This window comes from Streptomyces sp. NPDC001732 (assembly GCF_053596315.1).
Genome location: NZ_JBSFFY010000005.1, coordinates 56,239 through 113,909 on the forward strand (window position 1 = coordinate 56,239; position 57,671 = coordinate 113,909).

At 72.0% G+C, this 57,671-nt stretch carries 45 protein-coding genes, 5 tRNA genes and 1 other RNA gene (2 of these 51 only partly in view); 24 read left to right on the forward strand and 27 right to left on the reverse strand.

Features of this window, described 5'->3' with window-relative positions:
• The 7 genes from ACWCXX_RS07980 to ACWCXX_RS08010 all read left to right on the forward strand — a co-directional run.
• Window positions 1-323: the 3' portion of a CIS tube protein gene (locus ACWCXX_RS07980; RefSeq protein ID WP_451125466.1), read on the forward strand. The gene continues 484 nt to the left of window position 1, outside the view; 323 of the gene's 807 nt are visible here — the last part of the coding sequence; the start codon falls outside the window, past its left edge; its stop codon occupies window positions 321-323.
• Window positions 323-2,338 carry a VgrG-related protein gene (locus ACWCXX_RS07985; RefSeq protein WP_451125468.1) on the forward strand — a complete coding sequence of 672 codons (2,016 nt, stop codon included), beginning with the start codon at window positions 323-325 and terminating at the stop codon, window positions 2,336-2,338. The genes ACWCXX_RS07980 and ACWCXX_RS07985 overlap by 1 nt, the downstream gene beginning before the upstream one ends.
• Before the next feature lie 194 nt (window positions 2,339-2,532).
• The gene (locus ACWCXX_RS07990) at window positions 2,533-2,826 is read left to right on the forward strand and encodes a PAAR domain-containing protein (protein ID WP_451125469.1); all 294 of its coding nucleotides are present in this window, start codon (window positions 2,533-2,535) and stop codon (window positions 2,824-2,826) included.
• 6 nt (window positions 2,827-2,832) lie between these two features.
• Window positions 2,833-3,246 carry a GPW/gp25 family protein gene (locus tag ACWCXX_RS07995; protein WP_148841585.1) on the forward strand — a complete coding sequence of 138 codons (414 nt, stop codon included), beginning with the start codon at window positions 2,833-2,835 and terminating at the stop codon, window positions 3,244-3,246.
• A complete protein-coding gene (locus tag ACWCXX_RS08000; RefSeq protein WP_451125471.1) occupies window positions 3,243-5,201 on the forward strand; it encodes a putative baseplate assembly protein in 1,959 nt (652 codons plus the stop codon). Before ACWCXX_RS07995 ends, ACWCXX_RS08000 begins: the two co-directional genes overlap by 4 nt.
• 5 nt (window positions 5,202-5,206) lie before the next feature.
• On the forward strand, window positions 5,207-5,740 hold the full coding sequence (locus ACWCXX_RS08005; protein WP_451125473.1) for a phage tail protein: 534 nt from the start codon (window positions 5,207-5,209) through the stop codon (window positions 5,738-5,740).
• Between the two features lie 419 nt (window positions 5,741-6,159).
• Window positions 6,160-6,933, forward strand: a complete 774-nt coding sequence (locus ACWCXX_RS08010; protein ID WP_451125475.1) for a discoidin domain-containing protein — start codon at window positions 6,160-6,162, stop codon at window positions 6,931-6,933.
• Between the two features lie 111 nt (window positions 6,934-7,044).
• On the opposite strand, the gene ACWCXX_RS08015 is transcribed toward ACWCXX_RS08010, so the two are convergent.
• The 6 genes from ACWCXX_RS08015 to ACWCXX_RS08040 form a co-directional block, all read right to left on the reverse strand.
• Window positions 7,045-8,388, reverse strand: coding sequence for a diaminopimelate decarboxylase (locus tag ACWCXX_RS08015; RefSeq protein WP_451125477.1), 1,344 nt, complete (start codon window positions 8,386-8,388; stop codon window positions 7,045-7,047).
• Between the two features lie 203 nt (window positions 8,389-8,591).
• The gene (locus tag ACWCXX_RS08020; RefSeq protein ID WP_451125479.1) at window positions 8,592-10,322 is read right to left on the reverse strand and encodes a PucR family transcriptional regulator; all 1,731 of its coding nucleotides are present in this window, start codon (window positions 10,320-10,322) and stop codon (window positions 8,592-8,594) included.
• A gap of 199 nt (window positions 10,323-10,521) precedes the next feature.
• The gene (locus ACWCXX_RS08025) at window positions 10,522-11,766 is read right to left on the reverse strand and encodes a cytochrome P450 (protein ID WP_451125481.1); all 1,245 of its coding nucleotides are present in this window, start codon (window positions 11,764-11,766) and stop codon (window positions 10,522-10,524) included.
• A gap of 70 nt (window positions 11,767-11,836) precedes the next feature.
• Entirely contained in the window at window positions 11,837-13,231 is a 1,395-nt protein-coding gene (locus ACWCXX_RS08030; RefSeq protein WP_451125483.1) for an NAD(P)/FAD-dependent oxidoreductase, read from the reverse strand.
• Window positions 13,221-13,499 carry a ferredoxin gene (locus ACWCXX_RS08035; RefSeq protein ID WP_451125485.1) on the reverse strand — a complete coding sequence of 93 codons (279 nt, stop codon included), beginning with the start codon at window positions 13,497-13,499 and terminating at the stop codon, window positions 13,221-13,223. The genes ACWCXX_RS08030 and ACWCXX_RS08035 overlap by 11 nt, the downstream gene beginning before the upstream one ends.
• A gap of 163 nt (window positions 13,500-13,662) precedes the next feature.
• Window positions 13,663-14,235 (reverse strand): TetR/AcrR family transcriptional regulator, encoded by a 573-nt coding sequence (locus ACWCXX_RS08040; protein ID WP_451125487.1) that lies wholly within the window; start codon window positions 14,233-14,235, stop codon window positions 13,663-13,665.
• A gap of 122 nt (window positions 14,236-14,357) precedes the next feature.
• On the opposite strand from ACWCXX_RS08040, the gene ACWCXX_RS08045 reads away from it, so the two are divergent.
• Complete coding sequence (locus tag ACWCXX_RS08045; RefSeq protein WP_451125489.1) at window positions 14,358-15,968, forward strand: carboxylesterase/lipase family protein; 1,611 nt, start codon at window positions 14,358-14,360, stop codon at window positions 15,966-15,968.
• Between the two features lie 124 nt (window positions 15,969-16,092).
• On the opposite strand, the gene ACWCXX_RS08050 is transcribed toward ACWCXX_RS08045, so the two are convergent.
• A complete protein-coding gene (locus ACWCXX_RS08050) occupies window positions 16,093-17,358 on the reverse strand; it encodes a mannosyltransferase family protein (protein ID WP_451125643.1) in 1,266 nt (421 codons plus the stop codon).
• 146 nt (window positions 17,359-17,504) lie between these two features.
• Here ACWCXX_RS08050 and ACWCXX_RS08055 point away from each other — a divergent pair, with 146 nt between their 5' ends.
• On the forward strand, window positions 17,505-17,804 hold the full coding sequence (locus ACWCXX_RS08055) for a hypothetical protein (RefSeq protein WP_451125491.1): 300 nt from the start codon (window positions 17,505-17,507) through the stop codon (window positions 17,802-17,804).
• 105 nt (window positions 17,805-17,909) lie between these two features.
• Here ACWCXX_RS08055 and ACWCXX_RS08060 read toward each other — a convergent pair whose 3' ends face one another.
• The 7 genes from ACWCXX_RS08060 to ACWCXX_RS08090 all read right to left on the reverse strand — a co-directional run bounded on the left by ACWCXX_RS08060 (window position 17,910) and on the right by ACWCXX_RS08090 (window position 24,745).
• Window positions 17,910-18,407 carry a SigE family RNA polymerase sigma factor gene (locus tag ACWCXX_RS08060; protein ID WP_451125493.1) on the reverse strand — a complete coding sequence of 166 codons (498 nt, stop codon included), beginning with the start codon at window positions 18,405-18,407 and terminating at the stop codon, window positions 17,910-17,912.
• 253 nt (window positions 18,408-18,660) lie between these two features.
• Window positions 18,661-19,545 (reverse strand): hypothetical protein, encoded by an 885-nt coding sequence (locus tag ACWCXX_RS08065; protein WP_451125494.1) that lies wholly within the window; start codon window positions 19,543-19,545, stop codon window positions 18,661-18,663.
• The gene (locus ACWCXX_RS08070; RefSeq protein WP_451125495.1) at window positions 19,542-21,638 is read right to left on the reverse strand and encodes a hypothetical protein; all 2,097 of its coding nucleotides are present in this window, start codon (window positions 21,636-21,638) and stop codon (window positions 19,542-19,544) included. The genes ACWCXX_RS08065 and ACWCXX_RS08070 overlap by 4 nt, the downstream gene beginning before the upstream one ends.
• Window positions 21,635-22,588, reverse strand: coding sequence for a hypothetical protein (locus ACWCXX_RS08075; protein WP_451125496.1), 954 nt, complete (start codon window positions 22,586-22,588; stop codon window positions 21,635-21,637). The genes ACWCXX_RS08070 and ACWCXX_RS08075 overlap by 4 nt, the downstream gene beginning before the upstream one ends.
• Before the next feature lie 217 nt (window positions 22,589-22,805).
• Window positions 22,806-23,465, reverse strand: a complete 660-nt coding sequence (locus ACWCXX_RS08080; RefSeq protein WP_451125497.1) for a Crp/Fnr family transcriptional regulator — start codon at window positions 23,463-23,465, stop codon at window positions 22,806-22,808.
• 173 nt (window positions 23,466-23,638) lie between these two features.
• Window positions 23,639-24,532, reverse strand: a complete 894-nt coding sequence (locus tag ACWCXX_RS08085) for a phosphorothioated DNA-binding restriction endonuclease (protein ID WP_451125498.1) — start codon at window positions 24,530-24,532, stop codon at window positions 23,639-23,641.
• A 125-nt stretch (window positions 24,533-24,657) separates the two neighbouring features.
• Window positions 24,658-24,745, reverse strand: a tRNA-Ser gene (locus ACWCXX_RS08090).
• Window positions 24,746-24,887: 142 nt separating this feature from the next.
• Between ACWCXX_RS08090 and ffs the strand changes: the two genes are divergently transcribed.
• The 6 genes from ffs (at window position 24,888) to ACWCXX_RS08120 (ending at window position 34,166) form a co-directional block, all read left to right on the forward strand.
• An RNA gene (gene ffs, locus ACWCXX_RS08095) (signal recognition particle sRNA small type) lies at window positions 24,888-24,984 on the forward strand.
• Between the two features lie 64 nt (window positions 24,985-25,048).
• The gene (locus tag ACWCXX_RS08100) at window positions 25,049-27,289 is read left to right on the forward strand and encodes a DNA polymerase III subunit gamma and tau (RefSeq protein WP_451125499.1); all 2,241 of its coding nucleotides are present in this window, start codon (window positions 25,049-25,051) and stop codon (window positions 27,287-27,289) included.
• 236 nt (window positions 27,290-27,525) lie between these two features.
• Window positions 27,526-28,776: a phosphoribosylamine--glycine ligase gene (gene purD, locus ACWCXX_RS08105; RefSeq protein WP_451125500.1), complete on the forward strand. Its 1,251-nt coding sequence runs from the start codon at window positions 27,526-27,528 to the stop codon at window positions 28,774-28,776.
• Window positions 28,777-29,424: 648 nt separating this feature from the next.
• Window positions 29,425-31,389 (forward strand): hypothetical protein, encoded by a 1,965-nt coding sequence (locus ACWCXX_RS08110; RefSeq protein WP_451125501.1) that lies wholly within the window; start codon window positions 29,425-29,427, stop codon window positions 31,387-31,389.
• Between the two features lie 206 nt (window positions 31,390-31,595).
• Complete coding sequence (locus tag ACWCXX_RS08115) at window positions 31,596-33,059, forward strand: N,N-dimethylformamidase beta subunit family domain-containing protein (RefSeq protein ID WP_451125502.1); 1,464 nt, start codon at window positions 31,596-31,598, stop codon at window positions 33,057-33,059.
• Between the two features lie 192 nt (window positions 33,060-33,251).
• On the forward strand, window positions 33,252-34,166 hold the full coding sequence (locus ACWCXX_RS08120; protein ID WP_451125503.1) for a phosphoribosylaminoimidazolesuccinocarboxamide synthase: 915 nt from the start codon (window positions 33,252-33,254) through the stop codon (window positions 34,164-34,166).
• A gap of 61 nt (window positions 34,167-34,227) precedes the next feature.
• Here ACWCXX_RS08120 and ACWCXX_RS08125 read toward each other — a convergent pair.
• The 8 genes from ACWCXX_RS08125 to ACWCXX_RS08160 all read right to left on the reverse strand — a co-directional run bounded on the left by ACWCXX_RS08125 (window position 34,228) and on the right by ACWCXX_RS08160 (window position 39,401).
• Window positions 34,228-34,300 (reverse strand) — tRNA-Gly (locus tag ACWCXX_RS08125).
• Between the two features lie 22 nt (window positions 34,301-34,322).
• Window positions 34,323-34,934 carry a response regulator transcription factor gene (locus ACWCXX_RS08130; protein ID WP_451125504.1) on the reverse strand — a complete coding sequence of 204 codons (612 nt, stop codon included), beginning with the start codon at window positions 34,932-34,934 and terminating at the stop codon, window positions 34,323-34,325.
• Window positions 34,931-36,445 (reverse strand): sensor histidine kinase, encoded by a 1,515-nt coding sequence (locus ACWCXX_RS08135; protein WP_451125644.1) that lies wholly within the window; start codon window positions 36,443-36,445, stop codon window positions 34,931-34,933. The genes ACWCXX_RS08130 and ACWCXX_RS08135 overlap by 4 nt, the downstream gene beginning before the upstream one ends.
• Before the next feature lie 18 nt (window positions 36,446-36,463).
• Window positions 36,464-37,330, reverse strand: coding sequence for an ABC transporter permease (locus ACWCXX_RS08140; protein ID WP_451125505.1), 867 nt, complete (start codon window positions 37,328-37,330; stop codon window positions 36,464-36,466).
• Entirely contained in the window at window positions 37,327-38,355 is a 1,029-nt protein-coding gene (locus tag ACWCXX_RS08145; RefSeq protein ID WP_451125506.1) for an ABC transporter ATP-binding protein, read from the reverse strand. Before ACWCXX_RS08145 ends, ACWCXX_RS08140 begins: the two co-directional genes overlap by 4 nt.
• 241 nt (window positions 38,356-38,596) lie before the next feature.
• A tRNA-Gly gene (locus ACWCXX_RS08150) sits at window positions 38,597-38,669 on the reverse strand.
• A gap of 95 nt (window positions 38,670-38,764) precedes the next feature.
• Window positions 38,765-38,836: transfer RNA gene (locus ACWCXX_RS08155), tRNA-Gly, on the reverse strand.
• Between the two features lie 229 nt (window positions 38,837-39,065).
• Window positions 39,066-39,401 (reverse strand): histone-like nucleoid-structuring protein Lsr2, encoded by a 336-nt coding sequence (locus ACWCXX_RS08160; RefSeq protein ID WP_451125507.1) that lies wholly within the window; start codon window positions 39,399-39,401, stop codon window positions 39,066-39,068.
• Between the two features lie 392 nt (window positions 39,402-39,793).
• On the opposite strand from ACWCXX_RS08160, the gene purS reads away from it, so the two are divergent.
• Genes purS through purL form a run of 3 tightly spaced genes read left to right on the forward strand, consistent with a single transcriptional unit; the run spans window position 39,794 to window position 42,977 of the window.
• On the forward strand, window positions 39,794-40,054 hold the full coding sequence (gene purS, locus ACWCXX_RS08165; RefSeq protein ID WP_037695153.1) for a phosphoribosylformylglycinamidine synthase subunit PurS: 261 nt from the start codon (window positions 39,794-39,796) through the stop codon (window positions 40,052-40,054).
• Window positions 40,051-40,731, forward strand: a complete 681-nt coding sequence (gene purQ / locus ACWCXX_RS08170) for a phosphoribosylformylglycinamidine synthase subunit PurQ (RefSeq protein WP_451125508.1) — start codon at window positions 40,051-40,053, stop codon at window positions 40,729-40,731. The genes purS and purQ overlap by 4 nt, the downstream gene beginning before the upstream one ends.
• A complete protein-coding gene (purL, locus tag ACWCXX_RS08175) occupies window positions 40,728-42,977 on the forward strand; it encodes a phosphoribosylformylglycinamidine synthase subunit PurL (RefSeq protein ID WP_451125509.1) in 2,250 nt (749 codons plus the stop codon). Before purQ ends, purL begins: the two co-directional genes overlap by 4 nt.
• A 117-nt stretch (window positions 42,978-43,094) precedes the next feature.
• On the opposite strand, the gene ACWCXX_RS08180 is transcribed toward purL, so the two are convergent.
• Window positions 43,095-44,669, reverse strand: coding sequence for an MFS transporter (locus ACWCXX_RS08180; protein ID WP_451125510.1), 1,575 nt, complete (start codon window positions 44,667-44,669; stop codon window positions 43,095-43,097).
• Between the two features lie 121 nt (window positions 44,670-44,790).
• Between ACWCXX_RS08180 and ACWCXX_RS08185 the strand changes: the two genes are divergently transcribed.
• The 4 genes from ACWCXX_RS08185 (at window position 44,791) to purM (ending at window position 49,643) form a co-directional block, all read left to right on the forward strand.
• Window positions 44,791-45,429 carry a TetR/AcrR family transcriptional regulator gene (locus ACWCXX_RS08185; protein ID WP_451125511.1) on the forward strand — a complete coding sequence of 213 codons (639 nt, stop codon included), beginning with the start codon at window positions 44,791-44,793 and terminating at the stop codon, window positions 45,427-45,429.
• A gap of 199 nt (window positions 45,430-45,628) precedes the next feature.
• Window positions 45,629-46,429: a sterol carrier family protein gene (locus ACWCXX_RS08190; RefSeq protein ID WP_451125512.1), complete on the forward strand. Its 801-nt coding sequence runs from the start codon at window positions 45,629-45,631 to the stop codon at window positions 46,427-46,429.
• Window positions 46,430-46,982: 553 nt separating this feature from the next.
• Window positions 46,983-48,509 (forward strand): amidophosphoribosyltransferase, encoded by a 1,527-nt coding sequence (gene purF / locus ACWCXX_RS08195; protein WP_451125513.1) that lies wholly within the window; start codon window positions 46,983-46,985, stop codon window positions 48,507-48,509.
• Between the two features lie 60 nt (window positions 48,510-48,569).
• Window positions 48,570-49,643, forward strand: coding sequence for a phosphoribosylformylglycinamidine cyclo-ligase (gene purM, locus ACWCXX_RS08200; RefSeq protein ID WP_451125514.1), 1,074 nt, complete (start codon window positions 48,570-48,572; stop codon window positions 49,641-49,643).
• Between the two features lie 246 nt (window positions 49,644-49,889).
• On the opposite strand, the gene ACWCXX_RS08205 is transcribed toward purM, so the two are convergent.
• The gene (locus ACWCXX_RS08205) at window positions 49,890-50,144 is read right to left on the reverse strand and encodes a DUF3073 domain-containing protein (protein WP_451125515.1); all 255 of its coding nucleotides are present in this window, start codon (window positions 50,142-50,144) and stop codon (window positions 49,890-49,892) included.
• Between the two features lie 315 nt (window positions 50,145-50,459).
• Window positions 50,460-51,542, reverse strand: a complete 1,083-nt coding sequence (locus ACWCXX_RS08210) for a Leu/Phe/Val dehydrogenase (protein ID WP_451125516.1) — start codon at window positions 51,540-51,542, stop codon at window positions 50,460-50,462.
• A 171-nt stretch (window positions 51,543-51,713) separates the two neighbouring features.
• Between ACWCXX_RS08210 and ACWCXX_RS08215 the strand changes: the two genes are divergently transcribed.
• Window positions 51,714-52,556, forward strand: a complete 843-nt coding sequence (locus tag ACWCXX_RS08215; protein ID WP_451125517.1) for a hypothetical protein — start codon at window positions 51,714-51,716, stop codon at window positions 52,554-52,556.
• Window positions 52,557-53,092: 536 nt separating this feature from the next.
• Window positions 53,093-53,299, forward strand: a complete 207-nt coding sequence (gene bldC / locus ACWCXX_RS08220; RefSeq protein WP_003949541.1) for a developmental transcriptional regulator BldC — start codon at window positions 53,093-53,095, stop codon at window positions 53,297-53,299.
• A gap of 836 nt (window positions 53,300-54,135) precedes the next feature.
• Here the strand turns inward: bldC and ACWCXX_RS08225 are convergent.
• Both ACWCXX_RS08225 and hrpA read right to left on the reverse strand, forming a co-directional pair.
• A tRNA-Asp gene (locus ACWCXX_RS08225) sits at window positions 54,136-54,210 on the reverse strand.
• Window positions 54,211-54,337: 127 nt separating this feature from the next.
• Window positions 54,338-57,671: the 3' portion of an ATP-dependent RNA helicase HrpA gene (gene hrpA, locus ACWCXX_RS08230; protein WP_451125518.1), read on the reverse strand. The gene runs 587 nt beyond the window's last position; the window shows 3,334 of its 3,921 coding nt (coding positions 588-3,921); its start codon lies beyond the right edge, outside the window — the gene reads right to left on this strand; its stop codon occupies window positions 54,338-54,340.

Consider the following 57,671-nt stretch of genomic DNA (forward strand, 5'->3'; position numbering starts at 1 on the left):
CGAAATACACCCTGTTCACCACCTCGGGCGTGCCGATCCGGGCCGTCTGCCAGGTGACGATGGAGGAGATCAGCGGCGAGACGCCGGGCCAGAACCCGACCTCGGGTGCGCTCGCCGCCCGCCGGGTGCACCGGCTGGGGGCCGGGGACTCGCTGCCGTCGCTCGCCCAGCGCGAGTACGGCGACCCGGCGGCCTGGCGGGTGATCGCGGAGGCGAACGGCATCGACGACCCGCTGCGGCTGGCGCCCGGACGGCAGCTGCTGCTGCCCGCGCTCGACGAGCTGAACCGGCTCGAAGAGGGCCGGGACGGAGGGCGGTCCTGATGGGCCGGCCGGGCGTCGCGTCGGCGCTGATGGTGGAGTTCGGCGGCAGCCCGTTGCCGCCGAAGTTCGTGAACACGCTGGTCGAGGGGTACGTCGACGACAGCCGGACGCTGCCCGACCTGTTCCTCCTCCGCTTCCGCGACCCGGACCGGGTGCTGCTGGAACAGACCGGGCTGAAGATCGGCAGCGAGGCCAGGCTGCTGGCCCGCGCAGGCGGCGACACCGCGCCGAAACCGCTGCTGAAGGGGGTCGTCACCGCCCTGGAGGTGGAACTCGACGAGACCGGCACCTTCACCGTCGTGCGCGGGCTCGACGAGTCGCACCGGCTGTTCCGCGGGCGCCGGGTGGCCAGCTACCAGAACATGACGCTCGCCGACATCTGCGCCCAGGTCGCCCAGCGCGCCGGGCTGAAACCGGGCCCGGTCGACGTGGCCGGACCCGTGCTCGAACACATCGCCCAGCCAAACGTCACCGACTGGGAGTTCATCCACCACCTGGCCGAGGAGGCGGGCGCCCAGGCGTATGTGCTCGACGGACAGCTGCACATCACCCGGCCCGCGGAGGCGAGCGGCGCACCGGACGGTTCGGCACGCGCCGAGCGCAACCCGCTGGTGCTGGAGATGGGCAGCAACCTGCTGCGCTGCCGGGCCGGGGTGTCGTCCGCCGAGCAGGTCTCCGAGGTCGAGGTGCGCGGCTGGGACGTGAAGGCCAAGCAGCCGCTGGTCGGGCGGGCGCCCGCGGGGAAGTCGGCGACGCTGGAGCTCGGGGTGAGCGCGGCCGAGGTGTCCGCCCCGTTCGGCGAGGCGCGTTTCGTGGTCACGGACGCGGCGTACGGGGCGCAGGAACAGGTGGACCGGGCGGCGAAGGCCCTCGCCGAGCGGATCGCCGGTTCGTTCGCGGAGCTGGAGGCGGTGATCCGGGGCAACCCGGAGGTGCGGGCCGGCAGCGCGGTGGCGCTCAACGCGGTGGGGGCACCGTTCGAGGGGCGGTACACGGTCACGTCGTCGCGGCACGTCTTCGACCCGGTGCGCGGGTACGAGACCTGGCTGACGGTGTCGGGGCAGCAGGAACGTTCGCTGTTCGGGCTGACCGGCGGAGGGCCGGGTTCCGGCGGCTCCGGCACGGGTTCCGGCGGCGGTTCGCGGTGCGCGGGGCTGGTCAGCGGGACGGTCACGGACACCCACGACCCGGACGGCTCGGGCCGGGTCAAGGTGCGGTTCCCCTGGCTGTCGGACGAGTACGCGAGCGACTGGGCGCGCACCGCGCAGTCGGGCGGGACCAGCGGCGGCGAGGCGTTCATCCCCGAGGTCGGGGACGAGGTGCTGGTGGGGTTCGAGCACGGGCACCTGGACCGCCCGTACGTCCTCGCCGGTCTGTACAACGGGAAGGACCGGCCGTCCCAGGGCAGCGGCGGTGGGGGCGGCAGCGGTGGTGGCGGTGGTTCCGGCCCCGGCGGCGCGACCGGGGCGGTGGCCGCGGCCGTCTCCGGCGGACCGTCCCCCGGCGGACCGCCCCCCGGGGGCGCTGCCCCGGAGTCCCCCGCTCCCGGGACCCCGCTGGTGGACCCGACGAGCGGGGCCGTCAACCGGCGTTCGGTCGCCTCCAAGAGCGGCAACCAGCTGGAGATCCTGGACGACGCCAACGGCCCGCAGGGCGTACGCCTGCTCACCGGCGACGGAAAGCTGAAGATCGACCTCGACCGCAAGGGCACCGTGATCGTGATCAACAGTGACGGCAGCGTGAACATCGAGGCCAAGCAGCAGGTGTCCATCAAGGCGGCCCGCGGGGTCGCGCTGGACGGCGGGCAGGGAACGCTCGAACTGAGCGGTGACAGCGTCACGTTGACCTCCCGCAGTGGGGTGAGCGTCGACGGCGGCAACGGCGAGGTGAAGCTCTCCACCGGCGGAACGGTGGATGTACGGGGCGGCACGGTCGCGATCGACGGAACGCAGCGCACCGACATCAAGGGCGGCTCCTCCCTGGCCATCAACGCACCCCTGGTGAAGATCAACTGACGACGCCGACGACGCCGACGACGCCGACGACACCGACGGCACCGACGGCACCAGCGAAACCGACAACACCAGCGAAACCGACGACACCGACGGCGCGGACACACCGGACGTCATGGCGGACGCACCAGACGCACCAGACGCACCGGACGCACCGGACGCACCGGACGCACACGAGCGAGAGGAGACGGACTGCCATGTCAGCAGCCGCGGCGGCAGCCGCACGGGTCGGTGACCCCACCGGACACCCCGGCACGGTCGGGCCGCCCGGAGTCCCGTCCGTGCTGATCGGCGGGCTCCCCGCCGCCACGGTCGGCACCCCGCACCTGTGTTCCTCGCCGCCGCCCGCGGTGCACGCCCCGTCCGCGATCGCGCCGCCCGGCAGCACCACGGTGCTGATCGGCGGCCGGCCCGCCGCCCGCGTCGGGGACCTCGCCGCCTGCGGCTCGCCCGTCGTGTCCGGTTGCCCGACGGTGCTGATCGGAGGCTGAGCGTCCATGGGACAGGAGTTCATCGGTGCGGGCTGGGCCTTCCCGCCGCGCACGGACGCCACCGGTTCCATCGCCCTGGTGCGCGGCGAGCACGAGCTGGAGGAGTCGATCCGGCTGATCCTGGCGACGTCCCCGGGCGAACGGCCCATGCGGCCGGAGTTCGGCTGCGGCATCAACGACTACGTGTTCGCCCCGGCGGACGCGGGCACGGCCGGACAACTGGCGTACGAGGTGCGCCTCGCGCTGGACCGGTGGGAGCCCCGGATCGAGGTGACCGAGGTCGTCGTCCGGTTCGACGACGCCGACGAGGGGGTCCTGTACATCGACGTCGGCTACACCGTGCGGGGCGCCAACGACCCCCGGAACCTGGTCTTCCCGTTCTATGTGATCCCGCAGCACGAGGAGGTGGACGGCGCGTGACGCTGCCCAGCCCGTATCTGGACGACCGCCGCTTCCAGGGCCTGGTCGACGAGGCGAAACGCCTCGTCCAGCAGCGCTGCCCCGAGTGGACCGACCACAATGTGTCGGACCCGGGCGTGACCCTCATCGAAGCCTTCGCGACCATGGTCGACCAGCTCGTCTACCGGGTGAACCGGGTTCCCGAGAAGAGCTATCTGACCTTCCTCGACCTGATCGGGGTCCGGCTCCACCCGCCCACCGCCGCCCACACCGATGTGACGTTCCGGCTCTCCGCGCCGCGGCCCGAACCGGTACGGGTGCGGGCCGGCACGGAGGTCGCCACCGTGCGCACGGAGACCGAGGAGGCGGTGGTCTTCACCACGGTCGACGAACTGTCCATCGTCCCTTGCGAGTTCGCCCACCTCGCGACCTGGCCGACGTCCGGCGACGCCGTCGACCGCACCGAGGAACTGAGGCTCGGCCGGGCCGTGCCCTGCTTCGACACCACGCCCGCCCCCGGCGACGCCCTCTACGTGGGCCTGTCCGCCGCCGTCCCGGCGGGAGTCGTCGTGCTGCGGCTGGACTGCGCGGTCGAGGGCGTCGGCGTGGACCCGCTGCGCCCGCCGCTGCTCTGGGAGGCGTGGGACGGCAGCGCCTGGACGGCCTGCGAGGTCGAGAAGGACGACACCGGCGGCTTCAACCGGTCCGGCGAACTGATCCTGCACCTCCCCCAGGGGCACACCCCGGCCGTCGTCGTGCGCCGCACCGGCGGCTGGCTGCGCTGCCGCCTGGTGGAGGCCGAACCCGGACAGCCCACTTACATGGCGCCGCCGGTGGTGCGCCGGATCACCGCGTTCACGATCGGCGCGACCGTCGGAGCCGTGCACGCCGAGACCGTGACCGACGAGGTGCTCGGCCCGGCCGAGGGCGTACCCGGGCAGACCTTCGCGCTGAGCCGCCCGCCCGTCGTCCCCGGCGAGTTCGTCGTCGAGGTCGCCGATCCGTCGGAGGGCCCGCAGGGCACGGAGTGGACCAGGGTCGACGACTTCGCGCACTCCGGCCCCGACGACCGGCACATCACGCTCGACCCCAACTCCGGGCGGGTCGAGTTCGGCCCGGCGGTACGGGAACGGGACGGCTCCATCCGTCACTACGGGAAGGTGCCGCCGAAGGGCGCCACCGTACGGGTGCGCTCGTACCGCACCGGTGGGGGGCTCCGCGGCAACGTCGCCCGCTCCACCCTCCGGGTGCTGCGCAGCGCCGTCCCGTACGTGGCCCGGGTGGAGAACCGCCGCCCGGCGCTCGGCGGGGTGGACGGCGAGACGGTGGAGAGCGCCCGGGTGCGCGGTCCGATGACGCTGCGGACGCTGCACCGGGCGGTCGTGCCGCACGACTACGAGCTGCTGGCCCGCGAGGTCGCGCCCGACGCGTCCCGGGTGCAGTGCATCCCGGCCGGCGGGGACTCGGACGTCGAGGCGGGCGGGGTGCGGCTGCTCGTCGTACCGGCCGGGCGCAGCGACGAGCAGGGCCGCATCCAGTTCGACGAACTCATCCCGCCGCAGCACACCCTGGCCCTGATCGCGGGCCATCTGGACGAGCGCCGGCCCATCGGCGCCCGGCTGGTGGTCGAACCGCCGTACTACCAGGGGGTCACCGTCGTCGCGTCGGTCCAGGCCCGCCGGGGCGCCGTGCCGGAACGGGTGCGCGAGGAGGCCCTGGAGGCCCTCTACCGCTACTTCAACCCGCTGAGCGGCGGCCCCGGCGAGGACGGCTGGCCGTTCGGGCGGCCGATCCAGTCGGGCGAGGCGTTCGCCGTACTGCAACAGGTGCCGGGGGTGGACCTGGTGGAGGACGTACGGCTCTTCCCCGCCGACCCCGTGACCGGGCAGCGCGGCGAACCCACCACCAAGATCGTGCTGGACCGGCACGCGCTGGTCTTCAGCTACGAACACCAGCTCCGGGTGCGGGGGGCCTGACCGCCATGCGTACTTCCGTGACCGGCCTGCCGACCCCGCACCCGCTGATCGAGCAACTCCCGGCGGTCTACCTGGAACAGGACTTCCTGCGACGGTTCCTGGCGGCGCTCGACGACGTGCTCGCCCCGGTCCTGCTCTCCATCGACAATCTGCCCGCCCACCTCGACCCCCGCAGCGCGCCCGAGGACTTCCTCGCCTGGCTGGCCGAGTGGGTGGCCGTCGACACCCGCGCGGACCACCCGGTCGAGCAGCGGCGGGCCGCGGTGCGCGGCGCGGTGGAACGGCACAGCAGGCGCGGCACCCGGCGGGGGCTCGCGGAGGCGGTGTTCCTGGAGACCGGGATCGAGCCGGACATCGTGGAGAGCGGCGGTACGGCGTGGTCGTCGACGCCGCACACCCGCTTCCCGGGCGGCCCGCGGCCGTGGGTGACGGTCCGGGTCCGGGCCGCACAGCCGTACCAGGTGGACCGGGTGCGGCTGGAGGAGCTGATCCGTACGGAGATACCGGCGCACGTGGGCTTCGACCTGGAGGTCCTGTGATCTGCGAGACGTGCGGGCAGAACAACACGCCGGGGACGCAGTTCTGCACGTCGTGCCAGGCGTACCTGGAGTGGGAGGAGCCGCAGGGCGGGACGGCGGCGCCCCAGTCGGTCGTGCCGCCCTCGTCGGTCCGGGGGCCGGGGACAGGGCCGGGGTCTGCTCGGGGGCCTGTTCCGGGGCCGCAGGCGGCACCGGTACCTCCCGTGCCTTCCGCACCTCCCACGCCTTCTCCCGCTCCCACAACACCTGCACCTCCCACACCTTCTGCTCCCGGGCCCCGGCCGTCCCCGTCGCCCCAACCGTCTCCCTCGCCCCACCCTCCTGTCGTCGCGCCCGCCGCCGCTCCGCGTCGGCCCGGGGACGGGGCCGACGAGCCGGTACCGGGGCCCGAGGCGCTGCCCGACGTACCGCCCGCCCCTGTGAACACGCCGCCGGGACCGCCGCCCGCCGCACCCGTCCGCTGCCCCAACTGCCGTACGGAGAACGCCCCGGACCGCACCCTGTGCGTGCGCTGCGCGCTGCTCCTGGACCCGGGGCCGCCGCCCGACGTCCGGCCTCCCTGGTGGCGCCGGATCTTCCGGCGGCGACCGCGCCGGGCACCCGTTGCCGGTACCCGGCCGCGGCGCAGGCTGTGGCGCCGTCCCGGGCTGGCGCTGCCGATCGTGCTGATCGTGCTGGCCTGCGGGGTGTGGTTCGCCCTGCCGCACCTGTCCGGGTGGCTCGGCTTCGCCAAGGACGAGACCGGGACGCCGGAGGCGGTGCCGCCCACCCGGTTCCGGGCCTCCAGCAGGGCCCCGGGCCATTCGGCGGGCGCGGCGTTCGACGGCTTCAACAACCGTTACTGGGCGCCCGCGGAGGCGGGGCCCGACACGGGGGTGGGCCAGTACCTGGAGTGCGACTTCGAGCAGCCGGTACGGGTGCTGAAAGTGGTCCTCTTCTCCGGCGCCTCGGCCAGGAAGGACGAGTTCCTGGACCAGGCCCGCCCGGCCAGGATCACCGTCCGGCTCACCTCCGCCGACGGGACGTCGGTGGACCGGAAGCTGAGGCTCAAGGACCAGCCGGGCCAGCAGACCTTCGACCTGCGCGGTTCGGAGGTCGTCCGGGCCCGGCTCACCACCGAGGCCACGTACGGGGCGGGCCGGGACCGCCGACTCGCCCTCGCCGAGGTCGAGTTCTTCGGCCGCAGACCCTGAGCGGTGCGGCCGGCGGCTCACACGGTCCACGGTTCGCACGGTCGGCTGCTCGCACGGTCCACGGTTCGCACGATCGGCTGTGCACGCGGTCGGCGGCTCACCCGGTGCGCATCACGTGGTGCGCAGGGCCACCAGGGAGTCCGCCTGTGCCAGGCCGCTCTCCTCGACCACCTCGCGCACGCTCTGCGCCTCGCGCACCAGCGCGAAGCGGACCTGTCCGTCGGCGTCGGTGCGGTAGCCGTACACGGCGGGCCGGGGCAGCGAGTTGTACGAGAAGTGCGAGGAGAAGTAGTACGCCCCGGTGTCGTACAGCGCCACCACGTCACCGGGTTCGACGACGGGCAGTTCGCGCGCGGTCGCGGTGAGGTCGCCGGCGAAGCAGCACGGGCCAGCGATGTCGACGACTTGGGTCGGACCCTGCTTGGGGCGGCCCTCGGCGTCGAAGACCCCGACGCGCAGCGGCCAGGAGCCGGGCATGAACACGGTACGGGTGGCGACCTGGGCGCCCGCGTGCGTGACCGCGATCTGCCGGCCGCCCGCGGATTTCGTGTACTCGACCAGGGTCGCGACGGTTCCGCTCTTGGCGAGCAGCGACCGCCCGAACTCGGTGACGAGGGTGTAGCGGCCGTCGAGGAGACCGGGGGCCGCGGCGCGCAGTTCGGCGACGTAGTCCGCGTACGTGGGGCGGTCGTCCTCGTCGTCGAAGTTGACGGGCAGACCGCCGCCGATGTCGATCCCGGTGATCCGGTCGCGGCCGAGCCGTTCGTTGATCCGCTCGGCCAGGTCGTGGGCGGCACGGACGCCCTGGGCGATGAGCGGCAGCGGGCAGCCCTGGGAACCGACGTGCGCGTGCAGCCGATTGAGCCAGGGCCGGGCCGCGAAGGCTTCCGTCACCGCCTCGACGGCCCCCGGGTCGCGCAGTGCGACGCCGAACTTGGAGGTTGCCGTAGCGGTGCTCATCGCACCGATGGCACCCGCCCCCACCTGGGGGTTGACCCGCAGCCCGATCGGCCCCGCGGGCTCCTTCCCGGCGAGCAGGCGGTCCACCCGGGCCAGTTCCTGGAAGTTGTCGAGGTTGATCGTGATGCCGTGCGCGAGGGCGAACTCCAGCTCCTCGACCGTCTTCGCCGGGCTGTCGAAGACGATTCGGTCGTAGGGGAAACCGGCCGCCAGCGCCTGTTCCAGCTCGCCGGGCGAGGCCACCTCGCAGCCCATCCCGGCATCCGCGAGCAGCCGCAGCACCGGCACGAGGCCGCACGCCTTGGCCGCGAAGGTGTGCTGCACGGTGGCCGGTCCCGCGAACGCCTCGTTCAGCGCGTCCACCGCGCCCAGCACGCCGTCGACGTCGAGGAGGCCGACCAGGGGCGACCGGGGGCCGAGGAGGCCGTCCCGGACCGCACGTGCCAGCGCCGCGTCACGGGCGTCACCGCGCCGATGAGCCGAACCGGAAGTCACCTGAACCACACTCCGTAGGTCGGTGGTGCACCGCGCCCGCCGGACGGGGCGGGCCGTCCAGCACAGCTTCGGGGTGCGGGGCCCGGCCTGTCTTCGTCGGACACGACCACACCCGATCCGGCGCCCTGTCCACCCCCACAACGGAACGATCAGCGCCAACGGAACGATCACTGCCAGTGCAACGATCGGCGCCGGCGGAATGGTCAGTGACCGCCGCGCCGGGCGAGCCGCAGTCCGATGTCCGCCAGGAGTCGTACGGCGGGGTCGGCCAGGTCCACGCCGAACAGCTCCCGGGCCCGGCGCAGCCGGTACCGCAGGGTGTTGGGGTGCACACTGAGGCGCCGCGCGGCCACGACGGTGTCGCCGAACGCTTCGAGGTGGGCGGCGACCGACTCGCCGTACCGCGAACCGTGCGCCCGGTCGTGCTCCAGCATCGCGTGCACGGGCCCGGTCAGCGATTCCCACGAGGGCTCCACCCGGTCGAGCAGCCGCAACACCGCGGCGTCGGCCCCCACCTCCGGGTACGCCGCCGCCTCCGACACCACCTCGGCCGCCGGTCGCGCCGCCGCCCGCTCCCGCAGCACCCGCACCACCAGCTCCGCCGCGTCGCGCGACGCGGGCAGCCCCGAAAGCTCCGCGGCCACCGGCCCGACCCCGGCGAGGACCACGCTGCGGGGCACCGAACGGGCCGTCGCCAGCAGGGCGCGCGCCGGGTCGGCCTCCCCGTCCCCGGCCGGGACCAGGACGTACAGCCGCCGCCCGGACCGCGCGGTCACGCACCCCGGCCGGTACGCCGCGGCCCGCAACGCGAGCACATCCAGCACCCGCTCCCCGGCAGCCCCCGAGGCAACTCCCGCATCAGCGCCCGCCTCCGTACCCGTATCGGCGTCCACATCGGCCCCGGCGCCTGACGAGGCCCGGCCCTCGTACACCTCCGCGACCAGCACCGCGTACGGCCGCCCCGGCTCGACCCCGATGTCGTACGCGGCCCGGGTGCTCCCCCTCAGCAGCGCGTGCACCGCCTCCTCCCGGGCCCTGGCCGCGGCCCGCCCCCACGTGCGGTGGTGGGACAGGTGGGACACGGCGGCCCGCGCCGCGGTGCGCAGCGCCGCCTCCGCGTCCGCGGCGAGCGGCCGGCCGTCGGCGGCGGCCCAGATGGAGCCGAGCACCTCGGACCCGTGGCGGACCGCGACGGCCAGCCGTTCCGCGTACCGTTCGTCGGCGGGGCGCCGCACCACGCCGTCGGTGTTCCAGAGCTCCCGGAAGAAGCCGCTCTCCCGGAGTTCGGCGACCCGCCAGCGGGGGACCTCCTGGCCCAGGATGGTCAGTCGGCGCATCGGATCGGGTTCGTGGTCCATCCGCGAGTACGCCAGCACCCGCGACTGCGGGTCCTCGATCGTGATCGCGCCGCCGACCAGCTCGGCCACCGTGTTGGCCAGCCCGGACAGATCACCGAGCCGCAGCCCGTCCGGACCGTCCGCCCCGCCCGTACCGGCGGCCCCGCCGGACCAGGCCGGGGCACTGTGCGCCAGGGCCGTCCGCAGCTGCCCGAGCACGTCGGTCCAGTCCCGCCCCGGCCGCCGGGTCAGCAGCGCCGTACGCCCCAGACCGGCCGCCTCCACGAGCGCCGCCCGGGGCCCGCGACCGCCCCGCCGCATCACCACGGCGGCGGCCCCGGCCCGTTCGGCGCCGCGCAGCACGTCCATCGCTCCGGGCGCGGCGACCTCCACCCCGACCGCGAGCAGGATCGTCCCGGGCGCGGTCCGGGCGTCGTCGTCCTCCCGCTCCTCCTCCGGGTCGTGGAGCGCCACGTCGGACACGGGAACGCCGGTGCCGCGCGGTGCCACGACGACATCGAGCGTTCCGGGGGAGATCAGTGCGAGGAGCTGTTCCAGCGAGGGCCCGGCCGGTTGCCGGTCCGGTTCGGCGGCCATCGGCCCATCATCGCCGCCCGCCCCGGCACGCGACAGACGCCCCCCGGCACCGGAACAGACACCCGTCCCGGCACGCGACAGACGTCCGGATCGACCACGGGCCAGACGCCCGGACCGGCCACGGGACAGGGGTCCGCTCCGGCCACGGGACAGGGGTCCGCTCCGGCCACGGGACAGAGGTCGGCCCCGGTTCTCGTTCTCAGGCGCGGAGCCCGTCGAAGGCGACCTCCAGGTGCCGGGGCCCGCGCAGCACGGCGTTCCGGCGGTACGGGGGCGGGTCCGCCACCAGCCGGGGGCTGTCGAGCCTGCGGGCCAGCTCGGTCAGGGCGAGCTGTGCCTCCAGCCGGGCGAGGGGCGCGCCGAAGCAGTTGTGGATGCCGCTGCCGAAGCCGAGGTGCTGGTTGTCCGGGCGCTCGGGGACGAAGCGGTCGGGGTCGGTGAACCGTTTCGGGTCCCGGTTGCCGGAGGCCAGGACGAGCCAGACGGAGGCGCCCCTGGGGATGGTGGTGCCGCCGATGTCGATGTCCGCGAGGGTGGTGCGCTGCGGGAGCAACTGCACGGGCGGTTCGAAGCGCAGGAGTTCCTCCACGAGCGGGGCGGCCAGCCGGGGATCGGCGCGCAGCCGTTCGAGGACGTCGGGGTTGCGCAGCAGGGTGAGCATCCCGTTGGTGATGAGGTTGACCGTGGTCTCGTGACCGGCGATCAGCAGCAGGGCGGCGGTGCTGAGCACCTCCGTCCGGGACATCCGCCCGTCGGCGCCGTGCTGGGTGACCAGGGCGGAGAGCATGTCGTCGCCGGGCGCCCCGCTGCGTTCGTCGATGAGTTCGGCCAGGTACATGCCCAGGTCGGTGCGGGCCTGCCGGGTGGCGCGGCGGCTCTCGCCGGGGTCCTGACCGGGGTCGGGGTCGAGACCGGCGGCGATGGTGTCGGCCCAGGAGTGGAACCGGGCCTCGTCCTCGCGCGGAATGCCCAGCAGCCGGCAGATCACGGTCACGGGGAAGGGATACGAGAAGTCGTCGACGAGGTCCACCTGCTTCCGGTCCCCGAAGCCGTCGATCAGGTCGGAGACGATGCGGGACAGTTCGCCGCGCATGTGGTGTACGCGCCGGGGCGTTTCCGGCGGCCCGAACGGACGCATCGTCATGCGGCGCAGCCGGTCGTGCTCGGGAGGATCCAGCCGCAGGAAGGCGGGCGGCAGCGGCGAGGCCTCCTCCTCCTCCTCCTCCTGGAGCAGGGTGCCCGCGGCGCCGGGGGAGAGGTTGCGTTCGTCGGAGCTGATCCGCGGATCGTGCAGCAGGCCCTTGATCTCCCAGTACGTGCTGACGACGAACAGGTCGTCGCCGTCCTGGAGCACCGGGGTCCTGCGGAGTTCGGCGTACAGCGGATAGGGGTCGGCGCGGGCGGAGGGGTCGAGGATCCGCCGCAGGAGCGTGTCTTGCGTCATGGTGGTCGGTCCTTGCGGGCGTGGGGGCGGGGTCGGGCCCGTACGGAGGGGAGGGGGACGCGGGCCGGGGTCAGGCCCGTGCGGGGGTGAACGTGATCCGCTGCTCGGTCGGTGAGTAGCCGCTGAGGGTGACGGTCGGCCCGTGCGTGGGCAGGGAAGGATCCGGGAATTCGGCCGGGACCGGCCGCAGGCCCTCGGTGCGGCGGTCCACCATGGAGTGCTCCGGCGGGAACACCGCGGCCGACTCGATCTGCCGCTGGTAGAACTCCAGCCACTTCGTCCCGTCGAAGGAGACGGCGGCGATGACCCGCCCCTGGTACCCGTACGCGCAGACGAAGCGGCGCTCCGCCAGCGACCCCTGGGCGACGACTAGCTCCTCGCCCAGGGACGGGACGCCGACCGACTTGATGTTGACCCCGAACTGGGCGGACCAGAAGGCCGGGACCCACAGGTGCGGGCGGCGCTCCGAGCTGCTGCTGATCATGTTGTGCGCCGCCGTCTCGGCCTGCGCGACGGCGTTGCCCCAGTGTTCGAGGGACAGGAACTGGTACCCGAAGAGCGCGTGCGGGGACCGGGCGACGTCCCCGGCGACGAAGACGTCGTCGGTCACGATGCCGCGGACGTCGAAGGCCCGGCAGCCGGCGTCGCAGGCGATCCCGCGGGGCCCGGCACCGAGTCCGGAACCGGCCAGCCACTCGGTGTTCCGCGACGCGCCGAGCGAGACGACGGCGACGTCCGTGTCGAGGGTGGTGCCGTCCGACAGATGGGCGCGCCGCAGACGTCCCGCCGAGTCGCCCTCCAGCGCGGTGACCATGATTCCGCAGCGCAGGTCCACGCCGTGCTCGCGCTGGAGCTCCGCGGCCACCCGGCCGACCACACCGCCGAGGGCGCCCACGAGAGGGGCCGCCCCGCGTTCGGCGACGGTCACCGCGAGGCCGCGCTCGCGGCAGGCGGACGCGATCTCGGAGCCGGTGAAGCCCGCGCCGACGACCAGCACCCGGCGGGGCGAGGCCGCCAGCCGCCGCTGCAGCCGGGCCGCGTCGTCACGGGTGCGCAGCACGAAGACCCCGTCCAGCGCGGCCTCGGTCTCGTGCGGCCACGGCCGGGCGTGGACGCCGGTGGCGATCAGCAGCCGGTCGTACTCCACCTCGTCGCCGTCGGCCAGCCGGACCCTCCTGGCCGCCATGTCCAGCCCGGTGGCGGCCACACCGAGCCGCCAGTGCGCGTCGAGCTCCGCGCGCCGGGGCAGCACGGTGCGGTCGGCGCTCGCGTGGCCCAGCAGGACCTGCTTGGAGAGCGGCGGGCGGTCGTACGGTTCGTGGGGCTCGTCGCCGATCAGCGTGAGCGAACCGGTGAAGCCCTCCTTCCGCAGGGTCTCCGCGGCCCGGAGCCCGGCGAGGGAGGCCCCGACGATCACGATCCGTCCCTCGCGCCGCAGCCGTTCCAGGGCATCGTCACCGGACACCGGACAACCTCTCGTCCGCCGGGACCGCCGTGCCCGTGCCGTCGGCCCTGCCCGTACTGCCCGTCCCGTCCGGGGCGTCCGGGTCGTCCACCAGGATCGCCTGCACGGGGCACGCGGTGACGGCGCGCATCACCTGCTCCCGCTGCGTCCCGTCGGCGTGCGGGTTGTACAGCAGCGCCTCTTCGCCGTGCATGACGAAGACGTCGGGTGCCAGGAAGGCGCACTGCGCGTACCCCTGACACCGGTTGAGATCGACGACAAGCCTCATCAAGGGGCCGTCCCTTCCCGTAGTACCCCCGCCCCAGACTGCGAGGTGAGGTACCGGAAGCGCGACCACGGGCGGACCAGTGGGGTCATCACCCGATCACGCCCGGACGGACGGCGGCGGGCGGCCCCGACAGCAGCCGGGGCCTCGGCGGGCGACCGCCGCCTCAGCGCGCGAGGTCGGCCAGGTCGCGCAGCCCCTGGAGCACCTCGGCGGCGGAGGGCGCGGACTCCGGGTCGCTGAAGTACTGGATCATCACGCCCGACATCAGCGCGACCTGGACGCTGCCGATGGTCCGCACGGAAGCCTCCGGCACCTCGTCCTCGGGCACGCTCCGCAGGATCGCCGCCATGCCGCGGCGGCCCTCCGCGATGCCCTCGGCGAGCGGGGCGCGCAGCTCGGGCCTGCGCTGGGCCTGCATGAACAGCTCCACCGAGGCCAGCCACAGATCGGGGTGGGCGGTGAAGTCCGCGACGAGGCCCTCCCACATCTGCTCGAAGTGACGCTTCGCGGACCCGTCGGCGTCCGGGACGAGCGCCCGCCCCATGGAGTCGCCCCACTCGTCGAGGATCTCGAACAGGGCCTGGTTGAGCAGCACTTCCCTGGAGCCGTAGTGGTAGCCGATGGCGGCCATGCTCACGCCCGCCGCGGTGGCGATGTCGCGGACGGTGGTGCGGTCGTACCCCTTTTCCCGCAGGCACTCCTTGGCGCCGACGAGCAGGGCTTCACGGTTCCCCATGCGCGGCAGCGTACCACCGGCTCGAACGAACGCATCAGGCGTTTGCCTCACTCGACCGCCTTGCTCATTCGATTCAGGCGAGCGCATTGCGCGATCGCCCAAATCTGTTTAGCGTGCTGCCCATGAGACACACCAGGAGCGTTTCCAAGTGGTTCGTCACCGCGCTGGCGCTCGGGGGACTGGCATGCGGTTTGGCCGTGCCCGAAGCCGCGGCGGCCGTGTTCGACGTCCCGGGGGCCGGGGCGGCAACCCCGGCGACCCGTACGGCAGCCCCGGCCGGCGCCTCGAAGACGCGTGACATCGGCACCGTCGTCGGTACGACGGCGGGCAAGGTGCGCGGCACCGCGGGCAAGGGCCTGCGCAGTTTCCGGGGCATCCCCTACGCGGCACCGCCGGTCGGCGGGCTGCGCTGGGCCCCGCCCCGGCCGGCCGCGCCCTGGACCGGGGTGCGCGACGCGACCTCCCCCGGCGCACCGTGCGCACAGCCGGTGGGGCTCCCGGTCGGGACGCCCAGTGAGAACGAGGACTGCCTCCACCTGAACGTCACCGCGCCCGCCCGCACCGACGGCGGACTGCCGGTGATCGTCTGGATCCACGGCGGCAGCCTGATGTACGGCAGCGGAGACATGTACGGGCCCGAGCGGCCGGCCGCCCGGGGAGCGGTCGTCGTCTCGGTGAACTACCGGCTGGGGGTGATGGGCTTCCTGAGCGGCGCCACCGTCGAGGGGGCCGACGGCCTCGGCCTGGAGGACCAGCAGGCGGCGCTGCGCTGGGTCCGCGCCAACGCCGCCGCCTTCGGCGGTGACGCGCGCAACGTCACGATCATGGGGGAGTCCGGCGGCGGCTACAGCGTGTGCGACCACCTCGCCTCGCCCCGTTCGGCCGGACTCTTCGACCGGGCCGTCGTGCAGAGCGCACCGTGCGCCACCGGCGGCACACGGACCCGGGCCGAGGCGGAGGCCGACGCCCGACGGGTCGTCACGGCGCTCGGCTGCGAGAAGGACACGGCGGCCTGCCTGCGCCGGGCATCCGTGGCCGATCTGCTGAAGGCGTACGGCCCGTTCAACGAGCCCCGTCCGGTGGCCGGTACGGAACTGATGCCGCTGTCCCCCGGGGAGGCGCTGCGCACCGGCCGGTTCAACCGGGTGCCCGTGCTCGTCGGCGTCAACCACGACGAGGAACGCGGCAGCGTCCTCGGCCGGGAACTGGCACCGGGCGGCGCACCCATGAAGCCGGAGGAGTACGAACCCGCCGTCCGGCAGGCGTTCGGCGACCGGGCCGACGACGTGCTCGGGCGCTACCCGCTCTCCCGCTTCCCCTCGGCGGGCGAGGCCCTCGCCACGGCCCTGACCGACGCGTCGTGGTCGGTGCCGACGCTGGACACCGCCCGGCTGCTGTCGCGGTGGACGCCGACCCGGATGTACGAGTTCGGCGAGCGCGACACCCCTTGGTTCAGGGGCTACCCGGCACCGAGCTTCGAGCCGCGGGCCCAGCACATGTCCGAGCTGGCCTACCTCTTCGACCTGGAGCTGTTCCAGGACGTGAAGGAGGACCAGGCCGGGTTCCGCGACCGGATGATCCGCACCTGGGTGGGCTTCGCGGCCTCGGGCCGTACGGACTGGCCCGCCTTCCGGGGCCCGGACGGCCACGTGCAGACGCTGTCCTCCACCACCTGGGGCCGCGCGGACTTCGCACGGGACCACCACGACCGGTTCTGGAAGCAGCACGACTGACGCTTGGAGACGGGAGGCAGGCCGGGGAGGGGAGGCAGACCGGAAACGAGAAGCCGACCGGAAACGAGAAGCCGACCGGAAACGGACCAGGAACCGGGCCGGCTGCCGTACGAGGGCTCGCGGGTCAGCCGGCCCACCGTCCGGAGAGGAAGGTGACGGCGACGACCGCCATCAGGGGCGCCACGACCGCGAGATAGGCGACCGTCACACGCGGCCTGCGCAGGCTCCAGGCCGCGAGCCCGGCCCACAGGGGCCACCACAGCAGGGTCGCGCGGGGCATGGAGGTGTACCAGTACGACGTGCCCAGCGCCCACAGGCTGAGCGCGATGTACGCCGCCTCCGCCCAGCGCCGCCGCCGGAGCAGCAGGCCGCACAGCACCAGGCCGACGACCATGGTGAGGAGTTCGGCCTGGCTCATCAGGGCGTACCCGGTGCTCTGGGAGTGCCCGAAGGCGGCGTGCCAGGTGTTCTTCCACGCCTCCCAGGGGGCGTGGAAGTCGCGGTACCAGCCGCGTTCCTCGGCGTGCTTCCAGGCCATCCAGTCGCCGGTGTGCACCTGTAGGTACCAGCTGTGGAGCAGGGGCGGCAGGGCGGGCAGCGCCAGCCAGGGCAGGCGGCGCCAGTGGGCGGGGGTGCGGGCGGTCACCAGGAAGTGGACCGCGAGGGCCCCGGCGAGGAAGAGCCCGCTGACCCGGACCGTGGTGGCCAGACACGTGAGGACGGCCGCCGGCGGCCAGTCGAGGCGCTGGGCGGCCAGCCACGCGGGCAGGGCGAAGGCGAGGAAGAGCGCCTCGGTGTAACCGGCGGCGAGGAAGACCGCGCACGGGGACAGCAGGAAGAACAGCGCCGCGCGCGCCCCCGCCCCCTCCTGCTTGTGCTCCTGCTCCTGCGGCAGGTACAGCCGGGCGATCCGGGCCAGGGCCAGTACGGCGGCGCCCCCGGCGACGAACGAGATCAGCGCCCCGGCGGCCGGCCAGCTCGGGACGACGGTGTGGACGGCCCGCAGCAGGAACGGGAAGCCGGGGAAGAACGCCTCCCTGTTGTCCCAGTCGGCCGTCCAGGGCCCGGCCCCGTCCGGGAAGTAGCCGGACTGGGCTATGTGCAGGTAGTGCCACCAGTCCCACTGCTGCCACGAGGAGAAGAACGAACCGGCGTGCCGGGTCTTCCCGTCGTCGGGGAACAGCCACCGGGTGCAGTACGCGGTGGTCCAGATGCCCACCCGGGTCAGCAGGTACAGCCACAGCACCTCGCGGTCGCCGGGCCCGAACCGCAGCGACAGCAACCGCAGCCGTAGCCGCAGCCGCGGCGGCAACCGGACGGAGGGCGCGCGCCCGGCCCCTGCCCCCGTGCCCGAGGACATCGGGCGCTCGCGCTGCCGTTGCGGGCTCAAAAGGCTCACTGCACATCTCCTGGGTCGTTTTCGCGCACGCCGAACAGCCCGGACGGCCCGGACGGGCCGGACGGGCCGCTCGGCACGGCTCGGGATCAGAGCTGAGAACTCGGGGCTCGGGGCTCGGGGTTCAGGAAGGCGGCAGAGTGACGCTCCGGGTGGGAGAGGCCGGTGGTCCCGACGAAGTCCCGTCCGGCGGGGTCGGCGCGTTCGACGGGCTCTCGTCGGAGGAGGGCGTGTGCGACGGCGGCAGAGTGGTCTGCGGCGAGGGGGGCGAGGAGGTCGAGGGCGAGGGCACCGAGGGGGAGGGCGAGGGAACGGGCGACGGGGTGGTGGCCGGCACGGTGGTACCCGGACTGTCGGGCAGCAGCGAGGCCACGGCCGCGCCCGCACCGGAGAAGACCAGACAGGCCCCGACGGCCAGCGCCACCATCCGACGCCGGTGAACGCGTGCGCCGCGCTCGGTGATGTACGACGGCGGAGCGGAACGGGCACGGGCCTGCCCGGTGGCCGCGGCCTTCTTGAACAGGGACCTCAGCGGGTCGTGGGATTCAGGCACAGGGCCCCTCCTCGGTGCACGGATCCTGCAGACGGTGCGAGAGCGTGGCCCGGCCACGGGCCAGATGCGTCTTGACGGTGCTGGCCGACAGACCGGTCTCGGCGGCGATCTGCTCGACGGTCAGATCGCAGACGTAGTACAGGGCCAGCGTGCGGCGCTGCTTGGGCGGCAACCCCCGCAACGCCTCCACCAGAGCCACCGACTCCGTACCGGGAGCCTCCGCGTGCAGCGGCACACCACTGCGCCGCCAGGCATCCGCCGCCCGCCGCCGCCCGCGCCACCGACTCACCGCCAGCCGCCACGCGACCGTGCGGATCCACGCCTCCGGCTGCCCGTCACGATCGAGCTGCCGCCGCCGGCTCCAGCCCTTGACGAAAGCTTCCTGCACCACGTCCTGCGCCTCGTGCTGGTCGCCGAGCATCACAAACAACTGCCCCGTCAGCCGGGCAGCCGTCTGCGCGTAGAACTCTTCGAACTCCTCGACGGTCAACAAACAACTCCTGGATCTCCTCGTTCTCACCCGACATACGCCCGGCCCCCCGCATCCGGACGACACGGAACCCGAAGAACCCACAGTGACGGTGATCACACCCCCCACCGTCCCGGCACACCCCACCACCCTCCACAACCCGACCACCCGGCCGAACCGGAGGCACAACGCGATTCGGCCGCCCCGAAAGCCGGAGCGGCCGAATACGTGGAGCACTTGGAGTGCCCGGAGTGCTTGGAACACTCGATGGTCTTCAGTCCTCCGCCGTGTCGGTGCGGCCGATTCGACGCAGGATCTCGTCGCCCTGCGAGATGCCCACGTCGCTCAGGACGCGCGCCAGGTTCACGCCGACGAAGCCCCGGTCCTCCGGCGTCAGCGACTGGAGCGTAGCCGCGAGGGTCCGTTCCCAGCCGTCCCGTTCGGAGAGGAGGTCGCGGTGGGTCACCGTCCAGTCGAGCACTTCCCTCGCCTGCTCCGGATGGTGCAGGAGCCAGAGGGCCGCAAGTCCGACGGGGCCGCCCACGACGACCTCCCGGTAGAAGCGGTAGGCCTCGCGGTGGGCTTCCCCGAACCCTGATGGAAGCGTCGGTTCCGTGCCCGTGCCGGGAGTGGGCCGGAGCGCGGCCGGCGGGTCCAGGAACCAGTACGTGAGGCCGGTCCCGTCGATCACCCGCGATTGGCCGGGAGGTTCCACCTCGGTCGTACCGAAGTAGGGCGGCGGATTCCGCAACGGGTCGGGGGTGCCGGGCAACGCGGCGTTCTCGTGGATGTGGCCGACGACCAGGTCCCGGGCCTGCTCCTCGGTAAGCTGCTTCCGCGCCGCGACGACGGGGTTGCTGACCTTCCAGACGACCCCGTAACGGGCCGGCGGTTTCGGCGGCCGGCGCGGGACGTCGACCGAGATCCGCCGCTCCGCGAGCGAGACCCACACGATGTCGAAGTAGGCGTCCTCCCGGAGCCTGCGCCGCGTGGGCTGTGGATAGCCCCAGTAGTCGCCGTCCCCGGACGGCACCATCCCGTCATTCCCGTCGTCCGCGAGGAACACCAGGGCACGGTCCGCCGGGGCGCCGAGCCAGGAGAGACGGAACAACTGCCAGGACGGGGAGGATTCCAGGGGCGAGATGAGCGGGCCGGTCATGAGGCGGGCCTTTCTGTCGAGGAGGCCGCGCGGTCACGGTGGCGGCGCAGGACGAAACGCAGGACGCCGCGGTGTTCCCGGGCCGTCGCGGCGAGCGCGGCGAGGAGATGCGGGAAGGCGGTCCGCCGCCGCAGGTCCGGGTCGTTCTCGATCAGGGACAGGCCCGTTGTCACGGCCTCGTGGGTGTCGGGGTCGTCCAGGGCCGCGACCACGAGACCCCGGGCCCGCTCGGGGTGGGCCACGAGCAGATCGGCGAGACGCACACGCCGCACACTCGGGGCGCCGTGCGGCGGAAAGGCCGTCAGGCTCATCGAGTCGACGGCGCGAACGGCCAGGTCGTGGCGCGGGGTTCCCCGGTCCGCCGCCTGCCACCCCCGCAGGAGGTCGAGGACGGCGGCGTGGTTGGCATCCTCGGAGAGCAGGGCGCTGAGCGCGAAGGACACCGCGGTGCGCAATGGACCCTCCAGCTTCTCGTCCGGCCTGCCGAGCACGGCGTCCAGGAGCCTCAGGGCGGTGGCGGGACGGGCCAGGCCGTAGCTGCCCGCGCAGGTCTCGGCCACGGTGCAGCGGAGGGGGACGGAGGCGGCCCGAGCCCAGTCCCACAACTGCTCCCGCACCGCCCCGGTGAGGGCGGGGTGCTGGACCATCTCCCCGAGCGCGTAGGCCACCAGACGGCGGCGCCAGCGCTTGTCCGACGAGGCGAAGAGCAGCAGTTGGCGCAGTGTGTCCGGACCGGTCGCGTGGGCCAGTACCTTCCCGATCGCCTCGCCCGCCGCCAGTTCGATGCCGGTGTGGTGGGGAACCTCGTCCAGGCTCTTCCACAGCAGCTCCGCCATGCCCTCGTAGTCCAGCCACAGGGACCGGAGCAGGGAGTCCGACCGGTGCCGGCCGAAGAAGGCGACCGGCTGGACTGGATAACGCTGCGCCGCTCCGTAGCGGGGCGGCAACAGGCGCGCGCCGACGGCCGTCAGCCGGTCCTCGAAGGCAGGGCCGAGCACGTCGTGCCGGGCCGACGGCTCCCCGGACGGCCCGCGGGCACCGCTGTTCTCCGCCCCTCCTGCCATGACCGGTGCCGGGCCGTTGCTACGGCCGTCGAGGTGGGTGCGCAGGACGGCGCCGAACCGTTCGACGACCGTACGGTCCTGTTCGGGCATCAGCGAGATCGCCGCCATCAGCGAGATCCGGTCGGCCCGGTCGCGAGCTTCCACGAGCGCCGCGCGGGCCGCGGCGGGGCTGCCGGTCCGCAGCTCGTCGAGTACGGACGCGGCGGACTTCTCCGCCCCGTCCCCCGCCACGACGAGGTCACGCAGCCCCTCCGCCACCGCGACGCCGTCCCCGGGCAGCGGGTGGGCGGCCAGGTAGCCGGTGAAGTCCGGTGCGGCGAGGTACTGCAATGCCTCGGCCTCCTGTCCGGCGGTGAGTTCACCCGCCTCGACCATGGTGCTCAGCCACTTCGCAGCCACCTCGGCCGGTGGCGGCGGGTGGTGCGCGACCTGCCGGGGCAGTGTGTCGCCGGGCAGCGGTGTCTCCCTGCGCACGGTGACGACCAGGTGGGCGCCCGAACGCCGCAGCCGCGCGGCCAGCTCGGTGAGCGCGACCTCGCCGAGCGAGGCGGCGGCTCTCGGGGAGAGCCCCTGGAGCAGATAGCCGCGCTGCTCCTTGGGATGCCACCGCGACAGGTCGTCGGGCGAGTCCAGACCGACGATGCCGTCGGTTCCGTGCCGCTCCGCCAGCAGCGCGAACGCGGCCGTGCCCGCCCCCGAGCCGCCCTCGCCCCGCAATACCAGGAGGTGGCCGTCCAGCACCTTCCGGCACTGCGGGTGGGTCGGTGGCTCGACGAATCCGCGCAGGCGGGCCTCGACGTCCTCCGCGGGGTAGGGCCCTTCCCGCAGACGGGGCCTGATGATGCGTTCGCTGACGTCCTCGTCGGACGGGATGCCGATGAACACGTTGGTGTCGCCCGCCATCGTGCCCATGACCGCCACGCCCTGGCCCAGGTGCTGCTGGTTGCCGCGGTAGGAGCTCCCGGCGCCGGGGCCGCCTTCGGGATTCTCGTCGTCCGGGCCGGGAGCGGTGCCCGGCTCGGCACTCACCGCGAGCCCCCGGTGTCACCGATCCGCTTGTCACCGGCCACGTTGTCGCCGCCGCCCCAGTGCTGGTTGGTGCCGTGGTACGCGGTGGAACCACCGGTGTACGTGATGCCCCCTTCGACGTTACCCATCACGGCGGCGCCCTCGCGCACGTGCTGCGTGTTCCCGCTGTACTGCGTACCGGACCGGCTCGCCCGTTCCCGGTCCTGCTCCTGCTCCTGCTCCTGCCCGTCCGGCGCACCGGCCGACGGGGCGGATTCCTCGCGCGGCCGTACCCCGGCCTGCACGAGGTTCCCGGACGGCGACGGGACGTACAGCCACGCCCGCTGCGCGAAGTCCTTCCCGTCCACGGTTGCCGGGACCTCCACGCAGCGGTCGGGATGCAGTCCGGTGTACCCGCCGAGCACGACGTCCTCGTAGACGCGCTGCGAGACGACCGCCGCCAGGTGGGTGACCTGCTCGCTCGCCGCGGCCAGGATGGCCTTGACCGGGCGGGAGTCCAGCAGTCGGTGGGTGTCGTTGCGGGCGGTGCCGTTGCCGTCGGCGTCCGGCAGCGGCCCGACGTGGACGCTGGCCCGCAGCCGGATGCGAGGACCCACGCTCTGCTTGTTGTACGTGCCGAGGACGTCGTCCAGCACGCCCAGGAAGGGCCAGAGGACGAAAGGCAGCAACGCCGGATCAAAACCGAACACCACACCGTCCCCGGTGTTGGCCGGAAAGTGCTTGGAGTCGCGCAGCGCGTGGAGCCCGGCCCGCTCCAGCGCCTGGTCGACGAGTTCGGGGATCAGTCGGCTCACCGGACCGTGCTGCACGGCGGCCAGACCGGTGAAGTCCTTCGCGTCGACGGCGAACAGGGCGCGGTAGGGCGGAAGCGAACGGCTCTCGCTGTACGGAGCCGGTACGGACGTGGCCGTGCGCGCCTCGGTGTACGGGCCGGGTACGGGCGTGGGCATGCGTGATCTCCTCACGGGCGGCGGGACGGTGACGAGGCCGGTTACCGGCCGATTCGAGGTTCCGCCGGTTCCGCCCGGCCGACTGCACAGCGCAGGGCACATGAGGGGTGTCCCACATCACAGCCCTGGCGCACCCGGACGGCGCTCGGCGATCCAGGAGCGACGGGGGACGAGGGCGCCGAGCGGCCCTTGCCGGACCCGTTTCAGACGTATCGCCCTAGGAGGACGCGGCCCCAGGGGTGGCCGTCGCCCAGTCGTGCAGCAGGGCCATGTCCTTGATGACGATCACCCTGCGGGCCGTCTCCACCGCGCCGGACTCCCGCAGCCTTTGCAGCCCGGTGATGACCGCGTTGCGGGTCACCCCGGTCGCCTGGGCGATTTCCTCCTGACTCAGACCGGTCAGCCGCACGGGCGCCGGACGGGCGCCGGGCGCAGTGAGCTCGGTCAGCCGCAGAAGAGTCCGCGCCAGCCGGACGACCAGCGGCAGGGTCAGCAACTCGGTGCGGTGCGCGTCGGACTCCCGCATCCGGGAGAGTGCCTGGCGCATCAGGTCCATGACCAGTCCGTGCTGCTCGATGTACCGCCGGAACCGCTCCGCCTCCAGCACGACGGCCGTGCAGGGGGTGAGCGCGACCACCTCCGCCGTACGCCGGGTGCCGTGGAAGACGGACACCTCGCCCAGCAGGTCACCCGGCCCCCGGAAGGCCAACCAGGTCACGACGCCGCCCGGTTCCCGGCACACGACCTTGGCGAGGCCGTCGGTGAGGGCGAGCAGATGGGTCCCAGGGGACCCCTGTCTCAGCATCACGCTGCGTTCGCGGAACGTGCGGACCGCTCCCTGCCCCCGCAACTCGCGCCATGCTTCACCCGACAGCACCCGTCGCCTTCCCCGTGCACCCTGTACGCGGCCCCGCTCAGCCCCGTACGAGACCCCTTGAGCCCTGCCCACCTCCACGGAGTTGTACGCCGACCCGACCGCTCCCGCCGCCCGTCGCACGAGCTTGTCCGAGAACAGCCCCCGCGCCCGGCCCGGGTCTCACGGCCGGACGATCACGTCACGGCGGTGGGGCGCGGGGAGCCGTGGAAGACCTGGTCGGTGTGCCACGCGCGATGGGCGGCGGCCACGGGGCGGATGCCGGGCTGAGGGCCGATGACCGGACGGCCGGCGAGCGCGAGGACGTGCTCGCGGGCGACGGCGCTGCGACCGACGAAGCTCTGCGAGACCAGGATGCGGTGGCCTTCGCCGACGCCGAGGGCGCCCTTGTCGAAGAGTTTGTGGTGCAGCGAGCACAGGCACAGCCCGTTGTCGATGTCGTCCGGTCCGTCGAACGCCCACCAGCGCACATGGGCGGCCTCGAGCCCGACCGGGACCGCGCCGATCATGCCGTCGTACCCGCAGAAGGCGCACTGGTACTCGTACGCGGTCAGCACCATCTCCCGCATCCGCCGGTCCCGCTGCCTGCGCGCGGCCAGAAGCTGTCCTGCCTCGGCCTCCTCCAGCTCCAGGCCGACGGCCTCGCAGAGCTCGCCGTGCAGGGAGGGCGGGAAGTTCAGCTCGAGCAGCACCCGCGCCATCCGGCCGAGCAGGGACGGCTCCCGCCGCAGGGCCGCCCGCAGCTCCGGCGCCAGTCGCCCTGCGGCACCCGTGGCCCGCAGCTCCCCGACCCCGGTCCCGGGGCTGCCCGGCCCGCGCTCGGTACGCACCTCCCACACCCCGTCGCTCACCAGATGATGGAAGGGATAGGCGGGCGACGTCCGGCTGCCCGGCCCGTACTCGGTGAGCAACTGCCGCAGATCCTCCTCCACCGCGCTGTACCGCAGCTCACCGTCGGCGTCCTGCTGAAACCGCCCGAGCGCGTACAGGAAGAGCAGCGGCTTGTGCGGGGCCCGAGTCCCGTTCCTCGTCCACTGCCTCAGCTGCGCGGTGCGCTCGGCCCAGTCCATGACCGGCGATCGTAGTAGTAGTGCGTCGAGGGCCGGGAGCCCGCAGTGGGGCATCCGACCGGGACGGGAAAGAAACGGATGAACGCCAGAGGGCCGGACCGCTTTCACGGTCCGGCCCTCTGGGCTGGCGGAGGATACGAGATTCGAACTCGTGAGGGGTTGCCCCCAACACGCTTTCCAAGCGTGCGCCCTAGGCCACTAGGCGAATCCTCCGCCGCAAACAATACAAGACGTTGAGGAGTGCTCGCGAACCCGTTCCCCTCGAGATCGCTCCGGAGGGGTTCCGGGGTCCTTCCGGGCGGTCGTGGAGGGCGGGGAGGTGGACCGGTGGGGGTGGGGATCGGCTAAGGTGGGCTCCAGCCCCTCACGTGGCGCTATCTGACTGAACTCCCCCAGGGCCGGAAGGCAGCAAGGGTAGGTCGGCTCTGGCGGGTGCGTGGGGGGCCCTTGCGTGTCCGGGGTGGGCTTCGGCCGGTCCGGGGCCGGTTGTCAGTCGGCCCGGATAACCTCGTATGTGTGTCGTCCCTTGCGCTGTACCGCCGCTATCGCCCCGAGTCGTTCGCCGAGGTCATCGGGCAGGAGCATGTCACCGACCCGCTGCAGCAGGCCCTGCGGAACAACCGGGTCAATCACGCGTACCTGTTCAGCGGTCCGCGCGGGTGCGGCAAGACGACCAGCGCACGCATCCTGGCCCGCTGTCTGAACTGCGAGCAGGGACCCACCCCCACGCCGTGCGGGGAGTGCCAGTCATGCCGGGACCTCTCGCGCAACGGGCCGGGGTCGATCGACGTCATCGAGATCGACGCCGCATCGCACGGTGGCGTGGACGACGCCCGTGATCTGCGGGAGAAGGCGTTCTTCGGGCCCGCCTCCAGTCGTTACAAGATCTACATCATCGACGAGGCGCACATGGTCACCTCGGCGGGGTTCAACGCCCTGCTGAAGGTGGTCGAGGAGCCGCCGGAGCACCTCAAGTTCATCTTCGCGACCACCGAGCCCGAGAAGGTCATCGGCACCATCCGGTCGCGTACGCACCACTACCCCTTCCGGCTCGTGCCGCCGGGGACGCTGCGCGAGTACCTCTCCGAGGTCTGCGGCAAGGAGAACAGTCCCGTCGAGGACGGGGTGCTGCCGCTGGTCGTGCGGGCCGGTGCCGGGTCCGTGCGTGACTCGATGTCGGTGATGGACCAGTTGCTCGCCGGGGCGGGCGACGACGGTGTGACATATGCCATGGCGACCTCGCTGCTCGGTTACACCGACGGCTCGCTGCTCGACTCGATCGTGGACGCCTTCGCGGCGGGCGACGGGGCCGCGGCGTTCGAGGTCGTGGACCGGGTGATCGAGGGCGGCAACGACCCGCGCCGCTTCGTCGCCGATCTCCTGGAGCGGCTGCGCGACCTGGTGATCCTGGCCGCCGTGCCGGACGCGGGGGAGAAGGGGCTGATCGACGCCCCCGCCGATGTCGTGGAGCGGATGCAGGCCCAGGCGTCCGTCTTCGGCGCCGCCGAGCTGAGCCGAGCCGCCGACCTGGTCAACGCGGGGCTCACGGAGATGCGCGGGGCGACCTCGCCGCGGCTCCAGGTCGAGCTGATCTGCGCCCGGGTGATGCTTCCCGCGGCCTTCGACGACGAGCGTTCGCTCCAGGCCCGGCTCGACCGGCTGGAGCGCGGCGCCTCCTTCGCGACCACCGGGCCGGGCCCCGCCATGGGGTACGTACCCGGACCGGAGGCCTTGGCCCACGCACCCGCCCCCGCCGCCGCCCCGCCCGTGCCGCCCGGCGGTGGGCCCGCTGCCGCGCGTGCGGCGGTACGGGGCGAGGCCCCCGCGCCCACCCCCGTCCCTGCCCCCGCGACCGCTCCGACCGCTCCGGCCGCACCGCCCGCTGCCGCACAGCCTGCGGCTCCCGTACCGTCCGCGGCTCCCGCGCAGCCCGTGGCTCCGGCCGCCCAGCAGCCGTCGGGCGGGACCCCGGCTCCCGCGGGTGGCCAGCGTCCCGGGGCCTGGCCCACCGCGGCCGCGCCGGAGTCGGGACGCCGCCCCGGTGGCTGGCCGACCGCTTCCGCTCCCGGTCAGTCGCCCGCCCCGCAGGCCGCGCCGGTCCAGGCCGCGCCCGCGACCCCGGCGCCCGCCGCCGAGCCGAGCCCGGGAATGGCCCAGGGCGCCGGCCAGGTGCGGAACATGTGGCCGGACATCCTGGAGGCGGTGAAGAACCGTCGCCGGTTCACCTGGATCCTGCTCAGCCAGAACGCCCAGGTCACCGGCTTCGACGGCAGCACCCTGCAGATCGGCTTCCTCAACGCGGGCGCGCGCGACAACTTCGCGAGCAGCGGCAGCGAGGACGTGCTGAAGCAGGCACTCGCCGAGCGGTTCAACGCGCAGTGGAAGATCGAGGCGATCGTCGACCCGTCGGGGGGCGCCGGCACACCCCCGCCGATCGGTGGGGGGCGTCCCTCCGCAGCCGCCCCGCCCATGGCACAGCGTCCGGCTCCCGCGCCTCAGCAGAGTTACGAGCCCCGGCCCGCCCCCGCCGCTGCCCCGCACCAGTCGCAGCCGCAGTCTCAGCAGCCGGGTGCCGCGCCCGCCGTGCAGTCCGCGCCCCAGCCGTACTCCGCGCCCGAAGCGCCGCACGCGGTCGCTCCCGAGGACGACATCCCCGAGGCCGACGACCCGGATCTCGTCGATTCGGCGCTCTCCGGGCACGAGCTGATCGTCCGTGAACTGGGGGCCACGGTCGTCGAGGAGTACACCAACGAGTAGAAGCGGGCGGAAGAGAGCGGGGGCGAGCGGAGAGAAGGGGCGGGGCGCGGCGTTCCGGGGAGTCCGGGCGGGCCGACGACGAACCCCTTCCCGGCGTCCCTCGCTCCCGGCCTCCGACGGGCCGCGGCGCGGCTCGGCCGGATCGCCCGCGCGCGGGTGCAGCGGCCGGATCGCAGGGGTGTCCACGGGGCGGCGCGCGTCGAGGGGGTCGCGCCCCGGCGGTTAGGCTGCACCTCGTGAAGGTCCTCGTCATCGGCGGCGGCGCCCGCGAACACGCCCTGTGCCGCTCTCTGTCCCTCGACCCCGAGGTCACCGCTCTGTACTGCGCTCCCGGCAACGCCGGCATCGCGGAGGTGGCCGAACTGCACCCGGTCGACGCCCTCGACGGCGACGCCGTCGCGCGCCTCGCCACCGACCTGGGCGCCGAACTGGTGGTCGTCGGCCCGGAGGCGCCGCTCGTCGCCGGGGTCGCCGACGCCGTGCGCGCCGCGGGCATCCCCTGCTTCGGCCCTTCCCGGGAGGCGGCCCAGCTGGAGGGCTCCAAGGCGTTCGCCAAGGACGTGATGGCCGGGGCGGGCGTCCCGACCGCCCGCAGCTACGTCTGCACCACCCCGGCGGAGATCGACACCGCCCTCGACGCCTTCGGCGCCCCGTACGTCGTCAAGGACGACGGGCTCGCCGCGGGCAAGGGCGTCGTCGTCACCGGCGACATCGAGGCGGCCCGCGCCCACGCCCTGGCCTGCGACCGCGTGGTCATCGAGGAGTTCCTCGACGGCCCCGAGGTGAGCCTCTTCGCGATCACGGACGGCACCACCGTCCTGCCGCTCCAGCCCGCGCAGGACTTCAAGCGCGCCCTGGACGGCGACGAGGGCCCGAACACCGGCGGCATGGGCGCCTACTCCCCCCTTCCGTGGGCCGACCCCAAGCTGGTCGACGAGGTCATGGAGACGGTGCTCCAGCCGACCGTCGACGAGCTCCGCCGCCGCGGCACCCCCTTCTCCGGACTGCTGTACGCGGGCCTCGCGATCACCTCGCGCGGTGTCCGGGTGATCGAGTTCAACGCCCGTTTCGGCGATCCCGAGACCCAGGTGGTCCTGGCCCGTCTGCGGACCCCGCTGGCCGGTGTCCTGCTGGGCTCCGCCAACGGCACCCTCGACGAGCTGCCCCCGCTCACGTGGCGCGACGAGGCCGCCGTCACCGTGGTCATCGCCTCGCACAACTACCCGGGCACGCCGCGCACCGGTGACCCGATCGAGGGGCTCGACGACGTGGCGGCACAGGATGCCCCGCACGCGTACGTCCTGCACGCCGGCACGAAGAAGGACGGCGACACGATCGTCAGCGCGGGTGGCCGGGTGCTGTCCGTGACCGCGACCGGCAAGGACCTCGCCGAGGCCCGCGAGCGCGCCTACACGGCCGCGGGCCGGATCCGGCTCGACGGCTCGCAGTTCCGCACGGACATCGCCCGCAAGGCCGCAGGGGCCTGAAACCGGCCACCCGGAGGAATCCGCGGGAGCGCCCGGGAACCCGGGGATGTACGAGGGGAGTACGGGGGAGTGCACGGGAGTCCGGAGAGGCGCGTGGGGCCCGCGGGCACCCGGGCACTCGGGCACTCGGGCACTCGGGAGACCTGAGGGCATCCGGGAGACCTGAGGACACCCGGGGCGCCTGGGCGACTCGGGGAAATCCGGGAGGCCCGAGGGCCCGGGGCGCCGGCCGGTCGGAAGACGGTGGGAGTGCGAGGCGGGGCAGGCTCACCGGCCTGCCCGCCTCACACCATCCCCTCCCGGCTCCGGTGCACCCCGTGCGACGCACCGCGCACCGCCCCGTGCACCGCCCCGTACGGCGCACCGCACACTGTCCCGTACGTCACGCGGCACACCGCTCCGTGTGCCGCGCCGCAGCATGCCGGGACGTGTCGATGCCCCAAGGGCGGCAGCGCGCCAGCACCTTTGCCCAAAGCCATTCCATCGAGTGACGACTGCGCCATCCGGATGACGCCTGCCGGGGCCCCAACTAGGGTGCGGCGCAAGCATTCCGGCACTTGGCCCACTGGCATTGCGATGTCAGTGACGGGTGTCACAGTGGGGGAGTGAGGAACACCGCTGCGGGGACAGAGGGGGTGACGTCCGGCCATGTCCGGTATCGGTACGAATGAGGAGCCGGGTACGTCGAGTGCGCGCGCACGAGCTCTTGCCCTCCTGAGGATCCGCGGCAGGGCGACGGCCGCCGCGATCCTGCCGGCGGCGGTGGCCGTCGTCCTGCTCGTGGCGGGCGCCCAGGGCCATGCCGTGGGCAGTGGTTGGGACACGGCCCGCCGGGTCGTGACGGTCTGCGCGATCGTCGTGCTCCTGCTCGCCGCCGCAGTCGGGGCCGCGATCGTACGGGCGAAGCCGGCGGTCAGCCCGACCGTCCCGCTCGCCGAGGACGCCGCCCCCGACCTCTACCGCCTGGTCAGGGACCTCGCCGACCGGCTCGGGGTGCCCGCGCCCTCCGCGATAGCTCTGACGCCCGACTGCGACAGCTGGTTGGAGGACCGTACGCACCCCTCGGCGCAGCCGGCCGAGGCCCCGGGAGGCCCTTCCGCGCCGGTCTCCGGGGCCACCGCAGCGTCCGCAGCGCCCCATGGCGTCGTCGCTCCCGCGCCGCCCCCGCCGGGGCGGTCCGCGCCCGGGGTCTTCCGGCGCTCCGGGGCGGGTCGGCCCGGCCGCCGTCGCCGGGTCCAGGCGGCCCCGGTGCTGGTCATCGGCTCGCCGTTCCTGTGGTGGATGAGGGTCGCGGAGCTACGGGCGGTGCTCGCCCCGGTCGTCGCGGGCACGGGCCCCTCCGCGCATCCCGACATAGCTGCGGCCCGCCGTTTCGTACGGGGGCTGGACGGTGTGGTCGCCGATGCGGCCGTGCCCGTGCCGGGGCCGCTGGCCGGGGTGCGCAGAGTGCCCCGCGTCCTCGTCGGCTGGATCGCCAGGCTGCTGCTGCGCAGTTGCCACAACCACGCGGCGGAGATGGAGCGGGGCGTCGCCGCCGCCGCGTCGGCCCGCGCCCAGGACGTGGACCACGGTCTGCGGATCGTCGCCCAGGAGCAGGTCGGTCTCGCCTACGCGGGCTGGGACCGGCTGCTCACCCGGGTCGCGCTGCCCGCCTGGCGGATGGGCCGTTGGCCGTCCCGGCTGGACGCCGGTGTCGTCTCCGCCCTCACCGAACTCTCCCGGCGCGACCGGCTCGCCGACGGGTTCACCTCGCGGCTCGGCGAGCGCCCGGCCTGCGACCTGCTGGAGGAGCCGGGCGCCGCCGACGAGGCCGCTTCGCTGCTGGCCGCCCGGCTGTTCCACGGCGGCCCCGCCCGGACGGGGGCCGACTGGTCGCCGGTCGACTGGCAGCAGTACCCGGAAGAGGTGGTGGACCGGAAGTGGCGCACCGAGGCCGCGCGTCTGCACCAGGTCCTCGACTCGATGAGCACCCCGGACGCGGCCCCCGCCACTTCCGCCGCCCCTGCCACCTCCGCTGCCCCTGCTGCCCCTGTCACCTCCGGTGCTTCCGCTGCCCCCGGTGTTCCCGTCGGCCCCGGCTCCGGCGGTCTGCCCCGCAGCGCCTGCTCCGTCGACACGGGTGTGCCCACGCTGGCCCGGGTCGTCGATCATCTGGAGGGCCGCACCGGGAGCGGTGAGGCGCTCGCCGCCGGGATCAGCGCCGCGATGGCCCGGGAGGAGGCCGCGGCGGCCCGGCAGGCCCCGCACGGCGCCGCCCCGGCCGCCCCCGGCGCGGTCACCGGAACGAGCGGGCCGGGCAGCGCGACCGGCCCCGCCCCGGACCTCTGGGGCTCCGACCCCCTCCCGTTCCTTCCGCTCCAGCCGCCCCGTACGGGTACGGAGCTGCTCACCGACCACGTCGTGGCGATGGTCTGCTGCGCCGCGGTGGACACGGCGGGCGCGGCGCCCGGTCTCGACTGGCTCGACGGCCCCGCCCTGCTGGTCGACGGCGAGCACCGGGCGGATCTGGGCGGCCCCGTCCTCAGCCTGGTCGAGGACGGGGACGCGGAACCGCTGAGATCCTGGCTCACCTCGGTCGGCGTACGCACCGACAAGCCCGTACGCCTCGTCTGACACACAGGTCCGTTCCGTCACACCTCAACACTCGGAAGAGTGCATTCCGTTCACGTCAATTCGCGACGAACGGTGACGAACTGCATGCGTTATGTGATGTGCTGGGGATCGACGCTGACAGTCGACACATCACTGTGGGCGCACTGATGACGCATGGCCACGGGTGGCTCGACTGTTGTTGCGGGGGAGCTGAGGGAGGGGACGGTATGGGGGCGGAGCAGATTCGGAGGTGGGAGTCGGGTGCCCTCGCGCACGCCGTTTCCGACCCCTTCGGTCAGGGCCCCCTGCCCTGGCTGCGCGGCAGCGAGAACTACTTCGACGACACCGGGCAGGTCGTCCCCTGGTACGCCGACCCCACCCTGACCCGCGGTTCCACCGACGGCGGCACCCGTACCGCCGACGACGTGCACCGGCAGATCAAGGGGTTCATCTCCACGGGCGCCGCGGCCCCCGGCGAGGCGATCGACTTCCACATCACCGTGGACCCGCCCCAGCAGTTCTCCGTGGACATCTACCGCATCGGTCACTACGGCGGCGACGGCGCCGCGAAGATCACCACGAGCCCCCGGCTCTCCGGCATCGTGCAGCCCGCCCCGCTCGCCGCCGACCGCACCGTCTCCTGCCACCACTGGTGGCAGTCCTGGCGTCTGCAGATCCCGAGCTACTGGTCGATCGGCGCGTACGTGGCCGTGCTCACCACGGTCGACGGATACCGCTCCCACATCCCGTTCACGGTTCGCGACGAGCACCCGGCCGATCTGCTGCTGGTGCTGCCGGACGTCACCTGGCAGGCGTACAACCTCTACCCGGAGGACGGCCGTACCGGCGCCAGCCTCTACCACGCCTGGGACGAGCAGGGCCGGCTCCTGGGCGAGGAGGACGCCGCGGTCACGGTCTCCTTCGACCGTCCCTACGCGGGCGCCGGCCTGCCGCTGCACGTCGGGCACGCCTACGACTTCATCCGCTGGGCCGAGCGGTACGGCTACGACATCGCGTACGCGGACACCCGCGATCTGCACGCGGGCCGCGTCGACCCGAGCCGCTACCGGGGCCTGGTCTTCCCCGGCCACGACGAGTACTGGTCGGTGCCCATGCGCCGTACCGTCGAACGCGCTCGCGACGGCGGCACCTCACTGGTGTTCCTCTCCGCGAACACCATGTACTGGCAGGTCAGCCTCTCCCCGTCGCCGTCGGGTGTCCCGGACCGTCTGCTCACCTGCCGAAAACGCCGCGGCCCGGGGAAGCCCGCGCTCTGGCGCGAGATCGACCGCCCCGAGCAGCAGGTCCTGGGCATCCAGTACGCGGGCCGGGTGCCCGATCCGCACCCCCTGGTCGTGCGGAACGCCGAGCACTGGCTGTGGGAGGCGACGGGCGCACGCGAGGGTGACGAACTCGACGGACTGGTCGCGGGCGAGGCCGACCGCTACTTCCCGCGCACCGCGCTCCCCGAGCACGAGAACCGCATCCTGCTCGCCCACTCCCCGTACCTGGACGGCGAAGGCGCCAGACGCCATCAGGAGACGTCCGTGTACCGTGCCCCGTCCGGCGCCATCGTCTTCGCCTCGGGCACCTTCGCCTGGTCCCCGGCCCTGGACCGCCCCGGCCACGTCGATCCCCGCATCCAGCGAGCCACGGCCAATCTCCTCGACCGCATCTGCAAGCGCGACTGAGCGGCCCACGCCTGCGACCCACGCCTGCGGCGCCCGAGCCTGTGAGCCCGTGAGTCCCGAGTGGCCCGCGTGCACGGCCCGAAAAGCCCCCGACGGTACGGCAGTCGGCGCTGCGGACGCCCCCGCTCCACTCCACCGCGCCCGATACGGGAGAATCGGTACGACTCCTGGATCAACCTACGCGGAGGCAGCGTGTCCGGATTTGTAGAAAAGCCCGAACCAGTGCAGGTCCCGGGGCTCACCCACCTGCACACGGGCAAGGTGCGCGACCTGTACCGGAACGAGGCGGGCGACCTCGTCATGGTCGCCAGCGACCGCATGTCCGCGTACGACTGGGTCCTGCCGACCGAGATCCCGGACAAGGGCCGGGTGCTCACCCGCCTCTCGCTGTGGTGGTTCGACCAGCTCGCCGACCTCGTGCCGAACCACGTCCTGTCCACGGAGCTTCCCCTCGGGGCCCCCGCCGACTGGGCCGGCCGCACCCTGATCTGCAAGTCGCTGCGGATGGTCCCGGTCGAGTGCGTCGCCCGCGGCTACCTCACCGGCTCCGGCCTCGTCGAGTACAAGGAGTCCCGCACGGTCTGCGGCCTCCCGCTGCCCGAGGGCCTCGTCGACGGCTCCGAACTCCCGGAGCCGATCTTCACCCCCGCCACCAAGGCGGCCGTCGGCGACCACGACGAGAACGTGAGCTACGAGGAGGTGGCCCGCCAGGTCGGCGAGGAGACCGCCGACCGGCTGCGCCGCACCACGCTGGACGTGTACGGCAGGGCCCGTGACATCGCGCGCGAGCGCGGGATCATCCTCGCCGACACGAAGTTCGAGTTCGGTTTCGCGCCCGCGGCCGACGGCGGCGAGGAACTGATCATCGCGGACGAGGTGCTGACCCCGGACTCCTCGCGCTTCTGGCCGGTGTCCGGCTGGGAGCCGGGCCGGGCCCAGCCCAGCTACGACAAGCAGTTCGTGCGCGACTGGCTGACCTCGTCGGCCTCCGGCTGGGACCGCAGGAGCGAGCAGCCGCCCCCGGCCCTGCCCCAGGAGATCGTGGACGCGACCCGGGCGAAGTACCTGGAGGCGTACGAACTCCTCACCGGAACGCCCTGGCAGTAGGACTGCCCGACAGACACGAAGAAGCCCCCGGCCGGAAGGCCGGGGGCTTCTTGCTGAACCGAGCGGACGACCAGGTTCGAACTGGCGACCTCAACCTTGGCAAGGTTGCGCTCTACCAACTGAGCTACGTCCGCAAGCGCCGAAGCGCGAGAACCACTATACCCATCCTCGCTCCCGTGCGTGACGCACTGCGGCATGCCGGTTCTCCACCCCGAGCTTCGAGACGGCCGCCGACAGGTAATTCCGGACGGTTCCCTGCGACAGCGAAGCCCGTTCCGCGATCTCCGCGACGGGCGCCCCGTCCGCCGCGAGTTCCAGCACCTCGGTCTCGCGGGCGGTCAGCGGCGAGTCCCCCGCAGAGATCGCGTCGGCCGCCAACTCCGGGTCCACATAACGGTTTCCGGCATGCACCGTGCGGATGATCCCGGCCAGCTGACGGGCGCTGGCGGTCTTCGGGACGAAGGCCCGCACTCCTGCCGCCAGTGCCCGCTTGAGGTGTCCGGGCCGGCCGTGGCTCGTCACGATCATCGTCCGGCAGTCGGGCAGTTCGGTCCGCAGCGATGTGGCGACACTCACACCGTCGGTGCCGGGCATGTCCAGGTCGAGGACCGCCACATCGGGCCGGTGGGCCCGCGCCATGGCCAGCGCCTCCGGCCCGGTCGCCGCCTCCGCGACCACCACGAGGTCGTCCTCCAGGGCCAGCAGCGCGGCCAGCGCGCCACGGATCAGGTGCTCGTCGTCGGCGAGCAGCACCCGCACGGCCGTCATCGTCGTTCCTCCCGGAGGGCGGTGGGCGCCGCGGCCCCCGAGACCGCCCGTGCTTCGTCCGCCTTCGTTTCCGCCCCCGCCGCCGGTCTCTTCCCCGGTGCCGTTCTCTTCCCGGGCGCTGCCTCCTTCTCCGATGCCGTTCTCGCGTCCGGCTTCGTTTCCGTGCCTGTGCCTGTGCCTGTGCCTGTGCCTGTGCCTGTGCCTGTGCCTGTGCCCGCGTCCGCACCCGGCTTCGCGCGGGAGGGTGTCCGGGTTTCCGTGCCGGGCAGCGGGATCGTCGCCGTGAGCCGGAACGAGCCGCTGCCCGCCGGGCCCGCGTCCAGCGAACCCCCCAGCGCGCGGAGCCGCTCCCGCAGCCCGGCCAGCCCGGAACCACCCGGTCCGGAGCCGCCGGCCGCCCCGGCGCCCCCGTCCGGTCCCGCCACGGGCCCCCTCACTCCGTCGTTCTCCACTTGGAGCACCACCGCGTTTGCCGAGGACCTGAGCCGGATCGTGCAGTGGCGCGGATCACCGTGCCGCAGCACATTGGTGGCCGCCTCCCGCACGACCCAGCCGAGCGCCGACTGCACGGGCGCGGGCAGCTCCCCGCCGACGTCCCCCAGCACCTCGCACCCGATCCCAGCCGCGTTCAACACCCCTCGGGCCCCGGCCAGTTCCGTACTCAGATCGGCTTCCCGGTACCCCCGTACGACATCGCGCACCTCCTGCTGCGAGGTGCGTGCTATGCGCTGCACCTCGACCATCTGGTCCACCGCCTCCGGCCTGCCGCGCTGGGCCAGCTCCACGGCCAGTTCGCTCTTCAGCGCTATCACGGCGAGATTGCGGCCCAGGACGTCGTGCATGTCCCGGCCGAACCGCAGCCGCTCCTCGGCGACCGCGAGCCGGGCCTGCAGCTCCCGGGCCTCCTCGGCCTGCCACATCACACTCAGGCTCCAGGCGCTGGGCCGTACGGAGACCAGGGTGAGCAGGCAGCCCAGGAGCGTCGTCAGCACCACCCCGACCAGCACTCCGCTCCGCACCCCGACCGCGGCGAGGGCGCCGACGCTCAGCGCTGCGAGGGCGAACGACTGGACCAGGAAGGTGCGGACCGGGACCAGCAGGTTCTGTGTCATCGCGAACGCCACCGGCATGTTCATGGCCATGACGAGCAGCCCCGAGTTGCTCACCCCGTCCACCCCGACCAGGGCCGTCAGCAGCCCCAGGTTCACCAGCACCAGCGCCATGGGCGTCGCTTGTCGGCTCCGGGGGAAGACGGAGACGCCGAGGTAGTGCTCGTACGACGCCTGTACGTTGCGGTTGCTCAGCAGGCACTGCACGAGGCTCACGATCAGCAGGGCCACGCCCAGGACCAGTGGGAGCGGCTCGTGGCGGATGTCCGACTTGAAGGGGACCAGCTGCCACGACAGGGTGAAGAACCAGGGCAGCACCGAAATGGTCAGCCGCGAGTACAGATCGATCCGCTCCAGCTTGCTGCGCTGCTGCCAGCTGCGGCGCCAGCCCCGCACGAGCACCGACACGGCACGTCCCCCTCAGCGTCGTGGTTCCCAGCGGAACCAACGTTGCACAGCAAACACGGCGAATGCGGTCCAGGCCAGACCCGTCAGAGCGGCAACGAGCAGGTCGGAGCCCTCGGCTCCGCCCAGCCAGCCGGCCCGGACGAGTGTCATCACACCGGTCACCGGCAGCAGTTCGCACACCGCCGCCATCCGGTCGGGCATGACCTCCAGCGGCACGAAGAGCCCCGAGCCCATCATCGATATGAAGAACAACGGGAGGGTGGTGAGCTGAGACGTCTGCACCGTACGGGTGATCGTCGAGGTGGCCCCGGCCAGCGCCGTCAGCATCACCACGCCCAGCAGCAGACCCGCCAGGAGCAGGTCGGGCCGCTCCGGTGTGCCGAGGTCGAAGAAGACCGTCCCGGCCACGATGATCACCACGGTCTGCGCCAGCGCCAGCACGGCCGACGGCAGCGCGGTCCCGGTGAGTATCTCCCGGTCGGTGATCTCGCCGGTGCGCAGCCGCTTCAGGACCAGGTCCTCGCGCCGGGCCACGTAGGACGAGACCAGGTTCATGTAGACGGCCTGTATCAGCACGATGCCGATGCCGCCGGTGAGTGCCGCTCCGGCGATGCTCAGTCCGGTCCCGTCGAGAACGGACGGCTTGAGCGCCGCCCTCATCGCCAGGACCATGACGGCGGGCATCAGCAGCGCGACGAACATGGCCGTCCGGTTGCGGGTGAGCAGGGCGACCTCGGCGCGTCCGAGGGCGGTCAGCCGGTCCCGGGTCGTCGTGGCCGCCGCCCGCCCCGGCCGGGCCGGGCCGTCCGCCGCGGTGGTCGTGCCGGTTCGTGTCCCGGTGGTGGGGCCGGTGGTGGGGCCGGTCTTCGCGGTGGTCATCGCACAGCCGCCTTTCCGTTCTCCGTCGCGCTCTGCGCGATGTCGAGAAATGCTTCTTCGAGCGAGGCCGACCGGGCGTCGAGGCCAAGCAGCCGGACGTCCGACTGCCTCGCCCAGGTCAGCAGTTCGTCCAGGGACTCCTGCAGCCGGTGGGTGCGGATCTCGATCCGGCGTCCCTCGGCGGCGGCCCGCAGTGTCAGCGGTATTCGTGCCGCCGGGACCTCTTCGGGCAGCTCGAAGCGGATGCGGGAGGGGCGGGCGGCCGTCACCTCGGCGGTGGTGCCCGCCGTCACGATCCGCCCCCGGTGCATGATCGCCAGCCGGTCGGCGAGTGTCTCGGCCTCCTCCAGGTAGTGCGTGGTGAGCAGGACGGTGGTGCCGCCGTCGCGCAGCTCACGCACCAGCTCCCAGGTGTCGCGCCGCCCTTCGGCGTCGAGCCCGGTGGTCGGCTCGTCCAGGAACAGCACCTCGGGCCGGCCGAGCAGGGCCAGCGCCAGGTCGAGGCGGCGCCGCTCACCGCCGGAGAGCTGTTTGACCCGCACCCGGGCCCGGTGGGAGAGGCCGACCAGGTCCAGCGCTTCGCCCGCCGGCCGGGCGCCGCTGGTGCACCCCGCCCACATCCGTACGGTCTCGGTGACCGTCAGATCGGAGGGGAAGCCGCCCTCCTGGAGCATCACCCCGATCCGCGGCCGGACGAGGGCGCGCTCGCGGAACGGGTCGTGGCCGAGCACCCGTATCGCACCGGCGTCGGGCGCGGCCAGACCCTCCAGCAGTTCGACGGTGGAGGTCTTTCCGGCGCCGTTCGTGCCGAGCAGGGCGAACAACTCGCCGCGCCCCACGGAGAAGGAGACACCGGCCACGGCCTCGAAACCGCCCGTGTAGCTGCGGTGCACACCGTCGGCCTCGATGACGGGCCCGGCCACAGGAACGGCGGGGGAACCGGCGCTGTGGCCGGCCGTGGAATCGGTCACGGGATCGGCTGCGGTGCCGCCCGCGCGGTCGCCGGGAATCTCGTCGCTGGTCATGTCCTCAGACTCCCGCCGGATCGGCGCCGCGCTCAGTGCGGGCTGTCACCACTGCGCATGACAAACGTCATGAGGCGGACCTCAACAGTCACGCACGTCACAGCCGCAGCCACAGCGACGGTCGCGCGCGTCCCGAACGAGGGCGGGGGACGCGGGCGAGAGCAAGAGTGAGGGCGATCGGGTGAGAACACGGAGAAGGCCCTGGTCGATTTCGACCAGGGCCTTCAACAATCCAATCAAGAGCGGACGACGAGATTCGAACTCGCGACCCTCACCTTGGCAAGGTGATGCTCTACCAACTGAGCCACGTCCGCATTGCTGCCGCTCATTGTACTCCCGAAGGAGTTCGTTGTGCGGTGCGAGCAACACTCTACCCGATCCACCGGAGTGGTTGTTAAGAGTGATGCAGAGCGGGTGACAGGAATTGCACACTGCGCCTTCCCCCTGGAAGGGGGATGTTCTGCTACTGAACTACACCCGCACGCTGCGTGGGGTTCGGCTTTTCGGCCTTGCCCCTCGGCGTGCTCCAGACTTTAGCCGACCTGCGGGGGTGTAGCGCAAGTCGGTGCCCGCGCGGTGTCGCCGCGGGGTGCTCCGGAAGGCGTTCCGGCCGGCCCCGAGGGGTGTTCCGGCAGGTCCGGGCGGGTGGTGCCGCGGGGCCGCCGACGGTCGCCCGCCCGGCCGCACCGGGGGCCCCGGACCGCCCCGGCTCAACTCGCTTCGCGGAACGCCTCGTAGACCTTCTTCGGGATGCGGCCGCGGGCCGGCACGTCCATCCGGTGGGAGCGGGCCCAGGCGCGCACGGCCGCCGGGTCGGGGGCGAGCGACGTGTGCCGGTACGCCACGGGCTTCTTGCCGTGCCGCCCACCGCTCGGCTGCTTCCGGCCGGCCGCCATGTACGGGGCGAGGGCCTTGCGCAGTTTCTTCGCATTGGATGGATTGAGGTCGATCTCGTACGACTTACCGTCCAGGGCGAACGTGACCGTTTCCGCCGCTGCTCCCCCGTCGATGTCGTCGAAGAGCGTGACCACTACGCGCTGAGCCACGGATATCGGTCCTTTCCTGCGGCATCGGCGCTTCCGACCATGCGCTGATGTCGGCCTACTGGCTGCCAGGGCCTGTCCGGCGGATACGGGGCCGACGGTTGTCGGCCGTTTAGGGGCAATGCTGCATTCCCCGGTAATCATTTGTACAGCGGTGGGCGCCGCATTGTGAAGCCCGCCCAATTGCATCCGCGTGTCAGCCTTCTATGTGTGCTGATGGTGAGGATTTTTTTTGCAGGACTTTCCCCATCCGTTGTCGTCGATATCTCGACGTGATCGGGGGTTTGTGATATCTACTCGCGTAGAATTTCCGGCCAGGTACGCTGAGGGGACCTGCGGGGGTCTGGGGAGCCCCCCGGAGAAACAGCCGCACCACACCACCACCGGGAGTGCCAGTGGCACGCGTCGTAGTCGACGTCATGCTCAAGCCCGAGATCCTCGACCCGCAGGGACAGGCGGTGCAGCGCGCACTGCCCCGTCTCGGCTTCGAGGGAATCGCGGACGTACGTCAGGGAAAGCGTTTCGAGCTGGAGGTAGAGGGGCCGGTCGACGACGCCGCCCTCGGCCGCATTCACGAGATGGCCGAGACTTTCCTCGCCAACACCGTCATCGAGGACTTCACCGTGAAGGTGGAGAAGGCCGAGGAGTCGAAGTGACTGCTCGTATCGGAGTCGTCACCTTTCCCGGCACGCTCGACGACAAGGACAGCCTGAGGGCCGTACGGGTCGCGGGCGCCGAACCCGTATCGCTGTGGCACCGCGACAAGGACCTGCACCAGGTCGACGCGGTCATTCTGGCGGGCGGCTTCTCCTACGGCGACTATCTGCGGGCCGGTGCCATCTCCCGCTTCTCGCCGGTCATGGAGACCATCATCGAACAGGCGAAGGCGGGGATGCCGGTCCTCGGCATCTGCAACGGCTTCCAGATCCTGACCGAGGCGCACCTGCTGCCCGGCGCGATGCTGCGCAACAACCACCTGCACTTCATCTGCCGCGACCAGAAGCTGCGCGTCGAGAACGCGGAGACCGCCTGGACCTCGGACTACGCCGCGGGCCAGGAGATCTCCGTACCGCTCAAGAACATGGACGGGCGTTACGTCGCCGACGAGCGCGTGCTCGACGAGCTGGAGGCGGAGGGCCGGGTCGCCTTCCGCTACCTGGACATGAACCCCAACGGCTCGCTGCGCGACATCGCGGGCATCACCAACGCCGCGGGCAATGTCGTCGGCCTGATGCCGCACCCGGAGCACGCCGTCGAGCCGCTGATCGGAACCGGCCGCACCGACGGCCTCGGTTTCTTCACCTCGATCATCAAGAAGCTGGTCAACGCATGAGCCTGGACACGGTCAAGCACGCGGCCGAAACCCCGGACACCGCGCAGCCCTGGAAGGAGCTCGGCCTCAAGGAGGACGAGTACGCCCGGATCCGCGAGATCCTGGGCCGCCGTCCCACCGGCGCCGAGCTCGCCATGTACTCCGTGATGTGGTCCGAGCACTGCTCGTACAAGAGCAGCAAGGTCCACCTCAAGCAGTTCGGCGAGAAGGCCCCCGCCAACGACGCGATGCTCGTCGGCATCGGCGAGAACGCCGGTGTGGTCGACGTCGGCCAGGGGTACGCGGTCACCTTCAAGGTCGAGTCGCACAACCACCCCTCGTACATCGAGCCCTACCAGGGCGCGGCCACCGGCATCGGCGGCATCGTCCGCGACATCCTCGCCATGGGTGCCCGCCCGGTCGCCGTCGTCGACCCGCTGCGCTTCGGTGCGGCCGACCACCCCGACACCAAGCGCGTCCTGCCGGGCGTCGTCGCGGGCATCGGTGGCTACGGCAACTGCCTGGGTCTGCCGAACATCGGCGGCGAGGTCGTCTTCGACGCCTGCTACCAGGGCAACCCGCTGGTCAACGCCGGCTGCATCGGCGTGATGAAGCACGAGGACATCCACCTGGCCAAGGCCTCCGGCCCCGGCAACAAGGTGATCCTCTACGGCGCCCGCACCGGCGGCGACGGCATCGGCGGCGTCTCCGTGCTGGCCTCGGAGACCTTCGAGTCGACCGGCCCGGCCAAGCGTCCGGCCGTCCAGGTCGGCGACCCGTTCCAGGAGAAGCTCCTCATCGAGTGCACCCTGGAGATCTTCAAGGAGAAGCTCGTCGCGGGCATCCAGGACCTCGGCGGCGCCGGGCTCTCCTGCGCCACGTCCGAGCTGGCCTCCGCCGGTTCCGGCGGCATGCGCGTGGAACTGGACACCGTGCCGCTGCGCGACTCCTCCCTCTCGCCCGAGGAAATCCTCATGAGCGAGTCGCAGGAGCGCATGTGTGCGATCGTCGAGCCTCAGCACGTCGACCGCTTCCTGGAGATCTGCGAGAAGTGGGACGTCATCGCCACCGTCATCGGTGAGGTGACCGAGGGCTCGCAGCTGGAGATCTTCTGGCACGGCGAGCAGATCGTGGACGTGCCGCCGCGGTCCGTCGCCCACGAGGGCCCGACGTACCACCGCCCGTTCGCCCGCCCGTCGTGGCAGGACGCGCTCCAGGCCGACGACGCCGGCAAGCTGGCCCGTCCGGCGAACGGCGCCGAGCTGCGCGAGCAGGTCCTCAAGCTGGTCGCTTCCCCGAACCAGGCGTCGAAGTCCTGGATCACGGACCAGTACGACCGGTTCGTGCAGGGCAACACCGTGCTCGCGATGCCCGAGGACGCCGGCATGGTCCGGATCGACGAGAAGTCGAACCTGGGCGTGGCCATGGCGACCGACGGCAACGGCCGGTACGCCAAGCTCGACCCGTACACCGGCGCGCAGCTCGCGCTGGCGGAGTCGTACCGCAATGTCGCCGCCTCCGGTGCCAAGCCGCTCGCGATCTCGGACTGCCTGAACTTCGGTTCGCCGGAGGACCCGGACGTCATGTGGCAGTTCGCCGAGGCCACCCGCGGTCTGGCGGACGGCTGCCTGGAGCTGGGCACCCCGGTCACCGGCGGCAACGTCTCGCTGTACAACCAGACCGGTGAGACGGCGATCCACCCGACGCCGGTCGTGGCCGTGCTCGGTGTGATCGACGACGTCACCCGGCGTACGCCGGTCGCCTTCGCGGAAGAGGGCCAGCTCCTCTACCTGCTGGGCGACACGCACGAGGAGTTCGGCGGCTCGGCCTGGTCCGAGGTCGTCCACGGCCACCTCGGCGGCATGCCGCCCAAGGTGGACCTGGGCCGCGAGAAGCTGCTCGCCGAGATTCTGATCTCGGCCTCCCGCGACGGCATGATCGACGCGGCGCACGACCTCTCCGACGGCGGTCTGATCCAGGCGGTCACCGAATCCTGCCTGCGCGGCGGGAAGGGTGCCCGGCTGGTCGTGCCGGACGGACTGGACGCGTTCACCTTCCTCTTCTCCGAGTCGGCGGGGCGTGCGGTCGTCTCCGTCCCCCGGAGCGAGGAACTCCGCTTCAACGACATGTGCGGGGCGCGGGGACTGCCCGTCGCCCGGATCGGTGTCGTGGACGGCGAGGAGATCGAGGTCCAGGGCGAGTTCGGCATTCCGCTGAGCGAGCTGCGCACCGCGCACGAGGAGACCATCCCGGGCCTGCTCGCCTGACGACGGTTCGTCCGTGACGACGACGGTCTGTTCGTGACGGCGATGGTTCGTTCGTGACGGGGACGGCCCCGCCCATCCGTGGGCGGGGCCGTCCCCGTGTGCGTGCGGGCAGGTGCGTCACGCGGCTGCCGGGGCGGGCCGCTGTTCGCCGTCCGGGTCGGCCGGGTCGGCCGTGCCCGAGAGGGCCGTCCTGTCCATCTCGTCCCTCCCGGGCGCCCCGTCCGCCGGGTTCGGTTCGCGCCGGGACGGGAGCCGGACCGCCAGGGCGGTCGCCAGGAGCATCAGCCCGGCCGCGGCCCAGAAGACCACGTTCATCGACGAGACGAAGGCATCCATCGCCTGCTGGTGGGCGGGGCCGGACAGCCGGTCGATGGTGATGGTCGTGCCGCCGGGGCCGCGGGCCGCGTACATCCGGCTGAGCACGGTGCCGAAGACAGCCGCGCCCAGGGCGCCGCCGAGGGTCTGGAAGAACCGGACACCGGTGGGGGCCACGCCCAGCTGACCGGCGGGCGCCGTGTCCTGGACCAGCTGGATCAGCTGCCCGACGAGCTGTCCGAAGCCGAGGCCCATCAGCAGCATCATGGCGCGGACCGCCCAGAGGCTGGTGTCCGTGGTGAGCGTGGCGAGCAGGGCCAGGGCGGCACAGGCGCAGGCGCTTCCGCCGACGACGAAGGTCTTCTGCGACCAGTCGGCCGAGGTGAGCCTGCCGGAGAGCAGCCCGACGGCCGTCATGCCGATCGCCATCGGGATCAGGAAGAGCCCGGCGGAGGAGGCGGCGATGCCCCGCACGACCTGGAGATAGATCATCACGTAGATCAGCGAGCCCATCATGGCGGCGCCGCCCAGGCCCTGGACGGCGAAGCCGTATTGGAGTTCGCGGATCTTGAACGTGGTGAGCGGGAGCACCGGTTCGGCCGCGGTGAGCTGGCGGCGCAGGAAGAGGACGAGCAGGACGGCGCTGCCCGTGATCAGCCCCACGATCTGCGGGGAGGACCAGGCGTAGTCCTTGCCGCCCCACTGGGTGACCAGCAGCAGCGCGGTGGAGAAGGCGGCGGCGAGCCCGGCGCCCAGGAAGTCGATCGTGCGGCGGGCGGTGCGCGCGGGCAGCTTCAGCACGCAGACCGCGGCGGTCAGGACGGCGAGGCCGACGGGCAGATTGACGTGGAAGATCCACCGCCAGTCGGCGTGGTCGGCGAGCAGCCCGCCGAGCCACGGCCCGAGCGCCATTCCGGCACCCCCGACGAGCCCGCCGACGCTGCCGCCCTTGCCGCCGCTCTCGTTGTCGTCGTCCTCGGGGCCCTTGAGCTCGCGCAGTACGACCATGGTGACGCTCATCAGCCCGCCGCCGCCGATGCCCTGGAGCGCGCGGGCGGCGATCAGCTCGTCCATGGAACCGGCCAGTCCGCACAGCGCCGAGCCGACGAGGAAAGCGGCGACGGCCCCGATGAAGACCTTCTTGGCGCCGAGTACGTCGCAGAGCTTCCCGTACAACGGCAGGGCCGCGGTCGCGGCGAGCTGGTACGCGGCCATCAGCCAGGGGATCTTGTCGACGCCGTGCGCCGGATCGAGATCGCTGACGATCGGCACCGTCGCCGAGGAAACGATGTTCGTGTCGAGCACGGCCAGCAGGATCGTGACGATGCAGAGCACGAAGCCGACCAGCCGCTGACGGTCGGTCATTGCTGTGGGCATGACGGATCTCCCCTCCCCGGGCGGCATGGCACCGCCGAGTTCGGGCACCACCACGACCCAAGAAAATGTATCGAGTCAAGAATTAATCCTGGCTTAACTTTCATCCTGGTACAGTGATGTCATGACCGAGGGGATGAGCCTGCGCGAGCGCAAGAAGTTCCAGACGCGCCACCGTCTGCTGACCGCGGCCACCGAGCTCTTCGCCGAGCGCGGCTTCGACAAGGTCTCGGTCGCCGAGATCGCCGAGGTGGCCGAGGTCTCGAAGATGACGGTCTTCAACTACTTCGCGAGCAAGGAGGACCTGGTCCTCTCGCCCATGGAGGAGCACGTCGGCGACGTCGCGCAGGTGGTACGGGACCGGGCCCCCGGCGAGTCCGCCCTGGTCGCCGCGCGCGACCAGTTCCTGGACGCGATCGAGCGCCGCGACCCCTCGGTCGGGATGAGCGACCTGCCGATGGTGCTCGAAGTGCGCCGGCTGATCCAGGAGACCCCGGCGCTGCTGATACGGGCCCACTCGTTCTCCATGCGCTCCTTCGAACTGCTCGCCGAGGTGCTGGTCGAGGAGGGGCAGGAACCGCCGATCGCCCGGATCGCGGCGGCCCAGCTGATCGGCACCCGCAACTCCCTCATCCAGGCGAACCAGCAGCGGCTGCTGGAGGGCGACTCGGCCGACACGATCGCCCCGGACGCCGCCGCGCTCGCCGAACGCGGCTTCGGCCTCCTGGCCGGCGGACTGGGCGACTTCGCGATCCGGAACTGAGAAGACGGCGGCCGACCGGGCAGGGCGACGGGACCGGGAAGCCAGGTCTCCGGTCCGGCCCGCGGACCCGGGTCCCTGGGCCGGCCCGCGGGCCTGACCTCCCGGCTTCGTCCAGCCGCCCGGTCCGCAGGCCCTGCTTCTTGGTCGAGCGCCTCGCAGGCCCCGCCCGGGGCGCGAGGCAGGCCGTAGGCTCCCGGGCATGCCGCCGTCCCAGAAACGTGCCCGTCGCTACGACCCGGCCCGGACCCGCAGCGCGGTCCTGGCGCAGTTCGCCCACGTCCGCGAAGCCGTCCGTACCCTGACGCCCGAGCAGCTCGCGCTGCCGACCCGGCTCGGCGACTGGACCGTGCGCGAACTGGCCGTGCACCTGACCATGGCGCTCTCGCACGTCACCCGGAACCTGGAGCTGCCGCCGCCCGCCGTGGCGAAGCCCGATCTGACGCTCCTCGCCTGGCCGTTCTCGACCGCGGACCGGGCCGCCCGCATCGCCGACGACACCAGGGCGCTCGCCGCGGAGCACCCGGACCTGGACGCGCTGTACGGGCAGGTCGCCGGGCGGTTCGAGGAGCTGGTACCCGGCGCCCCCGACGACCGGCTGCTGTCGACCCGGGTCGGCGCGATGCGGCTGGCCGACTTCCTCGTCACCCGTACCGTCGAGCTCGTCGTGCACACCGGCGACCTGAACGAGGCGACCGGCCTAGACGTCCCGTACGACCGGCAGGCGCTCGCCGCCTGCACCCGGCTGCTCGCCGACGCCCTCGCGGAGAAGGCGCCGGGCGGTTCGGTCGAGGTGCGTGTCCCGCCGTTCGCCGTGGTCCAGTGCGTACAGGGCCCCAAGCACACCCGCGGCACGCCGCCCAACGTCGTCGAGACCGACCCGCTCACCTGGATCGGCCTTGCCACCGGCCGTACGGAGTGGGCGCGGGCGCTCGACGCCGCGAAGGTCTCCGCGAGCGGCGAACGTGCCGATCTCGCCGACCTCCTCCCCCTGATGGGCTGAGCGGCCCCCGGCACCGACAGCCGGGCACATGACAGCCCGGCGCCGGATCATCGACCGCCAGACCGCCAGACCGCCAGACCGCCAGACCGCCAGACCGCCAGACCACCGGCTTACTGGTTTACCGGCTTACCGGCCCACCGGACGGCGGCGAACGATTCGGGCCCGCCGGTAGGACCGTATGACTCGTGGACCCGGCGACACGGTTCGCGAACCGGCGGGTACGGAGATGTTCGGTGTGAGGCTCGCCACGAAACGTACGTTCGGACGGGTTTCGCGGCGGCCCGTCGGCCGGTTCACCGAGCGCCACCATCGGGCCCGGCGCACCCCCGTGCCAAGTGGCCGGAACTCGCCGGTCTCAGGGGCGTTGAGCCGCGCAGCCGCCGCTCTGTGGCCGGTCCGCGCCTCGTCCTGCGCACCCGTCGGACCCCGTGGATGATCACTCCGAGTGATCATCCGGGAGGGGGTCCGAACCCCCTTTGGGAGCGCTTCCCCGGTGGTCCGGCGCGATGTCCCGAATTCGGACCAGTGGTCGACCTCGCCTACACTCGGTGGCGTGCCTCGTGGTGATGGACGACTCAACCACGACCTGCTCCCCGGAGAGAAAGGCCCCCAGGACGCTTGTGGCGTCTTCGGTGTCTGGGCTCCGGGCGAAGAGGTCGCCAAGCTCACCTATTTCGGACTGTATGCCCTGCAGCACCGTGGACAGGAGTCCGCGGGCATCGCAGTGAGCAACGGGTCCCAGATCCTGGTCTTCAAGGACATGGGACTGGTCTCGCAGGTCTTCGACGAAACGTCTCTGGGATCTCTCCAGGGCCATATCGCGGTCGGTCATGCCCGCTACTCCACCACCGGTGCCTCGGTGTGGGAGAACGCGCAGCCGACGTTCCGTGCCACCGCGCACGGCTCGATCGCCCTGGGCCACAACGGCAACCTGGTCAACACGGCCCAGCTCGCCGAGATGGTCGCCGACCTTCCCCGCAAGGACGGCCGCGCCACCCAGGTCGCCGCGACGAACGACACCGACCTGGTGACCGCCCTGCTCGCCGGCCAGACCGACGACGACGGCAAGCCGCTCACCATCGAGGAGGCCGCCGCGAAGGTGCTCCCCGACGTGCGGGGCGCCTTCTCGCTCGTCTTCATGGACGAGCACACCCTCTACGCCGCCCGCGACCCGCAGGGCATCCGCCCGCTGGTCCTCGGCCGGCTGGAGCGCGGCTGGGTGGTGGCCTCCGAGACCGCCGCCCTCGACATCTGCGGCGCCAGCTTCGTGCGCGAGATCGAGCCGGGCGAGCTCGTCGCCATCGACGAGAACGGCCTGCGCACCTCGCGCTTCGCGGAAGCGAAGCCCAAGGGCTGTGTCTTCGAGTACGTCTACCTGGCCCGCCCCGACACCGACATCGCCGGACGCAACGTCTACCTCTCCCGGGTGGAGATGGGCCGCAAGCTGGCCGCCGAGGCGCCGGTCGAGGCCGATCTGGTCATAGCGACGCCGGAGTCCGGCACCCCCGCCGCGATCGGTTACGCCGAGGCCAGCGGCATCCCGTTCGGCGCCGGACTGGTGAAGAACGCCTACGTCGGCCGGACCTTCATCCAGCCCTCCCAGACCATCCGGCAGCTGGGCATCCGCCTCAAGCTGAACCCGCTCAAGGAAGTCATCAAGGGCAAGCGTCTGGTGGTCGTCGACGACTCGATCGTCCGCGGCAACACCCAGCGCGCACTGGTCCGGATGCTCCGCGAGGCCGGTGCCGCCGAGATCCACATCCGGATCTCGTCCCCGCCGGTCAAGTGGCCCTGCTTCTTCGGCATCGACTTCGCCACCCGCGCCGAGCTGATCGCCAACGGCATGTCGGTCGAGGAGATCGGCACGTCGATGGGCGCGGACTCGCTCGCCTACATCTCGCTCGACGCGATGATCGAGGCGACCACGATCGCCAAGCCGAACCTCTGCCGCGCCTGCTTCGACGGCGAGTACCCCATGGAGCTCCCGGACCCGGAGCTGCTCGGCAAGCAGCTGCTGGAGACCGAGCTGGCGGCAGGCCCGGCGGCGACCGCCGCGACCGACGCGCTGCGCCGTCCGTGACGGCCCTGCCGTCCGCCCCCGGCCACCAGCCCCGTATCTCCACACGAAAGATCCCAGGCAATGTCTGAGACAACAGGTGCTTCCTACGCGGCAGCGGGCGTCGACATCGAGGCCGGCGACCGCGCCGTCGAGCTGATGAAGGAGTGGGTGAAGAAGACGCAGCGCCCCGAGGTCGCGGGCCTCGGCGGTCTCGGCGGCTTCGCCGGCCTCTTCGACGCCTCGGCCCTCAAGCGCTACGAGCGTCCGCTGCTGGCCTCCGCCACCGACGGCGTCGGCACGAAGGTCGACCTCGCCCGCAAGATGGGCGTGTACGACACCATCGGCCACGACCTCGTCGGCATGGTCGTCGACGACCTGGTCGTCTGCGGCGCCGAGCCGCTGTTCATGACCGACTACATCTGTGTCGGCAAGGTCCACCCCGAGCGGGTCGCGTCCATCGTGAAGGGCATCGCCGAGGGCTGTGTCCTGGCGGGCTGCGCTCTGGTCGGCGGCGAGACGGCCGAGCACCCCGGCCTCCTCGGCCCGGACGACTTCGACGTCGCCGGTGCCGGCACGGGCGTGGTCGAGGCCGACCGGCTGCTGGGCCCGGACCGCATCCGCGAGGGCGACGTGGTGATCGCCATGGCGTCGTCCGGTCTTCACTCCAACGGGTACTCGCTCGTTCGCCACGTCGTCTTCGACCGGGCCGGCTGGTCGCTCGACCGCCAGGTCGAGGAGTTCGGCCGCACCCTCGGCGAGGAGCTCCTGGAGCCCACCCGGATCTACTCGCTGGACTGCCTGGCCCTCACCCGCACGACCGAGGTGCACGGCTTCAGCCATGTCACCGGCGGCGGCCTGGCCAACAACCTGGCCCGGGTCATCCCGGACGGACTGCACGCCAGGGTCGACCGCTCCACCTGGACGCCCGGCGCGGTCTTCGACGTGGTCGGCAGGACGGGACAGGTCGAGCAGCTGGAGCTGGAGAAGACGCTGAACATGGGCGTCGGCATGATCGCGGTCGTCCCGGCCGAGTCCGTGGACGTGGCACTGACGACACTGGCCGACCGCGGGGTCGATTCCTGGGTCGCGGGCGAGATCGTCGAGCGCGGGGCACACACCTCGGGTGCGGAGCTCGTCGGCGAATACGCCCGCTAGAGACCGACGGGACACCGGGCCGACCTGGTGCGAGACGTGCGACAGGGACGCGCACACCGGGACCGCCCGGTGTGCGCGGAGTCCCCGACCGTCGGAATTCCAGCAGGTCAGGCGAATTCCAGCAGGTCAGGCGGTCGGGAAGCACCTCGTGGACACCGGATTCCGTGCGAACGGGAGAACCGGGCCGGGGCAGCACAGAACCCGGCCCGGGGCAGCCCCGGACCGGGTTGATGTGTCAGCGCGAGGTCAAGCGCCGCGGCGCTGTGACGACGGACCGGACTTGTCGTCCTCGTCCTCGTCCTCGTCGTCGTTGTACAGATCCGCGTACCGTGCGTACGGGTCATCCTCCTCGTCGTCCTCGAACGGCTCCGCGTTCGGTGGCTGACTCGAAGGCGATGCGCCCAGCTCATTGGCCAGACGCGACAGGTCAGTCCCGCCGGTGCTGTACTTCAGCTGGCGGGCGACCTTTGTCTGCTTGGCCTTTGCCCGGCCGCGCCCCATGGCTCGACCCCCTCGGTGACGGGGCTCGACGGCCCCAGAGTCTTGACACGCGTTCATGTTTCAGGACGGACTCTCGCATGGAGAGACCGTGCCCGTAGTGCTTCAACGGTACCTGCTTCCGCGGCCATACGGTACGCCGCCCGCATCAAGCGCCCCGGAAGGAGACCTGCGAGGAGCCCCGTCCTCGCTGGTCAACTGCGATTTTAACCTCTTCTGGGCATGCGACCCGCCGACCGGCGTGAGTCTTGTCTCGCCGGCCGGCGGTCGGTCGGTCCGGCCCGCCCCCGCGCACGCGTGGCGACGGGTCGGCGACCCTCAGCTACGGCGCGCTTCGGCCATCCGCTGCTCGGCGATCCGGTCGGCCGCGGCAGCCGGCGGAATGCCGTCGTCCTTCGCACGTGCGAATATGGCCAGCGTGGTGTCGAAGATCTTGGACGCCTTCGCCTTGCACCGGTCGAAGTCGAAGCCGTGCAGCTCGTCGGCGACCTGGATGACACCGCCCGCGTTCACCACGTAGTCGGGTGCGTACAGAATGGCGCGGTCCGCGAGGTCCTTCTCGACGCCGAGGTGTGCGAGCTGGTTGTTGGCCGCGCCGCACACGACCTTGGCGGTGAGCACCGGGACGGTCTCGTCGTTCAGCGCGCCGCCGAGCGCGCACGGGGCGTAGATGTCGAGCCCCTCGGTACGGATCAGCGCATCGGTGTCCGCCGCGACGGAGACCTCGGGGTGCCGTTCGGTGATCCTGCGCACGGATTCCTCGCGGACGTCGGTGATCACGACCTCCGCACCGTCCGAGAGCAGGTGCTCGACCAGGTGGTGGCCGACCTTGCCGACTCCGGCGACCCCCACTTTTCGGCCACGCAGCGTCGGGTCGCCCCAGAGGTGCTGGGCCGAGGCCCGCATGCCCTGGAAGACACCGAAGGAGGTGAGCACCGAGGAGTCGCCGGCGCCGCCGTTCTCGGGGGAGCGGCCGGTGGTCCAGCGGCACTCGCGGGCGACGACGTCCATGTCGGTGACGTAGGTGCCGACGTCGCAGGCGGTCACGTAGCGCCCGCCGAGCGAGGCCACGAACCGCCCGTAGGCCAGCAGCAGTTCCTCCGACTTGATCTTCTCCGGGTCGCCGATGATGACGGCCTTGCCACCGCCGTGGTCGAGACCGGCCATGGCGTTCTTGTACGACATGCCGCGCGAGAGGTTCAGCGCGTCCGCGACGGCCTCCTCCTCGGAGGCGTACGGGTAGAAGCGGGTGCCGCCGAGGGCCGGGCCCAGGGCGGTGGAGTGGATGGCGATGACGGCCTTGAGGCCACTGGCGCGGTCCTGGCAGAGCACGACTTGTTCGTGGCCCCCCTGATCCGAGTGGAACAGGGTGTGCAGGACGCCGTCGGTCACATCGGTCACTGTGGTGACTCCCAAGTACGAAGCGGCGGAGGACCCTCCTGAAGGTGGGGAGGGCCGTGGACCGGCACAGCCGGTCCGGCTTGGCAAGAGGGTAAGTCCTACGCGCACGTAGATCTGTTCCGGTGTCGAGATCACCCCCCGGCGGAGTACGGGCATGACACGATTTACCGCATGTCGGTGGTGTCTTCGCTGCTCGTTCCCTACGCGTCCTACCTCCGGGTGTACGAACCGCTGGCGGCCTTCCCGGAGCCCGAACGCACCCACTGGGCCCGGTACGCGGAGCGCTCCGGGCGTCCCACGGCCCAGGACGAACTGCGCCGTTCGCTCGCCGACTTGGTGGCCACGCCGCCGGTCGGGGTGCCCGCGCACGAGAGCGGGGACGCGTTCGTCGTCGAGTCGGACGGGGTGGTGTGCGTCTGCCCGTGGCGGACCAGGCTGCGCGGCTGGCTGGCCCTGGAGGAGCTGGCGGAGATGTTCCCCGGGCCGGTGCTCGACGCGGTGCTGCCGCCGGTGGTGCGCGGGCAGGCGGTCGCGGACCACGAGCGGTGGGCGGAGCGGAATCCGGACGCCAGGCCGTGGATCCGCACCTCGGTGTGGCAGGTGCCGGTGCGCTGGTTCGTGCTCTTCTCCGACGAGGAGCGGGAGTACGCGGCGGGCGGTGGCGGTGCGGCGCCCGTGCTGCGGTACCGGACGCCCATGGTCCAGGCCCGGCGCCGGCTGGCGCGGGCGCTGAAGACGATGCGGGAGGCGGTGGACGAGGGGCCGCTGACCGAGGGGCTCGTGGACGTGGGGCGCTGGCTGGAGGAGTTTCATCCGCGTGCGCTGGTCGAGCTGGACTACGCGGGTCTGGTGCACGCCCTGCCGGCCGGGCAGCTCGCCGGGGACCGGTCGGCCGCCGACGTGGCCGAGGGCATCGAGGCGCTGCGGGCCGGTGACACCGAGGGGGCGAGCGAGGCGTACGGCCGGCTGGCGGAGCGATGGCGGGCGGTAAGAGATCGCCAGTTCGCGAACTGATCGGGCGGTATCTGCGTCTGAGTTCTTGTTCCGGTGTGATCTGAACCGGTGTCCTGTGTGGCACGTGGGGACGTGGAGGCGGAAGTCCACTCGGGACCTACGTCCCGAACCGGGCCTTTGGCTCAAGCGTGATGGATAGCACTAACTGGGCTCTTGCGCCGTTCCCTACTCCTCGTGCCAAAATAGGACAAGGAGTCCTGGGAGGGCTCCTTCCGTCCAAGTAGGGGCGGATTGCTCAGCATTGCACGCTATGGGGGGTCTGGTGACTCCTGATCGCTCTGTGACTGATCGTCACGGCGGTGTGACTGTCCGCTATGGCATGGTCCATCGGCTTCCGTCGCTGATGAACACCTGGGAGGGCAATTCCATCGGTTTGGCCGACGTGGCTGGACGGATGGTGTAGTTGTAGTGCCGAGGACAAGCCGTTCGTCCTATAACCGACTCGGCCCGCGTCTGCCATTTCGGGCAACGCGGGCCAAGGTGCAGAATTTAGAGGAAAGAACCGAGATGGTTCGGTTCTCCCGAGGAGGCCGCTCATGACCGCTCGCACCCCTGATGCCGAGCCGCTGCTGACCCCGGCTGAGGTTGCCACGATGTTCCGCGTGGACCCGAAGACGGTTACCCGCTGGGCAAAGGCCGGCAAGCTCACGTCCATCCGTACGCTCGGTGGACACCGCCGGTACCGCGAGGCAGAGGTCCGCGCACTGCTTGCGGGTATTCCGCAGCAGCGCAGCGAGGCCTGACACACCCCCTGCCGCGCAACAACCGGGCTTCCGGGTCCCCCAACCCGTACAGGCCCACCCAATAGCTCCAAATGACGGGCGCCCGCCCCAACGGGCGCCATACCTGTGAAATACGGGTGCGTCGTTCGATCGCGCTGGACTCCGCCGGGTCCAGCGCGATCTTTTTGTGCCCGTGCGCGCCTGTGTCCGCCTGTGTGCGTCCGCGTACGCCCGTGGGTGCCGGTCGGGCGGATGCGGGACGGGGCCGGGGCGCCCGAGGGGGCGGGGAGGGGCGGTCCCGGATGGTCCCACGGGACTCTCGTCAAGGAGGTGCAATTGCACATATTAAATTCGGCAGTTGTAGGAAGGGTGTAAGGTCACTCCTTCGCGAAACTCCTTGAGTGACTCCCGTCACACCATATGGGTCTCGTCCGTGCCGGACCTGTCGCCGCGAGGAATGGGGAATGTCTCGCCGTCGGCCGCTCGGCCGAGGGGCTTTCGCCCGGCTTTCTCGTGCGCGGGGATTCTCGCCCCGGCCCCTGCCGGGCGCTTCCGGCGCCTCGGGGGCGGTGTGGGCGGCCGGGGGAGGGAAGCGGGCCCGAGAGGCCGTCAGAAGCCTCGTGGCGGGCCCCGGAAGCCTGCCGGTGGGCCGGGCGGGGGTCGGGGCGGGACGGGGCGATGGGGGGCCGGGGGAGCGGAGGGTGCGCGGGACGCGCGTCGCCATGCGTGCCACCCCCCGGTGGGCCGCCGCCCGCGCCGGAGAAGGGGCGGCTCCTGGTGCCTGACTACTCGTCGGCGAGCACCGGAGTCAAGAAACGCGAAAGCCCGGATCCAAGGGATCCGGGCTTTCGTCACTGCGGTCCTGACGGGATTTGAACCCGCGGCCTCCACCTTGACAGGGTGGCGAGCACTCCAAACTGCTCCACAGGACCAGGTTTTCGCTGCCTTCCTTGCGGCTGGCTGCGAAGACAGACTGTACAGCAGGTCAGAGGGTCAGGTCGAACTCACCGAAGGTGGCGGCTCCGTCACTGCGGGAACGGCCCGTCCGGGCGGCCCCGCTCACGGCGCCGCCGCGTCGATCGCCTTCACGATGCGCTTGTCGGAGACCGGATAGGCGGTCCCCAGCGCGTGGGCGAAATAGCTGACCCGGAGCTCCTCGATCATCCAGCGGATCTCCAGGACCTCCTGCGGGACGGGCCTGCCCTGCGGCAGCTGTTCCAGCAGCCAGGCGTACTCGTCCTGCATCTCGTGGATCTTCTCCATGCGCGTGGTGTCGCGCTGGGCGGCCGTCGGCATCTGCTGGAGCCTGCGGTCCGCGGCGACCAGATAGCGCATCAGGTCGGGCAGCCTGCGCAGCCCGGTGGCCGTGACGAAGCCCGGCGGCATGAGAGCGGCGAGCTGGTCGCGGACGTCGGTGACGTTGTCGACCAGGACCAGGCTGTTGGTCGCCTTCAGGCGCCGCTCGCAGGACTGCCAGGCGGCCAGCACCTGCTGGACCTGCTTGACCGCGTGCTCGGTCAGCGCCACCAGGTCGGTGCGCACCTTGTCGTACAGCTTCCGGAACGACTCCTCGTCCCAGGCCGGGCCGCCGTGCGCGCCGATCAGCCGGTCGGCGGCGGCCGTCGCGCAGTCCTCGAAGAGCGCCTGGACGGAGCCGTGCGGACTGCGGGACAGGGCCAGCTTCTGCTGGTTCGTCAGCTGGTCCGAGACGAACTTCGCCGGGTTCACCGGCACGTTCAGCATGATCAGCTTCCGGGTGCCGAGCCACATCGCCCGCTGCTGCTCGGCCTCGGTGTCGAAGAGCCGTACGGCGACGGTCTCGCCCTGGTCCACCAGGGCCGGGTACGCCTTCACCGGCTGGCCGGCCCGGCGGGTCTCGAAGACGCGGTTCAGCGTGCCGATCGTCCAGTCCGTGAGGCCGGAACGCTCGATGGACTCGCCCGAGGGCCCGGCGGTGGCCGCGGCGGCCTTGGAGAGCGCCTGACGGGCCTTCGGGCGCAGCCGGAGCTTCAGCGCCTCCAGGTCCTTGTCCTCGGCCACCCTGCGGCGTCGCTCGTCGACGATCCGGAAAGTGATCTTCAGGTGGTCCGGGACGCGGCTCAGGTCGAAGTCGTCGGCCGCGACCGGGACGCCGACCATCCGCTGGAGCTCACGGGCGAGCGTGACCGTCAGCGGCTCCTGCAGGGGCACGGCCCGGTCGAGGAACCTGCCCGCGTAGTTCGGCGCGGGGACGTAGTGCCGGCGGATCGGCTTGGGCAGGGAGCGGATCAGCTCGGTGACCACTTCCTCGCGCAGGCCGGGGATCTGCCAGTCGAAGCCCTCGGCGGTGACCTGGTTGAGCACCTGGAGCGGGACGTGGACGGTCACGCCGTCGGCGTCCGCACCCGGCTCGAACTGGTACGTGACCTTGAACTTGAGTTTCCCCTGCCGCCAGGAGTCCGGGTAGTCGTCCTTGGTGACGGCCCCGGCCTTCTCGTTGATGAGCATCGAGCGCTCGAAGTCCAGCGCGTCCGGTTCGTCCCGGCGCTTGTGCTTCCACCAGGAGTCGAAGTGCGCCCCGGAGACCACATGGGCGGGGATGCGCTGGTCGTAGAAGTCGAAGAGCGTCTCGTCGTCCACGAGGATGTCGCGGCGCCGGGCGCGGTGCTCCAGCTCCTCGACCTCGCCGAGCAGCTTGCGGTTGTCGTGGAAGAACTGGTGGTGGGTCCGCCAGTCCCCCTCGACCAGGGCGTTGCGGATGAACAGGTCGCGCGAGGTCTCGGCGTCGATCCGGCCGAAATTGATCTTGCGCTGGGCGACGATCGGTACCCCGTAGAGCGTGACCCGCTCGTACGCCATCACCGCCGCCTGGTCCTTCTCCCAGTGCGGCTCGCTGTAGGTGCGCTTGAGCAGGTGCTGGGCCAGCGGTTCGATCCATTCCGGTTCGACCTTGGCGTTGACCCGCGCCCACAGCCGGGAGGTCTCGACCAGTTCGGCCGACATCACGAACCGGGGCTGCTTCTTGAAGAGCGCCGAACCGGGGAAGATCGCGAACTTGGCGCTGCGGGCGCCCAGGTACTCGTTCTTCTCGGTGTCCTTCAGTCCGATGTGCGACAGCAGCCCGGCCAGCAGCGAGGTGTGCACCGCCTGCTCCGGCGCATCCTCTTCGTTGAGGTGGATTCCCATCTGCTTGGCGACGGTGCGCAGCTGCGTGTAGATGTCCTGCCATTCGCGGATGCGCAGGAAGTTCAGGTACTCCTGCTTGCACATCCGGCGGAAGCTGGACGAGCCGCGTTCCTTCTGCTGCTCGCGGACGTACCGCCACAGGTTCAGGAACGCCAGGAAGTCGGAGGTCTCGTCCTTGAACCGGGCGTGCTGCTGATCGGCCTGGGTCTGCTTCTCCGCGGGCCGCTCGCGCGGGTCCTGGATGGAGAGTGCCGCCGCGATGACCATGACCTCGCGGACGCAGCCGTTGCGGTCGGCCTCGACGACCATGCGGGCCAGACGCGGGTCGACGGGCAGCTGCGAGAGCTTCCGGCCGAGCTGGGTGAGCCGCTTCTTCGGATCCTTCTCGCCGGGATCCAGCGCACCGAGCTCCTGGAGGAGCTGGATGCCGTCGCGGATGTTGCGGTGGTCCGGCGGGTCGATGAAGGGGAACTTCTCGATGTCGCCGAGGCCGGCCGCGGTCATCTGGAGGATGACGGAGGCGAGGTTGGTGCGCAGGATCTCGGGGTCGGTGAACTCGGGACGGGTCAGGAAGTCGTCCTCGGAGTACAGCCGGATGCAGATGCCGTCCGACGTACGGCCGCAACGGCCCTTGCGCTGGTTGGCGCTGGCCTGCGAGATCCGCTCGATCGGCAGCCGCTGGACCTTGGTGCGGTGGCTGTAGCGGGAGATGCGGGCGGTGCCCGGGTCGATCACGTACTTGATGCCGGGCACGGTCAGCGAGGTCTCGGCGACGTTGGTCGCCAGGACGATCCGGCGGCCCGTGTGGCGCTGGAACACGCGGTGCTGCTCGGCGTGCGAGAGCCGGGCGTAGAGGGGGAGCACCTCGGTGTGGCGGAGGTTGCGCTTGTTCAGCGCGTCCGCGGTGTCGCGGATCTCCCGCTCGCCGGAGAGGAAGACCAGGACGTCGCCCGGCCCCTCGGTCCGGAGCTCGTCCACGGCTTCGCAGATCGCGGTGATCTGGTCGCGGTCGGAGTCGTCGCCGTCCTCTTCGAGGAGGGGCCGGTACCGCACCTCGACCGGGTACGTACGCCCGCTGACCTCGACGATCGGGGCCTCGCCGAAGTGGCGTGCGAACCGTTCGGGGTCGATCGTCGCGGAGGTGATGACGACCTTCAGGTCCGGTCGCCTGGGCAGCAGCCTGGCCAGGTAGCCGAGCAGGAAGTCGATGTTCAGCGACCGCTCGTGG

Excerpts from the sequence above, each read along its gene's own strand:
- ACWCXX_RS07985 (WP_451125468.1), top strand. The coding sequence starts at position 323 with ATGGGCCGGCCGGGCGTCGCGTCGGCGCTGATGGTGGAGTTCGGCGGC.
- ACWCXX_RS07990 (WP_451125469.1), top strand. The coding sequence starts at position 2,533 with ATGTCAGCAGCCGCGGCGGCAGCCGCACGGGTCGGTGACCCCACCGGA.
- ACWCXX_RS07995 (WP_148841585.1), top strand. The coding sequence starts at position 2,833 with ATGGGACAGGAGTTCATCGGTGCGGGCTGGGCCTTCCCGCCGCGCACG.
- ACWCXX_RS08005 (WP_451125473.1), top strand. The coding sequence starts at position 5,207 with ATGCGTACTTCCGTGACCGGCCTGCCGACCCCGCACCCGCTGATCGAG.
- ACWCXX_RS08020 (WP_451125479.1), bottom strand. The coding sequence starts at position 10,322 with ATGGCCGCCGAACCGGACCGGCAACCGGCCGGGCCCTCGCTGGAACAG.
- ACWCXX_RS08025 (WP_451125481.1), bottom strand. The coding sequence starts at position 11,766 with ATGACGCAAGACACGCTCCTGCGGCGGATCCTCGACCCCTCCGCCCGC.
- ACWCXX_RS08035 (WP_451125485.1), bottom strand. The coding sequence starts at position 13,499 with ATGAGGCTTGTCGTCGATCTCAACCGGTGTCAGGGGTACGCGCAGTGC.
- ACWCXX_RS08040 (WP_451125487.1), bottom strand. The coding sequence starts at position 14,235 with ATGGGGAACCGTGAAGCCCTGCTCGTCGGCGCCAAGGAGTGCCTGCGG.
- ACWCXX_RS08045 (WP_451125489.1), top strand. The coding sequence starts at position 14,358 with ATGAGACACACCAGGAGCGTTTCCAAGTGGTTCGTCACCGCGCTGGCG.
- ACWCXX_RS08065 (WP_451125494.1), bottom strand. The coding sequence starts at position 19,545 with ATGACCGGCCCGCTCATCTCGCCCCTGGAATCCTCCCCGTCCTGGCAG.
- ACWCXX_RS08075 (WP_451125496.1), bottom strand. The coding sequence starts at position 22,588 with ATGCCCACGCCCGTACCCGGCCCGTACACCGAGGCGCGCACGGCCACG.
- ACWCXX_RS08085 (WP_451125498.1), bottom strand. The coding sequence starts at position 24,532 with ATGGACTGGGCCGAGCGCACCGCGCAGCTGAGGCAGTGGACGAGGAAC.
- ACWCXX_RS08110 (WP_451125501.1), top strand. The coding sequence starts at position 29,425 with ATGTCCGGTATCGGTACGAATGAGGAGCCGGGTACGTCGAGTGCGCGC.
- ACWCXX_RS08115 (WP_451125502.1), top strand. The coding sequence starts at position 31,596 with ATGGGGGCGGAGCAGATTCGGAGGTGGGAGTCGGGTGCCCTCGCGCAC.
- ACWCXX_RS08130 (WP_451125504.1), bottom strand. The coding sequence starts at position 34,934 with ATGACGGCCGTGCGGGTGCTGCTCGCCGACGACGAGCACCTGATCCGT.
- ACWCXX_RS08140 (WP_451125505.1), bottom strand. The coding sequence starts at position 37,330 with ATGACCACCGCGAAGACCGGCCCCACCACCGGCCCCACCACCGGGACA.
- ACWCXX_RS08145 (WP_451125506.1), bottom strand. The coding sequence starts at position 38,355 with ATGACCAGCGACGAGATTCCCGGCGACCGCGCGGGCGGCACCGCAGCC.
- purL (WP_451125509.1), top strand. The coding sequence starts at position 40,728 with ATGAGCCTGGACACGGTCAAGCACGCGGCCGAAACCCCGGACACCGCG.
- ACWCXX_RS08180 (WP_451125510.1), bottom strand. The coding sequence starts at position 44,669 with ATGCCCACAGCAATGACCGACCGTCAGCGGCTGGTCGGCTTCGTGCTC.
- ACWCXX_RS08185 (WP_451125511.1), top strand. The coding sequence starts at position 44,791 with ATGACCGAGGGGATGAGCCTGCGCGAGCGCAAGAAGTTCCAGACGCGC.
- ACWCXX_RS08190 (WP_451125512.1), top strand. The coding sequence starts at position 45,629 with ATGCCGCCGTCCCAGAAACGTGCCCGTCGCTACGACCCGGCCCGGACC.
- purM (WP_451125514.1), top strand. The coding sequence starts at position 48,570 with ATGTCTGAGACAACAGGTGCTTCCTACGCGGCAGCGGGCGTCGACATC.
- ACWCXX_RS08205 (WP_451125515.1), bottom strand. The coding sequence starts at position 50,144 with ATGGGGCGCGGCCGGGCAAAGGCCAAGCAGACAAAGGTCGCCCGCCAG.
- ACWCXX_RS08215 (WP_451125517.1), top strand. The coding sequence starts at position 51,714 with ATGTCGGTGGTGTCTTCGCTGCTCGTTCCCTACGCGTCCTACCTCCGG.
- bldC (WP_003949541.1), top strand. The coding sequence starts at position 53,093 with ATGACCGCTCGCACCCCTGATGCCGAGCCGCTGCTGACCCCGGCTGAG.